The 57,671-nt window shown below is 31.1% G+C and carries 67 protein-coding genes and 1 tRNA gene (2 of these 68 only partly in view); 35 read left to right on the plus strand and 33 right to left on the minus strand.

Translation table 11 applies throughout. The features are described 5' to 3' along the window. Both cysK and JJ847_01710 read left to right on the plus strand, forming a co-directional pair. On the plus strand, positions 1-524 hold the 3' portion of the coding sequence (gene cysK, locus JJ847_01705; protein MBO6959600.1) for a cysteine synthase A. Its footprint begins 445 nt before the window's first position; 524 of the gene's 969 nt are visible here — the last part of the coding sequence; its start codon lies beyond the left edge, outside the window; the stop codon is at positions 522-524. Positions 525-540: 16 nt separating this feature from the next. Beyond that, entirely contained in the window at positions 541-1,218 is a 678-nt protein-coding gene (locus JJ847_01710; protein ID MBO6959601.1) for a DnaJ domain-containing protein, read from the plus strand. 10 nt (positions 1,219-1,228) lie between these two features. Here JJ847_01710 and JJ847_01715 read toward each other — a convergent pair whose 3' ends face one another. Beyond that, complete coding sequence (locus JJ847_01715) at positions 1,229-1,465, minus strand: NAD(P)H-quinone oxidoreductase subunit O (protein MBO6959602.1); 237 nt, start codon at positions 1,463-1,465, stop codon at positions 1,229-1,231. Between the two features lie 135 nt (positions 1,466-1,600). On the opposite strand from JJ847_01715, the gene JJ847_01720 reads away from it, so the two are divergent. After that, on the plus strand, positions 1,601-2,527 hold the full coding sequence (locus tag JJ847_01720) for a TIGR01777 family oxidoreductase (protein ID MBO6959603.1): 927 nt from the start codon (positions 1,601-1,603) through the stop codon (positions 2,525-2,527). A 212-nt stretch (positions 2,528-2,739) separates the two neighbouring features. On the opposite strand, the gene JJ847_01725 is transcribed toward JJ847_01720, so the two are convergent. Genes JJ847_01725 through JJ847_01735 form a run of 3 tightly spaced genes read right to left on the minus strand, consistent with a single transcriptional unit; the run spans position 2,740 to position 4,771 of the window. After that, positions 2,740-3,942, minus strand: a complete 1,203-nt coding sequence (locus JJ847_01725; protein MBO6959604.1) for a hypothetical protein — start codon at positions 3,940-3,942, stop codon at positions 2,740-2,742. Position 3,943: 1 nt separating this feature from the next. Continuing rightward, on the minus strand, positions 3,944-4,372 hold the full coding sequence (locus tag JJ847_01730) for a hypothetical protein (GenBank protein MBO6959605.1): 429 nt from the start codon (positions 4,370-4,372) through the stop codon (positions 3,944-3,946). A gap of 6 nt (positions 4,373-4,378) precedes the next feature. Next, on the minus strand, positions 4,379-4,771 hold the full coding sequence (locus JJ847_01735) for an iron-sulfur cluster assembly accessory protein (GenBank protein MBO6959606.1): 393 nt from the start codon (positions 4,769-4,771) through the stop codon (positions 4,379-4,381). A 99-nt stretch (positions 4,772-4,870) separates the two neighbouring features. Here JJ847_01735 and zds point away from each other — a divergent pair, with 99 nt between their 5' ends. Together zds and JJ847_01745 are read left to right on the plus strand one after the other, a co-directional pair. Further along, positions 4,871-6,325, plus strand: a complete 1,455-nt coding sequence (gene zds, locus JJ847_01740; GenBank protein ID MBO6959607.1) for a 9,9'-di-cis-zeta-carotene desaturase — start codon at positions 4,871-4,873, stop codon at positions 6,323-6,325. Between the two features lie 3 nt (positions 6,326-6,328). Beyond that, positions 6,329-6,799, plus strand: a complete 471-nt coding sequence (locus tag JJ847_01745) for an SRPBCC family protein (protein MBO6959608.1) — start codon at positions 6,329-6,331, stop codon at positions 6,797-6,799. Here the strand turns inward: JJ847_01745 and JJ847_01750 are convergent. Genes JJ847_01750 through JJ847_01760 form a run of 3 tightly spaced genes read right to left on the minus strand, consistent with a single transcriptional unit; the run spans position 6,792 to position 8,177 of the window. After that, positions 6,792-7,589 carry a uroporphyrinogen-III synthase gene (locus tag JJ847_01750; GenBank protein ID MBO6959609.1) on the minus strand — a complete coding sequence of 266 codons (798 nt, stop codon included), beginning with the start codon at positions 7,587-7,589 and terminating at the stop codon, positions 6,792-6,794. The genes JJ847_01745 and JJ847_01750 overlap by 8 nt on opposite strands. Next, positions 7,576-7,968, minus strand: a complete 393-nt coding sequence (rbfA, locus tag JJ847_01755; protein MBO6959610.1) for a 30S ribosome-binding factor RbfA — start codon at positions 7,966-7,968, stop codon at positions 7,576-7,578. Before rbfA ends, JJ847_01750 begins: the two co-directional genes overlap by 14 nt. Continuing rightward, positions 7,968-8,177: a DUF751 family protein gene (locus tag JJ847_01760; GenBank protein MBO6959611.1), complete on the minus strand. Its 210-nt coding sequence runs from the start codon at positions 8,175-8,177 to the stop codon at positions 7,968-7,970. Before JJ847_01760 ends, rbfA begins: the two co-directional genes overlap by 1 nt. A 54-nt stretch (positions 8,178-8,231) precedes the next feature. On the opposite strand from JJ847_01760, the gene JJ847_01765 reads away from it, so the two are divergent. Then, positions 8,232-8,957, plus strand: coding sequence for a glutathione S-transferase family protein (locus JJ847_01765; GenBank protein ID MBO6959612.1), 726 nt, complete (start codon positions 8,232-8,234; stop codon positions 8,955-8,957). On the opposite strand, the gene JJ847_01770 is transcribed toward JJ847_01765, so the two are convergent. Continuing rightward, complete coding sequence (locus JJ847_01770) at positions 8,944-9,651, minus strand: POLO box duplicated region (GenBank protein MBO6959613.1); 708 nt, start codon at positions 9,649-9,651, stop codon at positions 8,944-8,946. The two genes, JJ847_01765 and JJ847_01770, sit on opposite strands and share 14 nt — an antisense overlap. Position 9,652: 1 nt before the next feature. Here JJ847_01770 and JJ847_01775 point away from each other — a divergent pair, with 1 nt between their 5' ends. Next, the gene (locus JJ847_01775) at positions 9,653-9,910 is read left to right on the plus strand and encodes a chlororespiratory reduction protein 7 (GenBank protein MBO6959614.1); all 258 of its coding nucleotides are present in this window, start codon (positions 9,653-9,655) and stop codon (positions 9,908-9,910) included. Here the strand turns inward: JJ847_01775 and JJ847_01780 are convergent. Then, positions 9,907-10,464: a shikimate kinase gene (locus tag JJ847_01780; protein ID MBO6959615.1), complete on the minus strand. Its 558-nt coding sequence runs from the start codon at positions 10,462-10,464 to the stop codon at positions 9,907-9,909. The genes JJ847_01775 and JJ847_01780 overlap by 4 nt on opposite strands. 50 nt (positions 10,465-10,514) lie before the next feature. Here JJ847_01780 and JJ847_01785 point away from each other — a divergent pair, with 50 nt between their 5' ends. The 4 genes from JJ847_01785 to JJ847_01800 all read left to right on the plus strand — a co-directional run bounded on the left by JJ847_01785 (position 10,515) and on the right by JJ847_01800 (position 13,708). After that, complete coding sequence (locus tag JJ847_01785; GenBank protein MBO6959616.1) at positions 10,515-11,441, plus strand: 6-carboxytetrahydropterin synthase; 927 nt, start codon at positions 10,515-10,517, stop codon at positions 11,439-11,441. Beyond that, positions 11,438-12,088: a dihydrofolate reductase family protein gene (locus JJ847_01790; protein MBO6959617.1), complete on the plus strand. Its 651-nt coding sequence runs from the start codon at positions 11,438-11,440 to the stop codon at positions 12,086-12,088. Before JJ847_01785 ends, JJ847_01790 begins: the two co-directional genes overlap by 4 nt. 17 nt (positions 12,089-12,105) lie before the next feature. After that, complete coding sequence (locus JJ847_01795) at positions 12,106-13,260, plus strand: GNAT family N-acetyltransferase (protein MBO6959618.1); 1,155 nt, start codon at positions 12,106-12,108, stop codon at positions 13,258-13,260. A 61-nt stretch (positions 13,261-13,321) separates the two neighbouring features. Then, positions 13,322-13,708 (plus strand): DUF4346 domain-containing protein, encoded by a 387-nt coding sequence (locus JJ847_01800; GenBank protein ID MBO6959619.1) that lies wholly within the window; start codon positions 13,322-13,324, stop codon positions 13,706-13,708. Between the two features lie 148 nt (positions 13,709-13,856). Here JJ847_01800 and rimO read toward each other — a convergent pair whose 3' ends face one another. After that, positions 13,857-15,233 (minus strand): 30S ribosomal protein S12 methylthiotransferase RimO, encoded by a 1,377-nt coding sequence (gene rimO / locus JJ847_01805; protein MBO6959620.1) that lies wholly within the window; start codon positions 15,231-15,233, stop codon positions 13,857-13,859. 105 nt (positions 15,234-15,338) lie between these two features. Between rimO and JJ847_01810 the strand changes: the two genes are divergently transcribed. Beyond that, positions 15,339-16,274, plus strand: a complete 936-nt coding sequence (locus tag JJ847_01810) for a vitamin K epoxide reductase family protein (protein ID MBO6959621.1) — start codon at positions 15,339-15,341, stop codon at positions 16,272-16,274. On the opposite strand, the gene nadB is transcribed toward JJ847_01810, so the two are convergent. Next, positions 16,264-17,931, minus strand: coding sequence for an L-aspartate oxidase (gene nadB / locus JJ847_01815; GenBank protein MBO6959622.1), 1,668 nt, complete (start codon positions 17,929-17,931; stop codon positions 16,264-16,266). The genes JJ847_01810 and nadB overlap by 11 nt on opposite strands. Next, complete coding sequence (locus JJ847_01820; GenBank protein MBO6959623.1) at positions 17,931-18,698, minus strand: DUF3120 domain-containing protein; 768 nt, start codon at positions 18,696-18,698, stop codon at positions 17,931-17,933. The genes nadB and JJ847_01820 overlap by 1 nt, the downstream gene beginning before the upstream one ends. Before the next feature lie 185 nt (positions 18,699-18,883). Here JJ847_01820 and JJ847_01825 point away from each other — a divergent pair, with 185 nt between their 5' ends. From JJ847_01825 to JJ847_01845, 5 genes are all read left to right on the plus strand, one after another. Next, positions 18,884-20,263 carry a TIGR03279 family radical SAM protein gene (locus tag JJ847_01825; GenBank protein MBO6959624.1) on the plus strand — a complete coding sequence of 460 codons (1,380 nt, stop codon included), beginning with the start codon at positions 18,884-18,886 and terminating at the stop codon, positions 20,261-20,263. 23 nt (positions 20,264-20,286) lie between these two features. After that, positions 20,287-21,720, plus strand: a complete 1,434-nt coding sequence (locus JJ847_01830; protein MBO6959625.1) for a TolC family protein — start codon at positions 20,287-20,289, stop codon at positions 21,718-21,720. Next, the gene (locus JJ847_01835; protein ID MBO6959626.1) at positions 21,717-22,517 is read left to right on the plus strand and encodes an inositol monophosphatase family protein; all 801 of its coding nucleotides are present in this window, start codon (positions 21,717-21,719) and stop codon (positions 22,515-22,517) included. The genes JJ847_01830 and JJ847_01835 overlap by 4 nt, the downstream gene beginning before the upstream one ends. 88 nt (positions 22,518-22,605) lie before the next feature. Then, positions 22,606-23,520 (plus strand): YihY/virulence factor BrkB family protein, encoded by a 915-nt coding sequence (locus JJ847_01840; GenBank protein ID MBO6959627.1) that lies wholly within the window; start codon positions 22,606-22,608, stop codon positions 23,518-23,520. Between the two features lie 7 nt (positions 23,521-23,527). Then, positions 23,528-23,869, plus strand: coding sequence for a hypothetical protein (locus JJ847_01845; GenBank protein MBO6959628.1), 342 nt, complete (start codon positions 23,528-23,530; stop codon positions 23,867-23,869). Between the two features lie 4 nt (positions 23,870-23,873). On the opposite strand, the gene JJ847_01850 is transcribed toward JJ847_01845, so the two are convergent. From JJ847_01850 to JJ847_01860, 3 genes are all read right to left on the minus strand, one after another. Beyond that, positions 23,874-24,020, minus strand: a complete 147-nt coding sequence (locus tag JJ847_01850; GenBank protein ID MBO6959629.1) for a high light inducible protein — start codon at positions 24,018-24,020, stop codon at positions 23,874-23,876. Positions 24,021-24,085: 65 nt separating this feature from the next. Beyond that, positions 24,086-24,469, minus strand: a complete 384-nt coding sequence (locus tag JJ847_01855; protein ID MBO6959630.1) for a hypothetical protein — start codon at positions 24,467-24,469, stop codon at positions 24,086-24,088. A gap of 21 nt (positions 24,470-24,490) precedes the next feature. After that, a complete protein-coding gene (locus JJ847_01860) occupies positions 24,491-24,751 on the minus strand; it encodes a DUF2973 domain-containing protein (GenBank protein MBO6959631.1) in 261 nt (86 codons plus the stop codon). A gap of 153 nt (positions 24,752-24,904) precedes the next feature. Here JJ847_01860 and JJ847_01865 point away from each other — a divergent pair, with 153 nt between their 5' ends. Beyond that, positions 24,905-26,026, plus strand: a complete 1,122-nt coding sequence (locus tag JJ847_01865; GenBank protein MBO6959632.1) for a trypsin-like peptidase domain-containing protein — start codon at positions 24,905-24,907, stop codon at positions 26,024-26,026. A gap of 288 nt (positions 26,027-26,314) precedes the next feature. Here the strand turns inward: JJ847_01865 and JJ847_01870 are convergent, their stop codons facing one another. After that, the gene (locus JJ847_01870) at positions 26,315-27,934 is read right to left on the minus strand and encodes an ABC-F family ATP-binding cassette domain-containing protein (protein MBO6959633.1); all 1,620 of its coding nucleotides are present in this window, start codon (positions 27,932-27,934) and stop codon (positions 26,315-26,317) included. Positions 27,935-28,007: 73 nt separating this feature from the next. Between JJ847_01870 and JJ847_01875 the strand changes: the two genes are divergently transcribed. Beyond that, a complete protein-coding gene (locus JJ847_01875; protein MBO6959634.1) occupies positions 28,008-28,184 on the plus strand; it encodes a hypothetical protein in 177 nt (58 codons plus the stop codon). Here the strand turns inward: JJ847_01875 and JJ847_01880 are convergent. Together JJ847_01880 and JJ847_01885 are read right to left on the minus strand one after the other, a co-directional pair. After that, a complete protein-coding gene (locus tag JJ847_01880) occupies positions 28,162-28,392 on the minus strand; it encodes a hypothetical protein (protein ID MBO6959635.1) in 231 nt (76 codons plus the stop codon). The two genes, JJ847_01875 and JJ847_01880, sit on opposite strands and share 23 nt — an antisense overlap. A gap of 35 nt (positions 28,393-28,427) precedes the next feature. After that, a complete protein-coding gene (locus JJ847_01885) occupies positions 28,428-28,766 on the minus strand; it encodes a hypothetical protein (protein MBO6959636.1) in 339 nt (112 codons plus the stop codon). Positions 28,767-28,885: 119 nt separating this feature from the next. Here JJ847_01885 and JJ847_01890 point away from each other — a divergent pair, with 119 nt between their 5' ends. Continuing rightward, positions 28,886-29,188 carry a hypothetical protein gene (locus JJ847_01890; protein MBO6959637.1) on the plus strand — a complete coding sequence of 101 codons (303 nt, stop codon included), beginning with the start codon at positions 28,886-28,888 and terminating at the stop codon, positions 29,186-29,188. A 4-nt stretch (positions 29,189-29,192) separates the two neighbouring features. On the opposite strand, the gene JJ847_01895 is transcribed toward JJ847_01890, so the two are convergent. Genes JJ847_01895 through JJ847_01910 form a run of 4 tightly spaced genes read right to left on the minus strand, consistent with a single transcriptional unit; the run spans position 29,193 to position 34,377 of the window. Continuing rightward, complete coding sequence (locus JJ847_01895) at positions 29,193-29,897, minus strand: TrkA family potassium uptake protein (GenBank protein MBO6959638.1); 705 nt, start codon at positions 29,895-29,897, stop codon at positions 29,193-29,195. Between the two features lie 18 nt (positions 29,898-29,915). Continuing rightward, complete coding sequence (locus JJ847_01900) at positions 29,916-31,319, minus strand: potassium transporter TrkG (GenBank protein MBO6959639.1); 1,404 nt, start codon at positions 31,317-31,319, stop codon at positions 29,916-29,918. 5 nt (positions 31,320-31,324) lie between these two features. Continuing rightward, on the minus strand, positions 31,325-33,133 hold the full coding sequence (locus JJ847_01905) for an SLC13 family permease (protein MBO6959640.1): 1,809 nt from the start codon (positions 33,131-33,133) through the stop codon (positions 31,325-31,327). Between the two features lie 59 nt (positions 33,134-33,192). Then, the gene (locus tag JJ847_01910; GenBank protein ID MBO6959641.1) at positions 33,193-34,377 is read right to left on the minus strand and encodes an FAD-dependent oxidoreductase; all 1,185 of its coding nucleotides are present in this window, start codon (positions 34,375-34,377) and stop codon (positions 33,193-33,195) included. A 95-nt stretch (positions 34,378-34,472) separates the two neighbouring features. On the opposite strand from JJ847_01910, the gene JJ847_01915 reads away from it, so the two are divergent. Both JJ847_01915 and JJ847_01920 read left to right on the plus strand, forming a co-directional pair. After that, positions 34,473-35,195 carry a phosphoadenylyl-sulfate reductase gene (locus JJ847_01915; protein ID MBO6959642.1) on the plus strand — a complete coding sequence of 241 codons (723 nt, stop codon included), beginning with the start codon at positions 34,473-34,475 and terminating at the stop codon, positions 35,193-35,195. Positions 35,196-35,210: 15 nt separating this feature from the next. Further along, positions 35,211-35,906 (plus strand): type III pantothenate kinase, encoded by a 696-nt coding sequence (locus JJ847_01920; GenBank protein ID MBO6959643.1) that lies wholly within the window; start codon positions 35,211-35,213, stop codon positions 35,904-35,906. Here JJ847_01920 and bcp read toward each other — a convergent pair. Continuing rightward, complete coding sequence (bcp, locus tag JJ847_01925) at positions 35,898-36,365, minus strand: thioredoxin-dependent thiol peroxidase (protein MBO6959644.1); 468 nt, start codon at positions 36,363-36,365, stop codon at positions 35,898-35,900. The two genes, JJ847_01920 and bcp, sit on opposite strands and share 9 nt — an antisense overlap. On the opposite strand from bcp, the gene JJ847_01930 reads away from it, so the two are divergent. Beyond that, on the plus strand, positions 36,365-37,021 hold the full coding sequence (locus JJ847_01930) for a 4'-phosphopantetheinyl transferase superfamily protein (GenBank protein ID MBO6959645.1): 657 nt from the start codon (positions 36,365-36,367) through the stop codon (positions 37,019-37,021). The genes bcp and JJ847_01930 overlap by 1 nt on opposite strands. On the opposite strand, the gene JJ847_01935 is transcribed toward JJ847_01930, so the two are convergent. From JJ847_01935 to JJ847_01955, 5 genes are all read right to left on the minus strand, one after another. After that, a complete protein-coding gene (locus JJ847_01935) occupies positions 37,018-38,307 on the minus strand; it encodes a replication-associated recombination protein A (GenBank protein ID MBO6959646.1) in 1,290 nt (429 codons plus the stop codon). The two genes, JJ847_01930 and JJ847_01935, sit on opposite strands and share 4 nt — an antisense overlap. 33 nt (positions 38,308-38,340) lie before the next feature. Beyond that, a complete protein-coding gene (locus JJ847_01940; protein MBO6959647.1) occupies positions 38,341-39,978 on the minus strand; it encodes an alpha-D-glucose phosphate-specific phosphoglucomutase in 1,638 nt (545 codons plus the stop codon). Positions 39,979-40,010: 32 nt separating this feature from the next. Beyond that, complete coding sequence (locus JJ847_01945) at positions 40,011-40,181, minus strand: hypothetical protein (protein MBO6959648.1); 171 nt, start codon at positions 40,179-40,181, stop codon at positions 40,011-40,013. 12 nt (positions 40,182-40,193) lie between these two features. Next, positions 40,194-41,294: a DUF4912 domain-containing protein gene (locus tag JJ847_01950; protein MBO6959649.1), complete on the minus strand. Its 1,101-nt coding sequence runs from the start codon at positions 41,292-41,294 to the stop codon at positions 40,194-40,196. 266 nt (positions 41,295-41,560) lie between these two features. Continuing rightward, positions 41,561-41,914: a hypothetical protein gene (locus JJ847_01955; GenBank protein MBO6959650.1), complete on the minus strand. Its 354-nt coding sequence runs from the start codon at positions 41,912-41,914 to the stop codon at positions 41,561-41,563. 94 nt (positions 41,915-42,008) lie between these two features. Between JJ847_01955 and sufB the strand changes: the two genes are divergently transcribed. Genes sufB through JJ847_01975 form a run of 4 tightly spaced genes read left to right on the plus strand, consistent with a single transcriptional unit; the run spans position 42,009 to position 46,733 of the window. Continuing rightward, positions 42,009-43,451, plus strand: a complete 1,443-nt coding sequence (gene sufB, locus JJ847_01960) for a Fe-S cluster assembly protein SufB (GenBank protein MBO6959651.1) — start codon at positions 42,009-42,011, stop codon at positions 43,449-43,451. A 21-nt stretch (positions 43,452-43,472) separates the two neighbouring features. Beyond that, positions 43,473-44,258, plus strand: coding sequence for a Fe-S cluster assembly ATPase SufC (gene sufC, locus JJ847_01965; protein MBO6959652.1), 786 nt, complete (start codon positions 43,473-43,475; stop codon positions 44,256-44,258). Between the two features lie 4 nt (positions 44,259-44,262). Further along, positions 44,263-45,480, plus strand: coding sequence for a SufD family Fe-S cluster assembly protein (locus JJ847_01970; GenBank protein ID MBO6959653.1), 1,218 nt, complete (start codon positions 44,263-44,265; stop codon positions 45,478-45,480). Next, positions 45,480-46,733, plus strand: a complete 1,254-nt coding sequence (locus JJ847_01975) for a SufS family cysteine desulfurase (GenBank protein ID MBO6959654.1) — start codon at positions 45,480-45,482, stop codon at positions 46,731-46,733. Before JJ847_01970 ends, JJ847_01975 begins: the two co-directional genes overlap by 1 nt. Here the strand turns inward: JJ847_01975 and JJ847_01980 are convergent. Further along, entirely contained in the window at positions 46,730-48,655 is a 1,926-nt protein-coding gene (locus tag JJ847_01980; protein MBO6959655.1) for a S9 family peptidase, read from the minus strand. The genes JJ847_01975 and JJ847_01980 overlap by 4 nt on opposite strands. Before the next feature lie 81 nt (positions 48,656-48,736). On the opposite strand from JJ847_01980, the gene def reads away from it, so the two are divergent. From def to JJ847_02005, 5 genes are read left to right on the plus strand one after another with little or no spacing between them, the layout of a single operon-like run. Then, entirely contained in the window at positions 48,737-49,342 is a 606-nt protein-coding gene (def, locus tag JJ847_01985; GenBank protein ID MBO6959656.1) for a peptide deformylase, read from the plus strand. Between the two features lie 4 nt (positions 49,343-49,346). Beyond that, positions 49,347-49,688, plus strand: a complete 342-nt coding sequence (locus JJ847_01990; protein MBO6959657.1) for a histidine triad nucleotide-binding protein — start codon at positions 49,347-49,349, stop codon at positions 49,686-49,688. Between the two features lie 46 nt (positions 49,689-49,734). Then, entirely contained in the window at positions 49,735-50,013 is a 279-nt protein-coding gene (locus JJ847_01995) for a hypothetical protein (protein ID MBO6959658.1), read from the plus strand. 42 nt (positions 50,014-50,055) lie between these two features. Continuing rightward, positions 50,056-52,038 (plus strand): ABC transporter ATP-binding protein/permease, encoded by a 1,983-nt coding sequence (locus JJ847_02000; GenBank protein ID MBO6959659.1) that lies wholly within the window; start codon positions 50,056-50,058, stop codon positions 52,036-52,038. 8 nt (positions 52,039-52,046) lie between these two features. Continuing rightward, on the plus strand, positions 52,047-52,322 hold the full coding sequence (locus JJ847_02005) for a high light inducible protein (GenBank protein ID MBO6959660.1): 276 nt from the start codon (positions 52,047-52,049) through the stop codon (positions 52,320-52,322). Here JJ847_02005 and JJ847_02010 read toward each other — a convergent pair whose 3' ends face one another. Then, positions 52,323-53,252 (minus strand): Ycf66 family protein, encoded by a 930-nt coding sequence (locus JJ847_02010; protein MBO6959661.1) that lies wholly within the window; start codon positions 53,250-53,252, stop codon positions 52,323-52,325. Between the two features lie 80 nt (positions 53,253-53,332). Further along, positions 53,333-53,518 (minus strand): photosystem II reaction center X protein, encoded by a 186-nt coding sequence (locus JJ847_02015; GenBank protein MBO6959662.1) that lies wholly within the window; start codon positions 53,516-53,518, stop codon positions 53,333-53,335. A gap of 90 nt (positions 53,519-53,608) precedes the next feature. Here JJ847_02015 and JJ847_02020 point away from each other — a divergent pair, with 90 nt between their 5' ends. Beyond that, the gene (locus JJ847_02020) at positions 53,609-53,914 is read left to right on the plus strand and encodes a YggT family protein (GenBank protein ID MBO6959663.1); all 306 of its coding nucleotides are present in this window, start codon (positions 53,609-53,611) and stop codon (positions 53,912-53,914) included. Between the two features lie 18 nt (positions 53,915-53,932). Here the strand turns inward: JJ847_02020 and accC are convergent, their stop codons facing one another. Continuing rightward, entirely contained in the window at positions 53,933-55,282 is a 1,350-nt protein-coding gene (gene accC, locus JJ847_02025) for an acetyl-CoA carboxylase biotin carboxylase subunit (protein ID MBO6959664.1), read from the minus strand. A gap of 259 nt (positions 55,283-55,541) precedes the next feature. On the opposite strand from accC, the gene JJ847_02030 reads away from it, so the two are divergent. Both JJ847_02030 and JJ847_02035 read left to right on the plus strand, forming a co-directional pair. Continuing rightward, positions 55,542-55,623 (plus strand) — tRNA-Leu (locus JJ847_02030). A 4-nt stretch (positions 55,624-55,627) separates the two neighbouring features. Continuing rightward, positions 55,628-56,914 (plus strand): glycosyl transferase, encoded by a 1,287-nt coding sequence (locus tag JJ847_02035; GenBank protein MBO6959665.1) that lies wholly within the window; start codon positions 55,628-55,630, stop codon positions 56,912-56,914. Positions 56,915-56,917: 3 nt separating this feature from the next. Here JJ847_02035 and JJ847_02040 read toward each other — a convergent pair whose 3' ends face one another. Continuing rightward, positions 56,918-57,671 carry the 3' portion of a PRC-barrel domain-containing protein gene (locus JJ847_02040; GenBank protein MBO6959666.1) on the minus strand. The gene runs 290 nt beyond the window's last position, so the window shows 754 of its 1,044 coding nt (coding positions 291-1,044); its start codon lies beyond the right edge, outside the window — the gene reads right to left on this strand; the stop codon is at positions 56,918-56,920.

Genomic DNA, 57,671 nt, shown 5'->3' on the forward strand with positions numbered 1-57,671 from the left:
AAAACTTTGCTAATCCAGATATTCATGAAAGAACAACGGCTAGAGAAATATGGGCACAAACGAATAAGAATATAGATGGACTAGTTACAGGAGTAGGCACAGGAGGAACAATTACTGGTTGCGCAAGTTTTTTGAAAAAAGTTAATCCTAATTGCAAAATTTATGCTGTAGAACCCAAAAAAAGTGCTGTCATTTCGGGGGATAAAGCAGGATCTCATTCGATTCAAGGAATAGGAGCAGGTTTTGTACCTAAAGTTCTTAATACTGAATTAATAGATGAAATTATAAAAATAGATGATGATGAAGCATTTTATTATGGACGTTTATTAGCTAGATTAGAAGGCCTATTATCAGGTATCAGTAGTGGTGCGGCTTTGGCTGCAACAATAAAAATTGGAGAAAGGAAAGAACTAATAAACAAAAGATTAATAGTTATTTTACCAAGTTTTGGTGAAAGATATTTATCGACAGCAATGTTTGAATCTAATACCTCGATTCAAGCCAGAAAAGATGGTTATCTCTAATCTCTAATTTATAAAAATGGATAAAAATTTATATGAAGAATTAGGCCTCAAAAAAAATGCAACTAAAAGTGAAATTAAATCTTCATACCGTTCTTTAGTTAAGAAACATCATCCTGATGCAGGCGGGAAAAAAGAGCGATTTCTTGCAATACAAAATGCCTGGGAGACTCTGAATGACCCTATCAAAAAAGAAAAATATGATAGAAATTTTTTATCTTCCAGTCCAATGTTTGATTTATCCAATGAAAACTGGGAAGATAATTTTAATTCAAAAAAATATAATTCATCAATTAAAGACAAAGAAGTTGAATCATGGATTAAAGAAATTTATACTCCGATTAATAGATTAATTAGCCAAATAATTAAACCTTTGAATAATGAAATAAAAGAACTATCTGCTGATCCATATGATGACCAACTAATGGAAAATTTTTGCAATTACATAAGTCTTTCACAAAAGAAAATAGAAAAAGTTGAAAAAATTTATAACAAAAAAATAGTTCCAAATTCTACTTCAGCTTTAGGCCTCGATCTGTATCATTGTTTTTCACAAGTTAAAGACGCACTATCAGAATTTGATAGATATACACAAGGATACGTAGATGATTACTTATTTGATGGTAAAGAAATGATCAAAGAAGCAAAGAGAATACAATCAAAGATGTCTAGAGAGAAAAAAAATAAAAACTTTTAAGCATAAAAATTTATTGAATATACTCTTTAAGTTGATCTAATTTCAACCAAACGTCTGGAACAGGTCTGCGCCACCTTACCTGAGCATATTCCTCGTTCACCGAGAGAATCTCTCCAGGACCTTCAAAGATATAATTAGGTAAATCATCATCACTGGCAAGTGCCTCGATACTTTTTATATAATTTTCTCTATCGACAAAAACTAAGCTTCCTTTCTTAAGAGGTTTCTTTTGAATAGAATCTGTCATAATTAAGTTAACAAAGTTATTTGAAGTTTATTATACAAAAACTTGTTTGATAAATATTTAAAAAAACAGATAACAGAATATTAATTACAAACATCTAAAAAATTTAATAGCCTAAGTTAATAAATCTCTTTAAATATGCGTCTTTTACTTCTTGGCTGTACTGGATTTGTTGGTAAAGAATTAGTGCCAACTCTACTCAATCAAAATCACGAAATATCGATTGTAAGTAGAAAACCCATAAATAAATTAAACCTTAAATTAAATTTGAATAAATTTAAATTTATTCAAATAGATTTATCAAAAGAACAAAACTGGAATAACGAAAATCTTTTAAATATTTTACGAGAGGCAGATGGGATTATTAACTTAATGGGAGAACCCATAGCAGAAAAGAAATGGACTTCTGCTCAAAAAAAAGAGATTGAAAATAGTCGCGTTAATACTACGAAATTTATGATGAATACTTTAAAAAATTTCAGAATCACCCCAAAAGTCATTATAAGTGGATCAGCAATAGGTTACTACGGTACCAGTTTGTCTGATGAGTTCACTGAAAATAGTATAGAAGGAAAAGACTTTTTAGCTAATCTTTGCAAGAAATGGGAAGATGTTGCTGTTGAAAAACCATTTTTCTCAAGATTAGTTATTTTCAGAATCGGAATTGTTCTAGAAGCAGATGGAGGCGCATTAGGAAAAATGCTTCCTGTCTTTAAAATTGGATTAGGTGGGCCAATTGGTGATGGAATGCAATGGATGAGTTGGATTCATAGAAGTGATTTATGTGCCTTAATTACTAAAGCATTAGTTGATAAAAAGTATTCAGGCGTAATTAATGCTGTAGCGCCAAAGCCAGTATTAATGAAAGATTTTTCTCGGACTTTAGGCAAATGCCTTAATAGGCCTAATTTACTGCCAGTACCAGGAGCAGTTCTTAAAATATTATTAGGAGATGGAGCAAAAGTTGTCCTCGAAGGTCAAAAAGTAATAAGCACTAAACTTAAAAATTTTAATTTTAAATATCCTCTTCTTGAGAAAGCAATTTACGCCTCCACCAAGAATTAATACCGTTTACTAAAGCACCAATAATTAGAATTGTTATTAATGGGACTATAAGAGGGTTCCAAACTCTTTGAATAAAATTAATAAAAATAAATATCCCATTTAATTGCATTATGATTGCGAAAATAAAAAATATTGCAAAAAAAACTACTGCAAATAAATTTATTAATAAAAAATTATCAATTATTTGTTTTAAATTATTTTGGTTAATTTCCTTAGTCATTTTTCATGACAAAATTCATATCATCAACAATCTTAATACAAGCATTGTTTTCACCAAGTCTTTTTTTTGCATTTTGATTACACGAAATCAAAAAATTCTTATTTAGTTTCATAAGATATATTACCTTTATTATTAATTGGATTGTCTGATTTATCTGATCATTTTTATCCTTATAGTTGCTGGCACAAAAAACAAATGATCCCAGCAAGCGTCTTTGGGCTTCTGCAAAAGATTTTGTAAATTGTGGGCCTTTACCTTCAATCTGAATAACTGGTTTTCCTAATCCAATAGCTTGCTCTGCTGCTGTTCCTGCCATGCTAATACAGCATCTACTTTTCAACAAGATTTCGTCAAAAGTATTCCAATATAAATTAACCCTTAAGTATTTATATTGGAATTTCATGGGATACTTCTCATTTATTTTTTCTAAATATAACCATTTTCTATTTTTCAATATCTCGCTTATCTTTGATGAAGAAAAAGCATTAACTATTGCAAAATTGAACTCAATTTTTTGAAAATATCTTGAATCCGATAATGCCTCTAATACCTCTAAAATTAAAACAAAATTATCTAAAATCTCGGGAAATCTACTGCCTGGAAATAATCCAATACTAAATTCAGATTTATTTAACTCTTTATTTCTTGAAAAAAACCTATCCATAAATGGATTGCCTAAAAAAGACACTTTCTTTTTTAGTTGCAAAGTTAAATCATAAGCTGTAAGAGAATCTCGTGTATATATTGTTTTTGCCTTTGGCGAGAGCAAGAAAAATTTAGAAGGCCATGGTAATTTTAACTTCCCTTCATAATGACTTGAATAAGCAACTAGATATGTAAAAAAATCTTTATTACAAACCCATGCAAAAAAAACTGGGACAATATCTCCAACTATAAAAAAGAAGTCATATTTTTTTCTTATTTTAAAAGTTAAATATAATTTTTTTAAAAGATAAAATATTTCACCTCCAAATATCTCAGTTAATCTTCCTTTAAAGGAATTATATCCAATTCCTCCAGTTCTAAATTCTTTAGTTTTTCCAATAATATTAATTTTTTCTTTCTCATAATGGTTGCCTTTACCAACAATTGGCAAAGCATTTACAGAAAAACCACTTTTTACGAATTGCTTAGCTATTAAACTCCCAGATAAATCTTCTCCATGCCCATTGCTTAGTATTAAAATTTTAGTCAATTTAGAATTCTAACCATTTTTTAATTTTATTTAATTCAGGCCAATCAGGATATCTACTTAATCCGTCTTCAACAGATTCTTTCAACTCACTTTTCACATCTGGCATCATCATAGACATTTTTTTTATTAACTCAATATTATCCCTAACACCTTTATTATTGGTAGCCAAAAGGGCTAAAGACAAATTCATTCTTGCTTGTGGATCTTGCTGATTTAATCGAACAGCTTGTCTGGCAGCTGCCAAAGCTTCTTCGTTATTCTTCAAAAGTAATTGAAGCCATGAGAGACAAGTCCAAGCAGCAAAATGATTTGGAATTTGCTGTATAATTTTTTGAAAATCTTGAACGATTGAAATTAAATCTTGGCCAGCTTTATATCTTGATAAAGCTGAATTAAAGTCTTCTTCGATGGGATTAATTTCGTTATTCATTATTAATTAAACTGCAAAAGAGCTTCCACAACCGCAAGTTTGAGAAGCATTAGGATTTACAAAATTAAAGCCACCGCCAATTAATTCCTTACTAAAATCTAATTGCATTCCATAAATATACAAAAGACTTTTTGGATCGCAAACAACTTGAAAACTTTGATCAGCTTTTAATGAATAATCATAAACTTTATCATCGGGATTTATTTCATTACTTCCTATAAAATCCATCGTATAACTCATTCCACTACATCCACCTGATCTTACTCCTACCCTGAGTGCTTTTTTATCACTTTGACCTTTTAATAAATTTGAAATTTGCTCTATAGCATCATTAGTAATTAAGATCCCTTTGCCATCATCAGAATTTTTAATTTCGTCTTTAACTTCTACATTTTCCATAAACAAAGATTCCTACTATTTATAATATAAAAACTTAATCGATAGGATGCATAGATCAAACAATATCCAAACTTGATTTGTTATAATTATTATAAAAAAGTGAAAATTGCAATAGTTGGTTCTGGATTAGCTGGTCTTACAGCAGCAGTCAATTTAGTTGATGAAGGTCATGAAGTAGAAATATATGAGAGTAGGTCATTTTGGGGAGGTAAAGTCGGAAGTTGGGAAGATAAAGATGGCAACCACATAGAAATGGGTTTACATGTATTTTTTTACAATTATGCCAATCTATTTAAATTAATGAAAAAAGTGGGAGCATTAGATAATTTACTCCCGAAAGATCATACTCATCTGTTCATCAATAATGGTGGAAATTTGAGATCTTTAGATTTCAGATTCCCATTGGGTGCCCCATTCAACGGACTAAAAGCTTTTTTTACCACTGAACAACTTACTTGGGTTGATAAGTTCAGAAATGCCCTAGCTTTGGGAACAAGTCCAATTGTTAGAGGATTGATAGATTATGAAGGCGCAATGAAAATAATTAGAGATCTAGATAGGATTAGTTTTAGAGAATGGTTTTTAAATCATGGTGGAAGTGAAAAAAGTTTAGAAAGAATGTGGGATCCTATCGCATATGCTTTAGGATTTATCAATTGCAAAGATATTTCAGCAAGATGTATGTTAACTATCTTCATGATGTTTGCCTCAAAAACAGAAGCCTCAAAACTTAACCTTTTAAAAGGTTCTCCGCATAAGTGGTTAACTCAACCTATAGTCGACTACATCACAAACAAAGGGGCAAAAATCCATCTTAACCATAAGGTAGAAGAAATTATTTATGAAAAGGAATCTTCCTCTTATTCAGTTAATCAATTAAAAATAACTTCTCCTGAAGGAATTAAGGCAGTTTTTGCAGATAAATTTCTAGCTGCCTGTGATGTTCCTGGAATAAAAAAAATAATTCCAAAAGAATGGTATCAATTTAAAGAATTTGAAGGTTTGAAAAAACTTAGAGCAGTTGCTGTTGCCACTATCCAGCTAAGATATGACGGTTGGGTTACTGAATTGCAAAAAGATAATACTGGAAACGAACCCATTGGACTAGATAACCTTCTTTATTCCGCTGATGCCTCTTTTAGTTGTTTTGCTGATTTAGCACTAGCAAGTCCAGCAGACTATAGAAAAAAAGATATGGGATCACTTCTCCAATGTGTTTTAACTCCTGGCGATAGATGGATGGGAAGATCTACAGAAAGAATTACAAAAGAAATAGATAAAGAGGTTCGCCGTCTATTCCCATCCTCAAAAAACCTCAAATTACTTTGGAGTAACGTGGTACAAATTCCACAATCACTCTACAGAGAAGCTCCCGGCATGGAACCTTTCAGACCCGATCAAAAAACATCTATATCTAATTTCTTCATGGCTGGTAGTTACACAAAACAAGATTATATAGACTCTATGGAGGGAGCTACAATGAGTGGTCATTTAGCTGCTGCCGCAATTTTAGAGAAGAAAGCCGAATTAGCAAAAAATCTTGCAGTAAGTTAATTCATGGGTACTTGGCTAAAACATGACGTAATAACGGTCGTTAATGCGCCTCTTGAAAATGTATGGGATACATGGAGCGATTTAGACTCAATGTCACTTTGGATGAGCTGGATCGAATCTGTAAAAACTGTTGACGAAGAAACTAATACGTTACCAGATTTAACAGAATGGACTTTAGCTGCAAATGGCTTTAAGTTTAAATGGAAAGCTCAAATTACAGAAAGGGTTGAAAAAAGCAAACTTAAATGGAAATCAATAGGAGGTTTACCAACCGAGGGATCAGTAGTTTTCGAAAGTAAAACTGATCAAATCACAACGGTCAATTTAGCCATAACTTATGAACTACCAAAAATGATTGCTCGGTTTATGGAAGAAAATATTTTAGGCAAAATGGTTACAAACGAATTACAGGCAAATATTGATAGGTTCAAAGATTTAGTTGAAAAGAACTATACAAAAAATTTTTCTAACTAAAAATATTAATTGCTACATCTAATAGTCCTTCAAAAGTATATTTTTGAGCCTGACTATCAACTCTTCCAAAAATCTTCTTACATATTTTTGTTGTCTGAGGTCCAATAGTTAATAACTTAATTTGATCAAAATATTCTAACCACTGTTTACCAAGTTTTTTTTCTAGTAAAAAAGAAGCATTTACTACGGTTTTACCGCTTGAGAAAATAATTGCATCGACTTTTCGATTAGAAATAATATCAATTGTTTCTTGGGGAATTGATTCAGGACATCTAGTTTCATATGCAGCAACCTCAAATACACGAGAACCAGCCTTTCTAAATTGATCTGCAATTAAATCCCTACCACCTGTTTGAACTCTTGGTACGAAAACTCGAAGTCCATAACCAGATACTGGGAAATTATCAATTAAACTTTCAGCAACAAATTCTGGAGGTATGAAATCAGCCTTAATCCCAAAATCATCAAGAGTTTTTGAGGTTTTTTCTCCGACTACGGCGATTTTTGTTGTTTTAGAACATTCTTTTAGTGAACTCTTAAAGTATCTAAGTCTTTTATCCACAAATTTGATCCCATTACTACTAGAAAAAATAATCCAATGAAACTCATTTATTTGATTCAATGCGTCGTCAAGAGGTTTCAAATCATCAGGATCGCCAATACTTATTGCAGGCAAATCAAATACATTAGCGCCCTTGCTTGTGAATATCTTTTTTATATCCAATATCCCTTCTTTTGATCGAGTAATAATTATATTTCTTTGATCAAGGGGTAGATCAACTATTGGCATTTTTATCCTCATCATTATTCCCTTGATTTTTATTTTTTAATTCATCGAGAAGTTTCAAAACTGATAATCCTTTATCTAGAACAACATCGTCTTTAAAAATTATCTCTGGAACTCTTCTCATCTCAATTCTTTTTCCTAGACTATGCCTTATAGAGCTTTTAGCAGTATTCAAGTTTTCCACAATCTCTTTCCTTACTTTATCTTCAGCGGTTGAAGTTATATAAATTTTACAGTGTTGCAAATCACCTGATAAATCAATCTTAGAAATATTGACGAAATGATCTCTAATAAGATCATTTTCTAAATCATTCTGCAAAATAAGGGTTATTTCTTTCTTCAAAAGAGAAGAAACTTTTGCAAGACGGTAATTATTTGGCATTATGATTGTAAATTTATAGGGTTTGTCATCGCTTGCAAGACAAAATAAACAGTTATGAAAGCACTTATGACAGAAGATATTAAACCTATTATTGTGAGTGGATTTGATCTATTCTTGAATAAAGGTTCAAGCAAAGCAACAAGTCCCCCAACAATGATAGAAATCAAATACTTTGGATATCTCGCAACATTAGAGAAAAATTCGCCCATCAGCTCCACAATTAGATTACTTTTTTAGCTAAGTTTTAACAAACATTAAACAGCATGATTACATTATATCAATTTAGGCATAGTGCTTTTTGTTTAAAAACAAGAATGGCTCTTCATGCAAAAAAACTACAATATCGAGTTGAAGAAGTAACACCTGGAATAGGACAATTTGAAATCTTTAAATTATCAGGTCAAAAACAAGTACCTGTAATAGTCGATAGTAATGATCAAGTAATTAATGACTCTTCAACTATTTGCGAATATTTAGATAAAAAAAATGAAAACAATCCACTCTTTCCGGAGGATCCAATATTATTTGCACAATGCAAACTAATTGAAGACTGGGCAGATACTACAATGGCTACAACTTGTAGAAAAGCTTTAATAAAATCTGCAATAGAAAATCCACAGCTCAGAACTGCATTACTTCCAGATGAAATACCTTCTTCAGTTAAAAGTATTGTTGATAAATTACCTTTTAAAAATCTTAGTAAAATTTCTAATGTAGTTTTGTCTTCTAAAGATAATTTAGAACTCCAAAAATTACTGGAAGCTTTATCAAAATCCTTGATCAACAAGAAATATTTAGTTGGAGATAGTTTATCAATTGCAGACATTTCAATTGCTGCTCAATTATCCCTTCTTAAATTTCCAAAGTCTGCAGGACCAATTCTTTCAGGAGAGGGAAGCCAAGAATACATAAACAACCCTTATTTAGAAAATCTTTTCATTTGGAGGAACAACTTAGAAGAATATCTTTTTAGTGCTAACTCTCAATAAATTCAAACTTTAGTTTATATTTATTTGTTTTTATAGCGTGAATAGAAGGATCACCAACTTTTGAACCATAAGAAGCAACATATTGCACTCCACAAATTGATGGTTTAATTGAATTATCAACTTCCAATATTTCTTCGGAACATTTTTGAAATTTACTAATTGTCTCTACCTGATTAATCCTTGAAGCACCTGGCTTATGTGCTGTTTGTATAACTAGCTCATCTGCGAAAAAAATATCATCATCTTGGATCTGATTTCTGCCTGTAATTCTTGAATCGATATAAAAATCATCTTTTAAATAAGTAATTTGATTATTAATAGATTGAGGATCATTTACAACCTTGATTAAGGTTTCACCAAATATTGCTTTTCCAATAGATTCAGAATTTTTTGCACGATTACCAACAATTAAATCTGAATCATTCTTAAAGAAATTTACTTCATAAATTACTGGCTCTTCTGAATCATTAACTATATCTTGAGAAGTAACAAGCCAATTCCCCTCGAACCATTTAGGATAAATTAAATCCTTAGAAGTATCTGATAATTTAAAATTTGGCAAATATAATTCTGGCCATTGATTTACACGATTTTCCAAAAACTCTCGTACGTTAGAATCTATAAGAGCGAAAGAACTTTCTAAAAAAATTCCTTGAAAAATCAAGCAAAGAATTAGTCCAAGAAGAATTTTCATTATGTCAAATCCACTAATAAGAGCATCAGATCATTATGTATTATTAGAACCAGATTCAAAAGAAAAAATTGTATCAAAGCAAGAAGCAATTTTATGGTTAAAGAATTGGCTTAGTAAGACAGAAACACAAACAATATATCAAAATATAGAAGATCCTGATAATGAATTTTTTGAAGAATTATTGGAAAGCACTTATGAATTAGAAATAAAATTAGGATACGTTATCAAATGGTTTGCAGTAAGAATTGAACCAGATTAACTGATTATTTCTTTATGAATTGCATTAATTATTTTCATAGCAACTTCTTCAATATTTTCTTTTTTTACTTGAATTCTTAAATCTGCTTGAGAATATAAATCTTCTCTAGCTTGAAAAATGCTCATATAAAGATCATTTAGATTCTTTCCCTGAAGAAGTGGCCTATTATCAATTTCATTTTTCAATCTTTCAATTGCTATATCTTTGTCGAGATCTATCCAAGCAATTATTCCCTGTCTTAAGATTCCCCAGTTTTCCGATTTGGTAACTATTCCTCCCCCAGTTGAGATTACTAATGAGGGGATTTTGATAGTTTCTTTAAGGCAGTTTGCCTCTAATTCACGGAAATTATCTTCCCCTTCATCATTAAAAATTTGATTGATAGATTTTTTTGCCAACTTCTCTATTAATGAATCTAAATCAATGTATTTGTACTTCAATAATTCAGCCAGCTTCAAACCAGTTTTTGACTTACCAGAACCCATCATTCCTATTAAAAATATGCTTCTGCCCTTAATAGCATGAACTGTTTTTTCGATAATGGATTGTTCCATAAAGACAAAAGCGTATTTAAAACCTTAAGATAGTATTATTGCAGACAAGTATGACTTCTACACAATCCAAACCATTGCATGGAAAAGGACGTGAATGCGTCATTACTCGACGTGCCTGCTTTAGTTCTAGTCACCGTTATTGGCTTCCTGAAAAAAGCCCAGAAGAAAATTTATCTCTTTTTGGAAAGTGCAGTATTGCACCAGGACATGGTCATAACTATGAACTTATTGTTTCAATGGGTGGAGAACTAGACTCTGATGGAATGGTACTTAACCTCTCTGATGTAAAACACTCTATTAAAGATAAGGTTACTGGACAATTAGATTTTCGTTTTTTAAATGATGTCTGGCCTGAATTTAATGTTGATAATCAAGAGGGTATACTTCCCACAACTGAAGCATTAGTAAAGGTCATTTGGAGTCGTCTGAAGGATGATCTACCTCTTACAAGTCTAAGACTTTATGAAAACCCAAATTTATGGGCAGATTATTTTGGAAAAAACATGGAAGCATTTTTAACAGTACAAACTCATTTTGCAGCAGCTCATAGACTTGCAAAAGAAGAGATATCCTTTGATGAAAATAAAAAAATCTATGGGAAATGTGCCAGAGTTAATGGACATGGTCATAACTATCTTGTCGATATAACTGTAAAAGGAGACATTGATAAAAGAACAGGCATGGTTTGCGACTTATCCGCCCTCCAAGAGATAATTAACGATTTAGTTGTTGAGCAACTAGATCATACTTTTCTTAATAAAGACATAGAATTTTTCCATAATTGTGTTCCAACTGCTGAAAATATAGCTTTATATATTTCTGATATTCTTAAAAAACCAATACATCAACTTGGTGCAACATTACACAAAATAAGACTCCAAGAGAGCCCAAATAATGCTGCCGAAATTTATGTTGATCAAAAGTTAACCAATTCATTGAAGTTGAAATTTGAGAATAGTTTAGTAACACACACTTGAGTATCCCAAGAGTAATAATTGTTATAGCATCAAGTCTTGATGGGAGAATTGCATTTCCTGGAGGTGGAGAATCGCATCTTGGAAGCGATGAAGATAAAAAAATATTAAATCAAAACTTATCAATGGTTGACGCCACCATTTTTGGTTTAGGTACTTTAATAGCTCATCAATCAACTTACCTAGTTAAAAATCTCAATGATAATGACGAAGTAAATATATCAAAAAGGCAACCAATTTCTATAGTTGCTTCAAATAGCAAAAAATTTAACAGTAATTGGAAATACTTTCGTCAACCAATTAGAAGATGGTTAATAAGCTCAAGTAAAGTTGATAATTCGTCGAATAATGAATTCGAGAAAGAACTCTTTTTCGAAGATTCATGGGAAAAAACTTTAATTTCACTCAAAAAACAAGGGATAAATGATTTAGCTCTTTTAGGAGGTGCAAAACTTATAAATTCATTTATAAAAGAGGATCTAATAACAGATATAAAAATTACAATAATTCCACGAATCATTGGAGGTAGATATACATGGATCCCTCCAGAACATACAAATGCGATTTTTAATCTCGAAAGACTATGGGAAATAAAATCAATTAAAAATTTAATGAATAATGAAATCCATATTCATTACAAAAAAATTTAAAATAGATTTAATAATAAATGAACCAACCAATACATAAAGTTGAAGTCAAATTATCAATTAAGGAAATCTCCAAGGAGATTTGGAATGAATTAGCAAATGAAATTAATAATCCATTTTATGAATGGACTTGGATTAAAAACCTAGAGATATCAAAAAGCGTTTCAAGAGAAACTGGTTGGCAGCCACTATATTTTGTTGCTTTTAAAAATGAAGAGATATTAGGAATTGCCCCACTTTTTTTAAAAAATCATAGCTATGGAGAATTCATTTTTGACCAATCATTTGCAAGATTGGCTCAAGAGCTTAATTTAAATTATTACCCTAAATTAATAGGAATGAGTCCTTATAGTCCCATAAATGGATATCAATTTCTTTATAAAAAAAATAAAGACAAGAAAGAAATTACAAATTTACTTATAAACCACATCGAAAGCTTTGCGATTAAAAACAAAATTCTAAGTTGTAATTTTTTATATGTTGATGAAAGCTGGGGCAGCCATCTTAAATCTTTGGGATACCATGAATGGATAAATTCCAGCAGTGAATGGAGGAGTAATGGAGAAAAAACATTTAATGATTTTCTATCTAGATTTAACTCTAATCAGAGAAAAAATATAAAAAAAGAGAGGAAATCAATTGCTAAACAGAATATTAAAGTAGAAATTTTTGATGAAGATGATATCAACCAAGAAATCCTCAAAAAAATGCATAATTTTTATGAACAGCATTGTTCGAGGTGGGGAGTTTGGGGAAGTAAATATCTAACATCTACATTTTTCGAAACACTGGTTGATAATAAAAAAAATCTTTTACTTTTTAGTGCATCAAAACATGATTCAAATGAAATTTTTGCTATGTCAATGTGCGTTAAAAATCAAAACAACTTATGGGGTAGATATTGGGGTAGTCAAGAAGAAATATCTAATTTACATTTTGAATTATGCTATTACCAGCCAATTGAATGGTCAATACAAAATAGTATCCATTTGTTTGATCCTGGAGCGGGTGGTAAACATAAAAGACGGAGGGGTTTTTTTGCAAAAAGCACCATTAGCTTGCATAAGTGGTTTGACAAAAATATGGAAAATATAATTAGTCCTTGGCTAAATGAAGTTAATAAACAAACTGAAATGGAAATTGATTTTGAAAATAAATCTATACCCTTTAAATAAAAAATTATTCGGCTTTACCAAAGATTATATTGGTAATATAGTTTGAAATTAGACTCCCAAAATGGATTCAAGTCAAAGTTTAGATGAAAAAATAAAGATTGATAATAGTCTATCCAATCGATATATAGACTTAGATCCAAACGGTTATTTCATTATAAAAGTAGATTTAGAAGAAAATAAAATAATTTTAGAGCACTTTCTAAATAATATTAATGATGACGGATATGCGCTTGACCCAGAAACAAATGAACCAATTAAATGCGACTCTCAAAATAAAAGAGTTTGTAATGAAGTTTTTGAAGGAATTAGTGCGAAACAACTTGGAATATTGATTACTGAAGAAAGAAATGACTTAATAACTAGATTCGATCATGCTCTATATTTAGGCCGTGAACTACAAAAAGCAGAAGAATGTTTATACAAAAAATTACCGTATATCCAAGATTAAGAATTTAAACGAAAAAATCTAATCTTTTAATCTAATGGTAAATTAAATAAAAATATAAAAATTAATGAACATCATTTTCTATTTTGCATTTATTGGTTTTGGTTTTGGGGCTGCTTTCGCTTTAGATAAGCTCTTAAGAGCAGTTAAATTAATTTAAACTACTAGAAATTTTAATAGTTTCTCCATACAAATCATATTCATCAGCAAAACAAATATTTGCTTCAACAAATTTACCAATATAATTTTTCAAGGCATTATTAGCATTAACAGATAAAATCACATTTCCGTCAACTTCAGGCGCGAAATTGTAAGATCGACCTATTAATTCGTTATTCTCTGATATTTTTTCTACCAAAATCTTCATTTTTGAACCAACATATGACTGATTTTTTTCTTTAGAAATATTTTGTTGAACTGAAATAATGTTATCTTTTCTTGCCTCTGCAACCTCTGGGGATACTTTATTTGGTAAATCAAAAGCTGCAGTTCCTTCCTCAGGAGAAAAAATAAACACTCCCACATGATCAAATTTGTGCCTATCCAAAAATTTGAGAAGATGTTCAAAATGTTCTTTTTTTTCGCCTGGAAAACCAACAATGAGGCTAGTTCTTAATACAGCAGATGGGATTTCCTCTCTAATTTTCTCTAAAATTGATTCATTCAAAGAAGCCTGCCAAGGTCTATTCATACTCTTCAACACATCTGGATGACTATGCTGAAGTGGCAAATCAAAGTAAGGGACAATATTCTTTGAATCTTTGAAAGCTTTAATAACTTCATCAGTCAAACCCGTTGGATAAGCATAATGAATCCTTATCCAAGGAATTGGAACATTAGAAAGCTCATTCAAAAGTTTAGCTAATGATGGTTTACCATAAATATCTTGACCATAATTAGTTGTGATTTGACTAATTAATATGATTTCCTGAATACCCTGGTTTGCAAGACTTTTAGCTTCTGAAACTATAGATTCTATTGTTCTACTTCTTTGTGGACCTCTCAACTTAGGAATAATACAAAAAGCGCAATTATAGTTGCAACCTTCAGCAATACGAAGATAAGCAACAAATTTGTTTTTATCTACAAAACGAGGCATTTCCTCATCTGCAATAAATTCCGGAATTTTTGAAACTTCATTAACAATTTCACCTTTTTCTACTCTGTCTAAAACCTTGGCTATCTTTTGATAATCTCCTGTTCCCACCAAACCTTTTATTTCAGGAATTTCTTTTAGAAGTTCATCTTTAAAATGCTGAGCCATACAGCCAGCAACTATTACTTCCTTTCCTTGATTTGTATATTCCAGAATTTTTCTAATAGATTCTTCTCTAGCTGTTTCAATAAAACTGCAAGTATTTACAACAACAACATTTGCATCATTTATATTGCTGTCAACTGTATAACCTTCTTTATCTAATAAGCCTTGCATATGTTCAGTATCAACGAGATTTTTCTCGCAACCAACATGAGTGAATGCAATCTTAGATTGTCTTTTTTCTTTTACATTAAGACTATTTTGTTTCACAACTTGAAAAATAAGAATTCAAAGATTTAAAAAGCATTTCGTATATAACTCTCATGCCAAGATAATATTAGGATAGATAATGTAAATAACAAACTTTCATTTTGTATGGCCCTTAAAACTTTAAACAGAAGAAATATAAAAGATCTGAAATGGCCAAAAATTATAATTGCAATTCTTAGCACTATAGGCATAGTGGACACAGGTTCGATTACTTTAAAAAACTGGGGATTATTTAATTCGCTTTCATGCCCAGGGATACAAAACGGTTGTGAAACAGTATTAAATAGTCCTTGGGGTACTTTATTTGCAAATAATCAAGTTAATATACCTCTCTCATTAGCAGGATTTATAACGTATTTATCAATATTAGTTATCACAATAATACTTTCGCTTAATTTAATTTCCCCCAAAGAAAAACTAAATAAGTTTTTATGGTGGTTAGTATTTCTAATATCTTGTGCGTCAGCTACATTTAGTTTTTTATTAATCAATATAATGTTTTTTAAGATTCAAGCATATTGCTTTTTCTGTATACTTTCAGCAATTTTATCTTTTTCTATCTTTATAATTTCTATGATGGGAGCAAAGTTCGAAAGTAGAGAACCTATGATTTTTAGAGGTTTCATTGTAGCCATTAGTGTCCTACTGGGAGGACTAATTTGGTCAACTAACGTAGACCCTTCTAACGCTATTGATGTTGCAATCCCCACTAAAAATGTATCACCAATAATTACCACTTCAAGCTCTCCCCAGAAGGTAAAATTTGCAAAATTTTTAAGTGAAAATAATATTGTTATGTATAGTGCATACTGGTGCCCGCATTGCCACGATCAGAAACAATTATTTGGTAAGCAGGCAGTTAAAGAATTAAAGGTAGTTGAATGTGCTAAAGATGGTAAAAATAATGATTATGAGCTATGCCAAACGAAAGGAATCAGTGGATTTCCTTCTTGGGAAATAAATGGAGAAATCATTAGTGGTACTCGTGCCTTGAATGAATTAGCTATAAAAACAAACTATCAAGGAGATTCTAATTTTTAATAAATCTTTTTTGAATTTTTTGATCTAACTGTTGTCTAGTATGACATTCCCAATTTTTATCTTTATCTGGAAAATCATCTCTATAATGCCCTCCTCTACTCTCTTCTCTAAATAAACAAGCTTTTAATAAAGTTATAGTTGTTATTTGTCTATTCTTTAAGTCAAGTAAAAGATTCAATACTCTTCTATTGCGTTCACTAAATTTGATTTTTTGATCAAATTTTATTTTTTCAAGATTACATAATAAAGCATTTTTATGTAATGTATCGATATCATCTTGAATAAAATTTAGAAATTCAGTCATATTTGCCTTATTTCGAGATACGCCTAAATTTAACCAACATAGTTTTCTTAATTCATCAATTTTTTCAGCAATCTTAGAAATTTGATCCTCTTTCGGAGCTTGACTATAAAATTCTTGGGGTGATCTATCAAATTTTACTAATTTAGGAGGATCATTCAAAACAATTGAAGACATTTTTCTCGCAAAAACTAAGCATTCCATTAGCGAATTACTTGCCAATCTATTAGCACCATGAACGCCAGTTGAGGCAACTTCTCCTACAGCATATAATCCTTTTCTTGTAGTAGATGCATTTAAATCAGTTTTAACACCTCCCATCCAATAGTGAGCTGCAGGAGCAACAGGAATAACCTCATTTAAGGGATTAACTCCATAATCCTGACATCTACTTAAGATAGTGGGAAATCTTTCTACAATTTTTTCTGGATCAATATATCTAAGATCTAAGCCAACATGATCAACTTTATTTTCATACATATTCTTCATAATTGCTCTACTTACTTGGTCTCTAGTAGCTAAATCTCGATTTTTAAGATTTTTGACTGGACTTTCGCCATTTTTATCAACTAAAATAGCCCCTTCTCCTCTAAGTGCCTCAGATATTAAGAAACAAGGTGCTCCATAAAATTTTAAAGCAGTTGGATGAAATTGAACAAACTCTAAATCTTCAATAGCAGCTCCGGCTTGCCATGCTAGAGCGATTCCTTCTCCTGAAGATTGAGCAGGATTAGTTGTATTAGTAAACAAATGGCCACCTCCACCCGTAGCTAAAACAACAGCTCTCGATTGAATCCAGTATAAATTTGCTCCATCGAGAACCTGAACTCCTTTACATTCTTCCTCATCAATAAGTAGTTCAGTTACTCTTACACCTCTACAGTGGAGAATATTTTTTTTATTTTCAACATGATCTTCTAACACTTCAACTAATGCTCTTCCAGTACGATCTTTTACATGCAAAACTCTTCTTCTAGAATGAGCAGCTTCTAAGGTAGTAGCTAGTTGATCAAAACTTTGATCAAAAATCATGCCTAAATTCTGCAATCTATCCACACAACCTGGAGCTTCCTTAACAAGCATTTCTACAGCCTGAAAATCACACAGCCCATCCCCTGCTTTTAAAGTATCATTAGCATGAAGATCGAATGAATCATCTTGCCTAATAACAGATGCTATTCCTCCTTGCGCCCATCTACTAGAAGATACCTTGCTAGTGTTTCTATTTAAAAGAAGCACTTTTAAATTTGTTGGCAACTCAAGGGAAGTCATAAGTCCTGCAGCTCCAGCACCTATAACTATTACATCCCAATCATTTATTGGTATCGGTTCTTGCGAAAATGGAGGCCTAAGCATTAAACCAGTCCGCTAAAAGTTGGTTGAAGAATTGCTAAAGAAATAAAAATACCATCAACTATTAGTGTCGTTTGAATTACATAACTAGAAACCAAGAGTGCCTTACCACTAGTAGTATTAATAGTCGCAGAATCAAAAATTTCTTTTGAAATAAACCATAATATAAGTCCAACAAAAACAATAATAGATAATGATTTTATATTGATAAGATTCTCAGATGTATTTTGAAGAATTTGCGGTGCTGTTTCAGCATCTGCTGTAATGACCTCCCTCCATTGATCCATTATTCCGATTAAAAATATTGTAATGTCAGTAACTGCAGTTCCAAATAGAGATGAGAGATAAAAACTAGAACCAATTTTCCAATTAGTTCCAAGTCCAATTACAGCTAAAGGGAGAACAACAGCTTCAACAGGAATGTGCAAAATTGGGAATGGACTTAACCATCCCCAGAACAAACATCCACCAAGCCAACTCCCTGATACGCCAAGTAACAATGAACTTACAATAAACCATTTATTTGTTCCTTTCCGATTAAGAATAAAGGACCCTAAGAGAATAATAAAAGTAAAACAAAGAGCACTAATTGGTTCAAATCTGACCCAAGGGGCTTGGATAAATATAGGTAAAATCACAAAAAAAGAAGACCATAATCTTAAAGAAATTGGCCTGGATAAAAAAGTACTCTCGTATGAATCAACTTTCTTATGCAATTCATAGTTAAATTTATCTTTCACTTCTAAATTTTTCGTAAGTAATTCTTTCAATGAATAAAATTTATTAGTTAATTTAATTAATTTAAATCGTGATTTTAAAAACTGTGAATGCTATATATTAGTAAATTATAGGCCCTTAAATTCACAACTTTATTTACTATTTTAAAAGTATTTAATACACTTTGAGACTTATATGAGTTTAGAATAAAAAAAAGAAGAATATTTTAAATTTAATTGTGTGGCAAGAAATTAATTACAATGCAGATTCTAAGGATAATTTAGTTCCCAATATTACTTATAAAATTAATCCTGCAGAAATTGATAGTATTGAAGAAAATTCTATTGCTCAAGAAATAGGGTTTGAATCAGGTGATTCCATTATTAGCATCAATGGTAAAAAACCAAGAGATTTAATTGATTATCAGATTCTCATTAATGATGAAATATTAGAAATATCAGTCTTAGATAAAAACCATGAAATTCATGATATTAGTATTGAAAAAGATCAAGACGCCAATTTAGGTATTAATTTTAAAGATGCGTTATTTGATTCCATCAAGCAATGCAATAATAAATGTCCATTTTGTTTCATAGATCAACAGCCAAGTGGTAAAAGAAAAAGTCTTTACGTAAAAGATGATGATTATAGATTAAGTTTTCTATATGGATCGTATTTAACTCTCACAAATTTAAAAAAAGAAGACTGGGAAAGAATTTCTTCTCAAAAACTATCCCCACTGTTTATCTCTGTTCATGCAACTGACCCTGCTACTCGAGAAAAATTGTTAAAAAATAAAAAAGCTGGGTTAATTCTTGATCAAATTGCCTGGTTTGAGAGAAACTCTATTCAAATACACGCTCAGATTGTCGTATGTCCAGATATAAATGACGGTAAGATTCTCGAAAAATCAATTTTTGAACTTGCTAAATTTTATAAAAAAAACTCTCAAACTGTACTTTCAGTCGCGATAGTTCCAGTAGGGCTTACAAAATTTAGACCAGAAAATGATGGATTGAAATCAATAAAATCAGAATATGCAATAAAAATGATTAAACAAGTAGAGAAAATTCAAGCCTCTCTACAAATTAGTCTTGGAACTCGTTTTTGTTGGCTTGCAGACGAGTGGTATCTAATAGCAGGTATCAACTTACCTAGTTATAAAACTTACGAAAATATGCCACAAGAATCTAATGGAGTAGGTTCAATTAGAAGTTTTCTCAAAATATTAAGTGCAAAGACTAAAAACCTGCCAAAAAAAGTAAAACAGCCCAAAAAAGTTAGCTGGATTGTTGGTAAATTAGTTTATGAAGCTCTTATTCCCATAGTTGAAAAATTAAACCTAATTGATGGATTAAAAATTAATTTATACGGTTTACCAAGTATTTATTGGGGGCAAGAACAAGTTGTAACAGGGCTTTTAACTGGAGAAGATTTAATTTACGGCCTAAAAAATAAGGATTTAGGAGAATCAATTTATATTCCATCTATCATGTTAAAACTTAATAGTGATTTATTTTTAGATGATAAAAACATTAAAGAAGTAGAAGATCAATTAAAGACCAAAATTCACGTTCTTGATGAGTCGAATGATATTATAAGAACTCTAATTGGATAATCGAATAACACCGACGCTAAAAAATGTTTAGAAGAGTAATAAATCCTATCTTATTCTTGCCACTTGCTCTATGTATGAACTCTTTCAGTGTACTTTCGAGCGAAACAAAAGACTCTATAGATAATGTTTTAGAAGAAAAGCCAAATAAAACTTTTATTAGTTATCAAGAGATAGAAAAAATTATCCTGAATAATCAGGAGTTAAGATCGTTACAAAATTTAGTTAACTCAGCAAGCTTTAGTCTTTCAAGTCAAATTGCCAAAAGATACCCATCCTTAGATTTTCAAGCCAATGGTTTGCCAAAATATGTAGCAGGTAAAAAGTACAGTAGAAATTCATCAACTTTAAAAACATCACAATTTTCAGCTAATCCTTCCCTTAATATTCAATGGGATTTAATAGACCCGCCAAGAGGTTCTGAAATTTCAATTTCCAAGACAAATTATAAAATTTCTGAAAATAATTATGAGATTAAGAAAAAAGATTTAATTCAAGAAGCAAGAGTTAGGTATCATAAATACCAAAAGTCAAATAAAGATATCGAGAATAAAAAATTTACACTTGATTTATCAATTACAAGTTTAGATAATGCTAAAGCAAAATTAGATGCTGGAATTGGTACGAAATTTGAAGTTCTTGAAGCAGAAGCTCAATTATCTCGAGATAAACAATCCCTTAATGAAAAGAAAATTGAACATGCAATCAACAAAATTTCCCTTAAAGAAATTCTTAATATAAAGGGAGATTTCGAAATTAATAAGGAGCAAAATCTAACCGGTTTCTGGAATCATAAATTGAATAAGAACATTAATGAAGGTTTAAATAAAAATCTTTCTTTAAAAAACCTACTCCTCCAAAAATCTATTAAAGAGAACCAGGCAAAAAGTTTTTTATCTAAAAATAAACCAAAGATTTATATCAGCAATACATTCGCTAGTACATTTTCCAAAGGTGACGCTTTAAACACAAATATTGACTCTGAAAAATCGGAATCTAACTATACAAATACAATAAGTCTGAATTTTGCATGGAATCTTTTTAATGGAGGACAGAATAAGAAATCTTATAATTCAAAATTGGCAGATGCAGCAGCTGAAGAGTATGCATATAAGAATCTCAAAAATATTCTGAACACAAATATTAGTAAAGCCTATTTGAATCTTAGATTGAACGAAAACAAAATAATTTCTTCGCTTAAAGAAATCGAATCTAGTACAGAGTCTGTAAGGCTAGCTAGACTTAGATATGATGTTGGAATATCGACACTTAAAGATGTACTTGTAAGACAAAGTGAACTTAGTAATGCAAAGTCAAAAAATATAGATGCTATTTATAATTACAACTTAAATTTAGATGAATTAGAAAGATTAACTTTTCTTGAAATAAGCAAAAATTGTTTGGTTAACAATAATAATAAAATAAATGATGAGGATTCGATTTGCAATATACAAAGATGAATCAACCAAATTTAACTAATAAGCAATTAAGCGAATTAGATTCTTTATTCGAATCAGTTAGTCAACGTCAGATAAGAGATTTTGGAAACATAAGTGCAAGCAATAAAGCAGATGGTTCATTAATAACAAGTTGTGATTTATGGAGTGATAAAACAATAGTAGATGGTCTATCTTCAATTGCTCCAGATGAGGGAGTCCTTAGTGAAGAAGGGGGGAAATGCATTCCTAATACAAAAGCATATTGGGTAGTTGATCCACTTGATGGGACAACTAATTTTGCTGCAGGTATTCCATATTGGTCTATATCAGTTGCAAGGTTCATAGATGGTAGACCTCAATCTTCTTTTTTAATAATCCCTACATTGAAAAAAAAGTTTGTATCCATTAAAGGGAAAGGTGTTTGGTTAAATAACCAGAAAATAAATCCTAATCAAAATAATCACCAAAGTGAATGTATTTCTTTATGTAGTAGATCTATAAAAATTTTACAAAAAAGACCAGACTCAGTATTTCCTGGCAAAATAAGACTTCTAGGTGTATCGAGTTTAAATTTAACGAGTGTAGCGATGGGACAAACCTACGGAGCGATAGAATCAACCCCAAAAATATGGGATATTGCAGCAGCATGGCTTTTATTAGAAGAACTTCATTGTTCAATAGATTGGTTAGAAACAAATCCATTAAATTTAGTTTCAGGTCAAGACTTGAGCGATGTTAATTTTCCATTGATTGCCTGTAAATCAATTGAAAAAATTGATATTTTAAAGCCATGGGGCAATTTATTATTGGAGAAATAGTTGCATCATAAATAGTTAATTGCTTGAAAAGTTTCTCAATTAGATACAATAAAAAAATATATAAGATAAATATTTGAAGAAAATTAATATGCAGCAAAGTTCAACTTGGATCTTAAAAAGTTTATGGAAAGCATGTGAGAGATGGAGTAAATCTGATTGCATCGATATGAGTGCAGCATTTGCGTACTACACACTACAATCATTTTTTCCAATTCTTTTAATTTCTCTTTCCATAGCATCATGGTTCTTAGGTAAGCAAGAGGGCTTAGATCAAGAGATAATTTCAGTTGCGGCCCAAATTTTACCTCCATCAGTAGTAGAACTAGTAGAAACAACATTATTTAAATTAATTGATCAAGGTTTTGGTGCAGGAATTTTAGGTGCGATGTTTTTACTTTTTACAGCCGGCAATGCATATTTATCTCTTCAAAGAGGTGCAGATAGACTATGGGAAGACCAACTTCCTTCAAGAAAAATTAACGCTGCTTGGAGAGAGCAAGCCTCCAGATTTCTCCGTAATAGAATTGAAGCTTTTTTAATAGTATTCTTTATAGGTTTTCTAATGGTACTAGATCAAATCAGTGCGAATCTTAGGATGATCCCAAGTAACGTTTTAGAAAACCTTTCAAAATCAAATAATTTAATTTCTGACTTTTTGTTAAAGTTGCCTCTATTACAGGTTGGTCAGTTTGTCATACCAGTATTTGGGTTTACGCTGATGGCCCTCTTATTGCAAGCCCTCCTACCTAGCAGAAAAGTGCCTTTGAGACCGCTTTTGCCTGGCTCTTTTTTGATTGGAATTGGATTAACTACTTTAAACCTAGCAGTAAGTAAAAGTATTCTCTCGCTTGGCGCGAGATTTCAAGCATATGGTTTTATTGGAGGTTTTCTTGTACTTACTTTGTGGGTCTGGCTACTAGGAGTTATTTTATATTTTGGACAGTGTTGGAGTGTTGTAATTGCTAGCATGTCATTAATAAATAAAAAAAGAAAAAATAGATAATAACATCATGAATTATTTTCTTAAAGCTAATAAAAATATAATTACTTATACCTTGATATTGTTAGTAGTTGTTCCTTTTTTTGGTATCAAATTTTTTATAAGCTTTCTCGGTAATATCATTCTCCTTTTATTTCTAATTCCCATTTTTTTATTACTGATCTTATTTATAAGTATTAATTCGGTAAAATCAAAAATAAATACTTGTGATAATTGTGGAGCTTTATCATTAGGTTTTGGTGAAACCTGTATGAATTGTGGAGCAAGCTTAGGTGATATTAATCATAAAAATCAATTAAACAACAGCCCGAGTGAAACTACTATCGAAGTAAAAGCAGAAGAAATAAAATAAAAATCTAACCTATTCCGATTTGTCTTAGGATACTTTGTCCAGTAATTAATTCAGTACCTAAGCCTATCAAAATACCCATCATTGCCATACGTCCATTCCAAGTTTCAGCAAAATTTACAAAGCCAAATCTTGTTTGATTTTCATCATTCATGACTAAAAAATTATCTCATAAAATATTCTAACGTTTATAGGAAGAATTTATGATACATAAATTAATTATTTAATATGTCTAACACCATCCACAGGTCGATATTCATCTCCCGTTGATTCTTCATATATAATTGCTGGCAAACCTGTTTCAAACATTGTTTGTAATGCTTCTTTTAGCATTGGATTCCATCCTCCTGTACTTACTTTTCCATGTCTAACTGTCCAATCCCAAGTCCCCTGTAGATCCCTTGGGATTCTACCCTCTCTATCTCTTCGAGCCACTAAGTCTAGGGACTCTACTATCCCAACAATAATTGGATTTTTACCGTATGAAGGAGTAAGGCTAAGTTCAAGCCTAACGGGTTCTTCTTTAACCATTTTTAAACGAAACCTTGGTGGCAATTTAAGAGATCTTATTACCGCCGAAACAATTTTTGTTCTTAATTCCAATTTTTTTTCCTTTAATTTAAATTAGTCTGTTGTAGTACCTTTTTCTTCTAGTGATGAGTCATCACTAGAAAACCTTACTGTTAGTAATTCCTCTTCTGTTAAATTACCTGATTTATCAAGAAGTTCAGGATGAATAGTATATTTTTTTTGTTTAAAATTTGTTTTGTTAAAGTTTCTCTTTTCTGTACCAGAAACATCCCAACCATTTGACATCACCTTGAAAGCTTTCCAAACTAAATAAGTTAAAGCTGCTGAGTATATAATTGGAAACAAAATGGACATTAAAATTTATCCTGTGATTATGGACTATGGTATTTATAATAGCCCGAAAAAAAGAAAATTAGATATTTTCCGTAAATAAATTATTCCATAAGATAAGTTAATTTTTTAGGAGTTATAGTAAAAATATATCCGAATAATATAAGAAAAACAAAATTGAAAAACAACAATCACAAAAAACTATTATTGTGCTCAGCCATCTCGATAAGTATTTTATATCCATTAAAAGTCATATCCCAACCATCACTAATTTCAAAATTTAATGAAATTAATTTAAATGCAAAAAAATCATTCATTACTGAAGCTGTTGAAAAAACTGGTTCTTCTGTAGTAACAATTGAAACTCAAAGATATGTAAAAAAAAGAAAACTTCCGAGAAATTCTCAAATATTTTTAGATCCCTATTTTGAAAGATTCTTTGGATTAGATTTACCTTACGACAATCAGCCAAGAATTGAACAAAGCCAAGGAAGTGGCTTCATATTCGCAGACGGACTAGTAATGACTAATGCTCATGTTGTAAACGGATCTAATAAGGTAATCGTTGGTTTAACAAATGGAAAAAAATTCAAGGGAAAAGTCATAGGGGAAGATTTTTTTACCGATTTAGCCGTTCTTAAAATAGAAGGAAAAGGACCTTGGCCAAAAGCAAAATTAGGAGATTCAACAAAAATTAAAGTTGGTGATTGGGCAATTGCAGTTGGCAATCCATTCGGACTAGAAAATACAGTTACGCTTGGAATTATTAGTAACCTCAACAGAAACGTCTCGCAATTAGGGATATATGATAAAAAATTGGAACTTATTCAAACAGATGCTGCTATTAATCCTGGCAATTCTGGAGGTCCACTATTAAATAGCAAAGGAGAAGTTATTGGAATTAATACCTTGATCAGATCTGGGCCAGGCGCAGGTTTAAGTTTCGCAATCCCAATAAATAAGGCTAAGGAAATTGCCGATCAACTATTAAATGACGGGAAAGTAATACATCCCATGATAGGGATAAGCCTAATAGATGATAGAAACTTTGAATTAAATAGTAATGCAGTAATAGTCAGTTATGTTGTACCTAATAGTCCAGCTGAAAAAAGTGGGGTTAAAGTAAATGACAGAATCATAAAAGTCGGTATTAAAGAAATTGAAAAAGCTTCAGACGTCATAAGCCAAATAAGTAAAAATGGTATAAATAAACAAATAAATATATTATTGAAGAGAAAAAATAAATTTATTAGGCTAAAAGTAAAACCAATTGATATTACCAATCTACAAAAAAATTAAAAGTTTAAATTATCATTCTCTTTGAGATTTTCCAAACATTTGGAGATACAATTACCATCATTCAAATCGCAACTTGTAATGCATTCAAAATATTTATCGATAGGATCAAAAATTTGAAATGGATTTTCTTTAAAATCATAATTTTCCATACTTAATTATTAAAAAAATTATTTTGTATTTTTAAGATTAAATAAGGACAGGCAACTATGTAAAGGTAAATGAGTTTTCTTACCTAGCTCAGTGCAAAGTTTCTTAAATATACTCAACTTTTTATCAATTAAAAATTTCTTATGTAGTTCTATTTTTTTCTAAAAAATATTCGTAATTACCATCATATGAGAAAATCTTTGAATCTTTAATTTCTATAATTTTATTAGCAACTTTAGAAATAAAATATCGATCATGTGAAATCAATAATAAAGAACCTTTATACTGCTTAATTGCTAATTCTAAATTTTCTTTAGATTGAAGGTCCAAATGATTGGTTGGTTCATCTAATAATAAAAAATTACTTGATTTCATAATCATAAGAGCTAATGCTAATCTAGCTTTTTCACCTCCACTAAGTTGTTTAACAAATTTAAAAACAGTTTCATTTTGAAAACCAAAACCGCCTAAAAATGTTCTTACTTTTTTTTGCGACCAATCAGGAGATTTTTGAAAAATTAAATCAATAACCTTTTTCTGAAGAGAAAGCACTTCCGCCTGGTTTTGTTCATAATAGTTTGTAATTATGTTATGTTTACCAAGATTAATTTCTCCAATTTCAGGAATAATTTGTTTCATAATAATTTTAAGCAATGTCGATTTACCACAGCCATTAGGGCCTAAAATTGCAATTTTCTCCCCTGAAGAAATCTTTAAGTTAACATCTAAAAAAATTATTTTTTCCTCAAAACTATGAGACAAATTTTTGATATTTAGAACTGTTTTCCCTGAACGGGGACAATCCGGGAAATTAAATGCAGGACTTTTGGATTTTGTTTTGGGAGCCTCAATTTTAGAAATCTTTTTTAATTGTTTTTCTCTACTCTTAGCTTGTGAACTTCTATTTGCACTAGCTCTAAATCTATCAATGTACTTCTTCTGAATCTCTATTTCTTTTTTTTGCAATTGATATGCTTTGTTTTGCGATTCTTCATTTAAAGATTTCTGTTCCACAAAAAAAGAGTAGTTCCCGTTGTATATTTCAGATACTCCTCTATCTATAAAAATTATTTTTTTACATAATTTATCTAAAAAATATCTATCATGACTAATTATGATAATTGCAATCTTAAGTGAAGATAGATATTCTTCAAGCCAGAAAATAGTATCTAAGTCCAAATGATTGGTTGGTTCATCAAGTAAAAGTAAATCAGGTTTTTGCAGGATTATTTTTCCAAGTGCAACTTTCATCTGCCAACCACCTGAAAAATTTCCAACTAATTTATCAGCATCATCAATAGAAAATCCTAGTTTTGGTAAAATCTTTTCTACATCAGATCGCATTTTATAGCCACCTAAAGTTTCAAATCTTCCTTGATATTTTGCAAGCTGATTTACTAATTTTTCAAGTTCGTCAGAATGTTTTTTAATATCCAATGATTTCATTTTATTCTCAATTTCTAAAAGTTTAATAGCTATAATTTGTATATCTTTGAAAGAACTTTCTAATTCCTCTCTAACTGAACGATTCAAGTTACAATCTAACTCCTGTTTTAAATAGGCAATTTTAGGATTCCCCTCTTTAATAATCGTTCCACTTGTTTGATCTTCCTCTCCAATTAAAATCTTAAATTGGGTTGACTTACCTGCACCATTTGATCCAACTAAGCCGACTTTTTCTCCTCTCTTAATTTCCCAATTAATATTTTTTAAGACAATATCTGTAGAATAAATTTTGCTTACCCCTTCTAATCTAATCACTTTTTTTAAAAATAGAATTTACAAAGTTTGAGTCTTATTTACTAAAAAATATTTTGTAGAATAAAATTGAATTATGAAAAGAATAGAACAAATTGTAGTAATTTTCATAGCTGCAGCTCTTGCAATTCCTAGTTATTGGTTTTTTTGGACTTTAGCTGGTGGTGGTGGCTACAACAAAAGGACAAAACCGATGACTAATCAAAAAGGTGATTATATTCAACCTTTAACTAAAGACCACCACGAGCCTTAACCAACCACATTTTAGTTGCCTCATCGTCAATAGTGCTCAAATATTCAATAACCTCTTCTTTAGTTACAGAAATATTCAACTCATTACCTATATCACATATTTTATCTAAAGCTTTTTTGGGATTAGTAAGAGCAATCATAAACAAACTTTGTTTCTTTTTGGAATCGTTTGCAATTAATTTATAGAGCTTTTCGGCGTTACTAGACATTTTGTGGGAAATAAATTTATTAATAGATTAAAACTTCAAGCTACGTTTTTTTCATTATATTTATTAATAGTTAGATCATTATCTGTATCTTGTATTTCTTTTGCTGATGCATCTGCCATACTTCTTGCATCTAAACATAAAACCTTTCTTAATTTCGCAAAATTTGCTGCATGGGACTTTCTGCCATCTTTTTGTGCGTAATACTCAGATTGTTGAAGAATATGATGCAGATGAGTCAACAAATAAGGGCTGATTACTGCCGATACCAAAACATCACTATTTTCATTATCGAAACAATCAGAATTAACTAATCTTTTTTTCTTTTTATCAATTATCGACCTTTTTGGTGAATCAAGTTTTCTTGAATTTTTCATAAAGCAATAAAAAATAACTAATTGATAAGGGCGTAAAATTCCTTATTAATAATATACACAAAGATAGTATCCTTGACTAACTGTGTATAATAATAAGTAACAGTTATCAACTTTGACACATGGCTACCCGTCAAAACTCAACAAATGGGAAGCCTAAATCTCCCAGAGTTCAAGTAGTTCTTCCGGAATTAATTTGTGAGCAACTGACTATTTTAGCCACTAATGAATCTAGAACAGTTAGTAATATGGCAAAAGTATTAATTCAAGAAGGTATAAAAAAATACTTTGAAAAGGATGGCAGAGAACTTGTCACAGATCAAAATTTAAATACTGATAAATTTAGGGATAAGTTAGAAAACCAAAGCGTAAGGAGATTGAAAGGAGCTCCACAAAGGATTAGATACTATAAAAAATCTGATTAAAAAATTAATTTTTAGGCAATTTCTGTAAATCTGCAGTTTTTCCCATAACTACTAAGATATTTCCTCTTTCCAAAATATATTTTGCAGGGGGATTAACGGTTAACTCTTCTGCAGGGCCAGCGGCAAGAACATTTACTAAATAATTTTTCCTCATATTTAGATCTCTCAAAGATCTCCCAATAAATTCCTCTGGAACTGTTATTTCATCTATACCGGTTTGATTATCTAGTTCCAATCTTTCAATTAAATTTGGCCTAACTAATTCTAGGCCTAATCTTTCTCCTTGCATTCTGGAAGGGAAAACAACTTTATCCGCACCAACCCTTTTTAACATTTTTTCATGCAAGTCACTAGTAGCTCTCGCTATCACTCTTTTTACTTTGCTACCATCACTATCCTTAGCAATAAGTGTTGTAGTGATACTAGCTTCAATAGGTTCACTTATGCCAACCACAACAGTATTCATCTCAAGAATTCCAGATTCCCTCATAGACTCTTCATCAGTGCAATCTACAACTCTAGCTTCTATCGAAGGTTCCAATTGTCTCAAATCATCTATAGCTTTTTCAGAGTAATCAGCAGCCAAAACATCTGCACCATTACTTATAAGTTCTCTACAAACTGCAGTCCCAAATCTCCCAACGCCGACAACTCCAAAAGTGAGAGCTTCTTTTTCTCTCTTTTGAGACCACTGCCACCAATCAGCCATAATAAAACTCAGTCAATCCTAAACATAGAGATCAGCCCTAGGATAGCCTATTCTCTTTTGTCTATCTATTTTACTCTTATAAAGAGCCTGCCAAAGTGCACTTAAAAGCAATAGTATACCAAGTCTGCCTACGAACATACCGATAATGAGAATAAATTGACCAAAATGATTTAATTTTGCGGTTAAACCAATATCAAAACCAACTGTTGCAAATGCGGATATGCAAGTGAACAAAATTTCTAAGAATGTGAAAGATTCTTTTTTTACAAACGTATTAGTTGTACTTAGCAACATTGCCATTAAAAGAATGAAAAGCAAAGAACCTACAGTTATCCCAACTGCCTTTAGGATGACTTTATCTGAAATTAATCTATTGCTAATAATTACATCTTTCTGACCCCTTAAAGTTGATCTAGTTGCAGCCATTAAAGCGATAAACGTCGTTGTTTTAATACCTCCTCCAGTACCTCCAGTACTTGCTCCAATAAACATCAATGTCATTAATAACAAGAGTCCTGTATCTGATATAGAGGTCAAAGAGATCGAATAATTTGTAAAACCTGCAGTTCTTGCGCTTACTGTTTCAAAAATTGATGATAATAGCCTTTCAAATAAATTCAAGTCATTAAAAAATTGACTATTAAGTAATGATTCAGTGATAAAGAATCCAAATGATCCGAATAATATTAGAGACAAACTTGTCCTGATAACCAGTCTAGAATGAAGGCTCAATTTTTTATATGAAAGATTGTTTTTATTAGTCCAAATGTCATCAATAACACGCCATCCCAATCCGCCCATAACAATTAGAAAAACAAAGACACTATTAACCAACAAGTTTGTTCTATAATCCTGAAGACTATTTGACCATAAAGAAAACCCTGCATTGTTATATGCAGATATACTATGGAAAATCGACGACCAAAGTCTTTCCCAATTATTTTGTATATCTACGAATCCAAAAGAGTAAAGAATAATTGCTCCAAAAGATATTATGCAAGTTGCCGTAATAGCGATACTTTGAAAAGTTCGACCAATTCCTCCGACTCCGAATTCATCTAGAGTCTTTCCTTTGTCTAATCTTGTTCTAAGTTTTGTACCTTTTACAACAAAACCTTGTAGAAATGTCGTGATAGCCATTAATCCTAGACCACCTGATAAAAGCATAAAAGACAAGAAAACTTGACCAAAGAAATTCAAATCATTCCCAATATCTATAATGGTTAAGCCTGTAACGGTTATAGCAGAAGTAGATGTAAAAAATGCTTCCCACAAGCCAACCTTTGAAGATGAACACAAAGGTGAACTTAAAATTAAAGTTCCAAAGAAAATAATAAACAAACCTGTAACAATAGTAAATTGAGGTACAGATAATTTTCTGTAAACATCTTTAAATTTATAAACATTACTTTTGAATTTCACTTTATTTATCTAAAATTTAAAATTATTAATGCTGGTACTGTAAATGACATTATAAGTGTCAATCCAGCACCATATTTTGCAATATCAAAAAATCTATATCTTCCAGGGCCATAAACCATTAGGTTTGTTTGATAGCCCATTGGAGTCAAAAAAGATTGGCTTGCGCCGAATAAAACGAGCATTATTAAAGCCCCTGGTGAAATCCCTAAAACATCTGAAAATTCAATAGCTACAGGCAAAATCAAAGCAACCGAAGCGGCATTACTAATAAATTGGGTCAGTATGACGGTCGATACAAAAATTATGACTAGTGCAAAATACAAAGGCATCCCATTAAGCGCAAAATTGAGATTGACTGCTATTAAATCGGCTAATCCTGTTACTTGCATAGCGACACTAAAACATGATAAGGATCCCAGCAATAAAATGACATCTAAACGAATTGATTTTTGTATTTCTGCAGGTCTTAAACATCCAAAAGCAACCATTGCAATAACAGCTAAGAGAACTGAACCTACCAATGGAATATTAGTAACTGAAGGCAGAACGACCATTCCTATAGCAATTGCAATCGATATAGGTTTTTTGATCAAAAAAGGTAAATCATCATCGAATTGATCTAAAATAAGCAAATCATTACTGGACTGTAAACCTCTTATGGAATCTAATGGTGCTTGCAATAACAAAACATCACCAGCCCTTAAAACAGCTTGTCCTAATCTCTCTTGAACAGTTTGCTGACCCCTTCTCAGGGCTAAAACTGTTGCATTATGACGTTGCCTAAATCTTAATTCTCTCAAACTAGCACCTGCCAGAGTCGAACCGGCTGGTAACAAAGCTTCAAAGGTTTTAGTACCTTCATCATCTGAGAAAACATTAGCTCCGTCGAAAGATGTTTTGTTTTCGCCTAACAGAATGGTATGTTCCTGCTGTAGCCTAAATAAATCTGCCCTCGTAACACGGATTATTAATCTATCATCCGGTTCAATCTTTCTATCAGCCAAAGGAGGAAGAATAACTTTTCCATTTCGTTGCAATTCCAGAACATCAACGTCAAATCGTCTTTGCAATCTACTATTTCTGACGGATTGTCCAACCAATTCTGAAGTAGAGGGAATAGTAACTTCAGTAAAGTATATATTCATATCGCCATTTTTAATAAATTCCTTATCTCTTCCTCTATCTGGCAAAAGCACGTCAGAAACAAGAATCATATATGTTGTACCTATAAGCCATACAGGAATTCCAATTGACGTCAAACTAAATAATTCCAAAGCTCCATAACCCAGTTGTTGACTAATATCACTTACAAGAAGATTTACTGAGCTACCCAATAATGTTAGGGTTCCACCTAGCAAAGTAGCAAATGAAAGAGGTAATAAAACTTTTGATGGTGATATATTTCTCCGCTCGCACCAGCCTTCAATTAAGGGTAACAAAGATGCTACTACTGGCGTATTAGGAACAATTCCAGATATTGGAGCGATCAAAAAAGCTATTAAAGAAATTAATTTCCTTGGCGTTCTAATACTTTCAGAAGAAATCAATTCTCTTACTCTGTCTAAAGCACCACTTTTAAATAATGCAGAAGAAACTGCAAACAAACCCATAAGAGTAATTAAGGATGGACTACCAAATCCAGCTAAAGCTTTTTCAGGAGAAAGAACTCCTGTAGCTATAAAAATTCCAACACATAATAAACCAGTCAATTCTGGCGCAATAGTATTTTTAATAAACAAAATTATTGACATTATTAAAACAACTACCGTTATAAACGCATCAAAATTATTAATAACTAATGCAATTAAATTCATACGAAACTTATTTAACTCAATATACCCAAAAACAATATTTCAAAAAAGTTTAATTGAAATTATTTTTTTTTAAGAAACTTTTTAAAAATAGAATTTTTTTGGAATATCCATGAAGATGCAGATTTCAAGCTTTCATTAACATCAGGCAACTTAGAAGCATATATAAGTCTTCTTGCCTCAAATGCCAATTTCCCAGATAAAGTGACCCCAAGCCCAGAAATTGAAGCTTCTCCTATTCCTAAGCTAATCATTTCACCATTGTCTTTAAATTCAAAGGGTAAAAGATCCTTTTCTTGAATTAAAAGTTCTAAATTATTAGCCAGATGGGTTGCTTCCTGCATGGCGACCTGTGCAGTTATAGGTAAATCCTCCATTCCTTCAATAACCGAGACATCACCAATAGCAAAACAGTTTTTATATTTTTCTATTTGCAAATTATTATTAACTAAAATGCGGCCAAATTTTATTGTAATTTGGTCAGTTTCTAAGTAAGACAAATTAGGTTTAACGCCTGCTGTCCAAATAACAATATCTTTATCCAAGGAAGTTATTCCAGCCTCACTAGAAATAGTAATCTTAGTTTCTGAGACTTCTTTAACTGTGGAATTCAAAAGAACGTTGATTTTTCTTTTTTCTAATGCCTTCTCTGCTTGTTCTCTATTAAAAATTTTGTTTTTATTGAGGATTTCGTTTGATTTTTCTATTACATTAATATCGAATTGGTAATTAAATATATCTTTAATTTTGCATGCCAACTCAATACCAGAGGGACCACCTCCAACTATAAATAACTTTTTATGCAACGCAGTATCTTGTGATTTTTTTAAAAAAGAATTTAATTTATTTAAATCGTGAACATCATTAAAAAAATAACAATTTTCATCTACACCTTTTATAAACAAATTGTTTGGAATAGATCCTGTACAGATAACGAGATATTGATAACTGAATTTTAATTGATCACTAAATTCAAGAATATTTTCTTTGAAGGAAATCTTGGTTAAACAATTTCTTAAAAAAGTTATACCCGCATCAGAAAAAATATTTGCAAATTTTGGGGTGGCTTCCCAACTTCTTATCTCTTTACTTAAAACTTCGTACATCAAAGGTTTAAATATAAAGTTAGTTTCAGAATCAACCACAAGAATCGGTAAAGAAGGATTAAGATTCTTTAAATTCAAAGCAAATGTCATACCTGCGAAACCTGCTCCAACTATTACTATTGGTTTTTTTATTGATTTCATTAGAGAAATATTGTTATGCGTAAATGTATTATTAAACTATACGAATAATTTTTAAATTGAGCGAAATAAAATTAAACTCATAATCAAACTGAAGAATGATTGAAAAAATTCACAAAGATATTCAAACTAACTTGAGGGAATATAATCAAGATCTTGTAGATATGAAGCCTCAAGGAATGCTTACATGGGGTTATGAAAAGTTTGATAAACAATTTGCTATTACAACAAGTTTTGGTATACAGTCATCAGTCCTTTTAGATATGGTCAGCAAATTATCTCTACAAAAAAAAATCAAAATATTTTGGATAGATACAGGTTACCTTCCTCCAGAAACATACCATTATGCTGAAAAGCTTATTGATAATTTATCCTTAGAAGTTGAAGTTCTGCAAAGTGAATTATCTCCAGCAAGAATGGAGGCCAAATACGGAAAACTTTGGGAAACAAAAAAAGAGAGTGATTTAGATAAGTATCATGAATTGAGAAAGATAAAACCTTTAGAAAATGGTCTAGAAAAATATGATATTGCCTGCTGGGCAAGCGGTGTTAGATCAAGTCAAACAGAAAATAGAAACAAAATGAAATTTTTAGATGCAATTCGTCAAAGACTTTCCCTGAGACCTTTATTAAATTGGACAAATAAAGATATTTTTTATTATATGGAAGAGAATAATTTACCTGCCCATCCACTTTTTGTCAAAGGTTATTCTTCTGTAGGAGATTGGCATTCAAGCAGTCCTGATGGTTTTGAAACAAAGGGCAGAGATACAAGATTTGGAGGAATTAAACAAGAATGTGGAATTCACACTAATAATTAAATTGATCATAAAACAATGGTCTCAGATATAAATTTTTTATTAGTAGGCAATAGTAGGCTTCATTGGGCTCAATATTCTAAAAATCAATCTAAATTCTTCCATACCAAAAAAGAGCAAAAAGTTCCCGAAAATATAGATCTTGATCAATTAATTTGGGCTTCTGTAGGAAAACTTCCAAATTTTTTGCTGAGAAAAGAAAATGAAATAAAAACTAAAGATATCCAATTATCAAATCTTCCTGATTATTTTGGAGTTGATAGAGCTCTTGCCTGTATTGCCGCTTTTAAAATTATTGAAAACCCTTTCAAAAAAGATCTGCTAATTGCAGATTTTGGAACAATATTATCAATAACAAAATTGAGTTCAAATGGATCAGTTATCGGAGGTCAACTTCTTCCAGGTTTTCTAACACAATTAAAATCAATGGAACTAAATACAAAAAATCTTAAAGTACCCAAAAAATATGATATGCCTGTCAAGGATTTTTTAATTAATACAGAAGAAGCAATCTTAAAAGGAGTAATGAACTCTCTTACTGGTGTGATTAATAGTTTATTTAATCCCGAAAAGGATATTTTAATAATTTGTGGGGGAGATTCTAAATTAATCACAAAATCTCTAAAGACTCAAAAAGAAAATATTATCAATGCTCCTAATTTAGTTATGGAGGGGATGATTATTCACCACATGTCCATACAAAAATTAGCTTAAACCAAGATCTGCAATTATATGATCAGCCATTATTGCTGCTTTTACCTTTAAGTAAATTTTTTCGATGTTACCTTCAGTATCAATTAAAAAAGTATTTCTCATCATTCCCATATATTCTTTTCCCATGAATTTTTTCAGTCCATAGCTATCGTAATCAGAAGAAACTTTGAAAGGTTCAGGATCAGTTAAAAGAATAAAAGGTAAATTAAATTTTTCGATAAACTTCTGATGAGAGGATGCATTATCTTTACTAATACCAAGCACAACAATATTATTTTTTTGGAGTAAATCCCAATTCTCTTTAAAATTGCATGCTTCTTTAGTACATCCTGGAGTATTATCTTTTGGATAAAAATATAGTATTATTCTTTTACCTTTAAAATCACTAAGAGAAACTTCTTTCTCGAAAGAATCTTTTAATTTAAATTCTGGTGCTTTGTCGCCAACCTTAAGAGCCATTGAAATTATTAAATGAGTATGAATATAAAATACCAAAAATTTGGTTTTATGAGATTAAAGGTGTGCAAGATGTCGCAACTATAGAAGAAATTAAAACTGCAAAAAACCTAACAAATTCAAGATCAAAGATTTTCCTAGAAACAAGAGCTTATTTGCGCCAGTCACTTTCAACACTTTTTGATTTAGACCCCCTAGAAATTCGAATTAATGCTCAACCTGGAGAACCTCCAAGTTTACCCTCTGGCATGGGAAATATCAGTTTAAGTCATTGTAAAGATGCGATTACTATAGTCTGGCATAAAGGCAAAATAGGTATTGATATTGAGAGAACAGATAGAGATTTTAACCATATAAAATTTGCAAAAAAATATTTTTTTCATACTAATAAATCAAACCATAATAATGATTTAACAAAAAATATGATATTAAATCAATGGTGTGCTGTTGAAGCGGCTATAAAATGGGATCAAGGAAAGTTATCTAGAGACATAAACCATTGGGAATATTTTGAAAAGCCTAAAAAATTAATTCATAAGAAGAAAAGTATACATTTAAATTATTCACATATTAACTTCCATAATTGGACTATCGCTTTAGCCTACGAAGAAAGAACTTCTTTTAATCCTGAGATTATTTGTTGTTCGAAAAATTTTTAATTCTCTTTTCTTCTAAGCAGTTCTTCATATTTAGTTTTTTCCCATCCATTATTATTTGGTTCCCATATTTTTAAACCTCTTAAAGATTTAGGAAGATATTCTTGTAAGACCCAATTACCTGGATAATTATGAGGATTTACATAACTATTAGAATTATTTTTTAAATGAAGTGGAACATCAAAAGCATCGGTAGATTTGATTGTTTCTATTGCTTTAAAAATACTTTTCGTACTATTACTTTTTGGAGAAATAGCTAAATATAAGGAAGCCTGCGTTAAAAAATATAATCCTTCTGGAAAACCAACTCTATCAAAAGAATCACAACAGGATTTTACGACTACTATGGCATTAGGATCAGCTATTCCAATATCTTCACTGGCAGATATAAGCAATCTTCTAAAAATAAAATTAGGATCTTCACCAACCTCCAGCATATTCGCAAGCCAGAATAAAGTTGCATCTGGATCGGAACCTCTTATGGATTTGATAAAAGCACTTATTACATCGTAGTGATTTTGACCATTTTTATCATAAACAATATTTTTCTTTTGTAGTGCATCCTCTGCTATTGAAAGATTAATATTGATTTCTTTAGCATCATTTTCAGCAGTTGTTTCTATGGCCATCTCTAGCGCATTGATTAATGTCCTTGCATCTCCGCCAGAAAATTTAATTAAATGACTTATAGCATCTTGAGTTAAATAAACTTTTCTTGAATCTTTTTGTTTTAAATAGTGAGTAATGACTTTTTGTATTATTTTCTTCAAATCATTTTCTGCTAAAGGAAGTAATGTGAAAATACGAGACCTGCTAACAAGCGCTTTATTAACAGCAAAGAAAGGGTTTTCAGTTGTAGCACCAATAAAAGTTATAGTTCCATTTTCTATTGAAGGTAATAAAGCATCTTGCTGAACTGATGTAAATCTATGCACCTCATCGATAAATAAAATTGTTTTTCTTTTTGAATTTATAAATCTATCTTTTGCATTAGCGATTTCGTTTCTTAATTCTTTAACACTTGATAATACTGCATTTAACTTAATTAATTTTGACCGCGTATTAAAAGAAATAATTTCAATTAGAGTAGTTTTTCCAACGCCAGGAGGACCCGAAAAAATAAAATTACTAATCTTATCCTTTAATATTGCACTTCTTAAAAGCGAATTCTCATTCAGGATTGGTTGTTGACCAAAAAAATCTTCCAAATTCTTTGGTCTTAATTTATCTGCCAAAGGTGCATTGTTTTCTATTTGAGAATAATTAGTAAATAAATTTTCTGAATGCATATAAGTAAAATCAAAAAATCATTACTTTCAATTCTATGTAATTACTGTAGGAGTTTCCATTTGCGTAAGTTTTGAAATGTTCAATAAAGCATCTAAATCATCTATTAGAGGTTTCAAAGCGATCTGAGGATTTAACAAAAGATTCTGTTGAGGATCGAAAAATTTCTCAAAGTAAAGTCTTAATGTTGCACCCTTAGTTCCAGTTCCAGAAAGGCGCACAATTACTCGAGCATTATCTTCAAGGACCAATCTTAAACCTTGATTTTCACTTATGGAATTATCAACGGGATCTAAATATGAAAAGTTATCTGCAACTTTAACTAAATTGCCAGCAAACCTATTTCCTTTTAAATTTTCGAGCATAGAAGTTAGATTACCAAAGATTTGATTAGCAATATTTGACGGAATTGCCTCATAATCATGTCTTGAATAATAATTCCTACCAAATTGTTTCCAATGATTCTGCATCAAATCACTTACCGAACATTTTTTCTCAGCTAAAACTTGTAACCAATACAAAACTGCCCATAGTCCATCTTTTTCTCTCACATGATTACTACCTGTTCCGAAACTTTCTTCTCCACATAAAGTAATTAAATTAGAATCTAAAAGATTTCCAAAAAACTTCCAACCAGTAGGTGTCTCGAAACAAGGTATATTTAATGCTCGAGCGACATTATCAACCGCTGAGCTGGTTGGCATGGATCGTGCCACACCTGTAATACCATCTTTATAACCAGGGACACATTTTGTGTTAGCAGTGATTACTGCAAGGCTATCACTAGGATTTACAAAACATCCACTTCCTAAAATCATATTCCTGTCTCCATCTCCATCGCATGCAGCACCAAAACTATAAGATTTTTTATTTAGTAACAAATCAGCCAAGTGGGATGCGTAAGTAAGATTAGGATCAGGATGTAAACCTCCAAAATCTTTTAACGGGTTACCATTCATGACACAATCATGAGATAGACCCATTTTTTCAACAAAAATATTTTTTGCATATGGGCCTGTGACCGCATTCATTGCATCAAAGATTAACGAGAAGTCTTTTTTTAAAAAATCACTAATTTGATCAAAGTCAAAAATTTTCTCCATTAAATTAGAATAATCTGTTAATCCATCAATAATTACTAAGGTAGTTTCGTCATAATGATAAGTTCCATATTCACTAAAATCAGGTAATTGAACTTTACAAATTTTATAACTAGTTAGTAATTGTGAAGCCTTAAAAATCTTATTAGTAATTATCTCAGGAGCTGGGCCACCATTAGAGATATTCAATTTCACTCCAAAGTCGCCATCAATCCCACCAGGATTATGGCTTGCAGAAAGAATAATTCCACCAATAGCGTTTTCTTTTCTAATTAAATGTGATGTCGCAGGAGTAGATAACAAACCGTATTTTGGAACAATAACCTTTTGAACTTTATGAGCAATGCATATTTGGACAATTTTTTCTATTGCTTCAAGATTGCCATATCTGCCATCGCCACCAACTACTAATGTTGAACCTTCTAAATCTTCTAATGATTGTAAGATTGCTTCAATAAAAACTTCTAAATAATGTTCTTCCTGAAACTTTAAAGTACTTTTTCTTAATCCAGAGGTACCTGGTTTTTGATCTAGAAAAGGAGAATTGATATTAATTACACTAACTTGATTCATATTTTTAAGAAACTTTCAAAAATCTAACTAAATTAATGAGGCATTTCGGAAGTTCTTAACATAGCGATAAACCATAATGAAGAAATTAATAATGCACTAAGAATTCCATAGTTAACACCAAATTTAGAAATTGTAATTGGAACTATTAATGGAAACGTTAATGCACCAAACAATGGAGTAAAAGCTACAATTTTTTTCAGCATTAATTTAATTTATTAAAACCATTCAGTCTCAGCATTATCTTTTTCATTAGTATCGTCAAGTGGTGTAGTTCTATCAAATTTCATTGATATACTTTTTTCTTGCTCACCAGATACATCAACAGCTTTAATATCATATTTTTGAGTTCCATCTCTAAATGGAACTTGAATTCTAAAAGTACCATCTGCAGCAAGAGGTACATCTTCTCCACCTATTGTCAGTTTTGCAGAAGGGTCTGTTGCTCCATAAACAATTAATTCAGCATCAGCAACGAGCCAAAAAGATCTATTTTTAACAATTCCGCTTCCAGAATCATTTAAACCTGATGACCATTTACCAGCACCTGAATCTGTAAGATTATCGTTGAGGTTTGTTGAATTTAAGTTTTCCATAAATTCTTCAGAACCAACTTTTCTTCTGAGAGGGATATTAGTTGCTGCTTGGTATAACCTTTCATGCATACCATTTTGTTCTGAAACAACAGGATTAGAAATATCTGGGATTGAATCCGAAGTAGAATCTAAATTAAAAGGGACGAATTTATCAAGAATTTGCTCAGAAGGATGGGACCCTGGAACATGGCTTATCGAAGAAAATGCCAATGACATCCAGTTAAAACCATATTTGTAACCTAATTCAACTTTATAATCTCTATCTGCTAGTGGAATCGGCAAGTACCACTCAGTACTGTAACTATCAACTGCTATCTCCCTAAGTGTTCCTTGATTCAAGTTACTTCCTTCAGAACCAGTTGCATCAAATAATCGTAAACATAATTTATTAGCTCCCAAAGATTGTGCTTTTTCTCTATCTGCATCAGAAATTTGCCAAAAAACATAAGCCCAATCTGGATCTCGGGGTAGAAAAACTACATTTGTTTTAACTTCTTGATTACTATTAAATGCATTGGACTCAGAAATTTCTTCAGATTTTGGCTGAGGGGTTACAATATATGTTTTTTTTGTAGATTTTTCTTGATATTTAAGTATTAAGTCAACTAAAACGACTTTTGTTTTGCGACTGTATAGCGGAACCGATAATTTACTTGCTTCTTGACGTAATTGTCTGAGGGTTAGTGAGAGTAATTGATCTTTATTCATGATCCCATCAGCCACTTTAAATTCTCCGTTTTTATTTGGGATCAGTATGTTCTTTTTTTTTAGGAATTGTGTGTCTTTTTGGTCTGTCGTCAGGATCCTCTGACTACTAAAGAATTCTCAAAATTGATATTTCTCTTCAAAACAGTTGGTATCAAAGCAATTAATTAATTTTCAGATCTTTTTGAAATGTAAATTAATTTTCTTTTTTTTTAAATTTTATTACCTGAATTTGTTAACGACTCAACAAAAATATATTTTTTCTTCGGGATCAAAAAGAGAATTCAGCGTTGTTTAACTAAAAGTACTAAATCATGTATCTCTAAATCCTCAATACTTTTACCGATTTTTTTTGAAAAAGTACTTAATTTTTTCGAAGTGGATTCTAACTGCTCATAAAAAAGATCACTAAATTTTTTGTCATTAAATTCTTTGGATTGGTTATCACACCATTCTCTCAGGGGATTTTTATTTTGATATTCCAAACTATTATCTACATTAATAATTTTTAAAATCTGAAGGCAATGAGCGAGTATTCTTAAATGATGTTTCTGCATTATAGGTAGATCAAGATTATCAATTTCTTGAATAGTTTCTATGTTTAATGGGTTAGATAAGGGATCAAGATGATTAGACATTAATTTTTAGTTTAATAAAGGAAAAAAACTCAATATTGGGGTTATCTTTCGTTAAAGTATATAAAGCTAATTGTAATAAGTTATTTTTGATAACATGGTCAACGAAAATTTAGTTAAAGATGTAGTAAAAGAGCCTTACAAATATGGTTTCGTTACTGATATTGAAACTGAAAAAATAGAAAAGGGTTTAAATGAAGACATCATAAAATTAATTTCAAAGAAAAAAGAAGAGCCAAAATTTCTTCTTGATTTTAGATTGAAAGCCTTTAAAAAATGGCAAAAAATGAAAGAGCCTGATTGGGCAGCATTAGGATATAAAAAAATTGATTATCAAGATATTATTTATTACTCTGCTCCTAAGCAAAAAGAGAAAATTTCTAGCTTAGATGAAGTTGATCCCAAACTTCTTGAGACTTTTGACAAATTAGGAATACCCCTCACGGAGCAAAAAAAACTCACAAATGTAGCAGTAGATGCTGTCTTTGATAGTGTTTCTATAGCAACAACTTTTAGAGAAGAACTTGCTGAGCATGGAGTTATATTTTGCTCAATTAGTGAAGCAGTAAAAAATCACGCGGATTTGATTGAAAAATATTTGGGTACAGTGGTTCCGGCTAGTGATAATTATTTTGCAGCACTAAATTCTGCAGTTTTTAGTGATGGTTCTTTTGTTTACATCCCAAAAGGTGTTACCTGCCCTATGGATCTATCTTCCTACTTCAGAATTAATAGTGGAGATTCAGGACAATTCGAAAGAACATTAATCATTGCTGAAGAATCAAGTTCTGTAAGTTATCTAGAAGGTTGTACAGCTCCAATGTTTGATACAAATACCCTACATGCAGCAGTTGTAGAGCTCATAGCATTAGATGACGCCTCAATAAAATATTCAACAGTGCAAAATTGGTATGCTGGTGATGAAGAAGGTATTGGCGGAATTTTTAATTTTGTCACCAAGAGAGGAAAATGTTTAGGTAAGAGAAGTAAAATTAGCTGGTCTCAAGTTGAAACAGGGTCTGCAATTACTTGGAAATATCCTAGCTGTCTTCTTTTAGGGGAAGAATCTGTAGGAGAATTTTATTCAGTGGCTCTCACCAATAATCTTCAGCAAGCAGATACCGGCACGAAAATGATCCATATTGGTCCTAAGACCAAATCAACTATTGTTAGCAAAGGTATTAGTGCAGGTAACTCAAAAAATAGCTATAGAGGTCTTGTCAAAATGGGGACAAAAGCTACAGGATCAAGAAATTACAGTCAATGTGATTCAATGTTAATAGGGGATCAAGCTTCTGCAAATACATTCCCTTACATCAAATCTCAACAACCCAATTCTGAAATTGAGCATGAAGCAAGCACATGTAGAATCTCAGAAGATCAACTTTTTTATCTCCAAAGCAGAGGTATAGAATTTGAGGAAGCAGTATCTATGATGGTCAGCGGTTTTTGCAGAGATGTATTTAATCAATTACCTATGGAATTTGCTGCTGAAGCAGATAAGTTACTGGCACTTAAACTAGAGGGATCAGTAGGTTAATTAATCAATTTCTAAACTGAAATGCAAAGTAAAATGAAAGAATCAGATCCAATTTTAGAAGTTGACAATCTCTCTGCATCTACTGATAATCTTCCAATTTTAAAAGGGGTTTCGCTTACTGTCTATCCTGGAGAAATCCATGCCATTATGGGAAGAAATGGATGTGGCAAAAGTACTCTTTCGAAAATCATTGCAGGTCATCCCTCGTATAATATTACAAATGGCGACATAAAATTTTTAGGTGAAAACATCAACTCTCTAGAACCTGAAGAGAGATCTCAATCAGGAATTTTTCTTGGTTTTCAATACCCAATTGAAATTCCAGGTGTAAGTAATCTTGAGTTTCTTAGGGTTTCAACTAATGCTAGAAGGAAATTCCTCAACAAAGAAGAATTGGATACTTTTGATTTTGAAGAATTAGTCAAAGAAAAGTTAGAAATTGTGAAAATGGATCACGCGTTCCTATCAAGAAGTGTCAATCAAGGCTTTTCCGGAGGTGAAAAAAAAAGAAATGAGATTCTGCAAATGGCTTTACTTGAGCCCAAGATCGCAATATTAGATGAGACCGATTCTGGTCTAGATATCGATGCTCTAAGAATAGTGGCATCAGGAATTAAAAAAATATCTAATGCACAAACTGGAATCATACTTATTACCCACTATCAAAGATTATTAGATGAAATTAAACCAAATTATGTCCATGTTATGTCAGACGGGCAAATCATAAAAACTGGTGAGAGTGATCTTGCTATGGAGCTTGAGGAAAAAGGGTATGAATGGACTGATAACTTTATAAAAGAGACCTAAACAAATGGAAATTATTGAAAAAATAAAAACTAATAAATCGGATGATAGCCTAACAGAAATTCAAAAAATCTGTCTTCATAAATTACAATCAAGCCCTCTCCCTAATCCTAAAAGTGAACTATGGAGACTTTCAAATAAATCAAAATTGTCAAACTTTTTAGATTTCTCAGTTAATGAAAAAAATTCAAAATTTGATATACCATTTCCGAAAAATTCTCAAAGTACTATTAGATTAATAATTGGTGAGAATTGCCAAATTAAATTAATAGAGAAAAATTATTCAATACAGCAATTAAGTGAGGATGAGTTACAAAAATATATCAAGGAACAGATATCTTTTTTTAAGCAAAACGAAAATTGGAGTGACCTACTAAATCTGTCTTTAAGTTGTAAAAATAATATTTTGGGATTAAAAATAAATGGATCAGAAATTCCTCCTATTGAAATTTTTAGTCACGCATCAAGTAATTCTTTAACCACAAAAACCCTCGTAATATTTTTTGAAAAGAATTGTGATGTTGAATTATTACAAGTAAATCTTGGTAAAGAAAACTCTTCATTATCTCAATCAACTTTCTTTTGCTTGAAAGAAAATAGTTCCGTAAATCATGGTGTTGTTTCATACGGTGAAAACAGATCCAATCTATTAAATTCTCTCAATGTAATTCAACAAAAAAATAGTGCATATAACTTAGGATCTTTACATTTCAAATTCAATTACGCGAGATTCGAAATTAGTATTAAACAATCTGCTGGAAACGCTAAAACAAATATCAAAGGTATGCAAATAACAAAAAATGATGAGCAGATTTCAACCTATACAAAAATAGAATTTAATGGTCCAAATGGATTTCTAGATCAAATTAATAAATCACTTGCTGATGATAAATCACATGCAATATTTGAAGGTTCAATAATAGTTCCGAAAATTGCCCAAAGAACTGATGCTTCCCAATTAAGCAGAAATTTACTTTTATCAAATCTCGCACAAATAGATACCAAACCTCAATTAGAAATAATTGCTGATGATGTCAAATGCAAACATGGTGCTACAATCTCGCAACTAAATGAAGAAGAACTTTTTTATATGCGAACACGAGGGATCACATTAATAGAAGCAAGTAAACTACAATTAAGTTCTTACTTTCAAGAAATAATTTCATTTATTCCCATTTCAAAAGATAAATGGGATTTGCTTGATAAACTTTTAAATGAGAATTAATGGAAACGATTCAAAATTTTCCTGAAATAACGAAGAAAGACTTTCCTCTTTTAAATAAGAACTTAAAAAGTAATGAGCAAATTATTTATTTAGACCATGCGGCAACCACACAAAAACCAATACAAGTTTTAAAGAAAATTGATGAATATTACAAAAACTTTAATGCCAATGTTCATAGAGGGGCACATCAATTAAGTGCTAAAGCAACAGAAGAATTTGAAAATGCACGATATTTAATTAGCAAATATATAAAAGCGAATTCAGCAAAAGAAATTATTTTCACAAGAAATGCTACTGAGGCAATCAATCTAGTAGCTAGATCATGGGGCGAATATTCATTAAAAGAAAACGATGAAATTCTCTTATCAATAATGGAGCATCATAGCAATATTGTTCCATGGCAAATGGTTGCAGCAAAAAATAAATGCAAATTAAAGTTTATAGGTATAGATAAAGATGGGAGATTAGATATAGACGACTTTAAATCAAAACTAACATCTAGAACTAAACTTGTTAGCCTAGTACATGTTAGTAATACTTTAGGTTGCTGTAATCCAATCAAAGAAATAACTAAATTAGCTAAACAAAAAGGTGCTTTAGTGTTAATAGATGCATGTCAAAGTTTGGCTCATCAAAAACTGGATGTGATTGATCTTAATATAGATTTTTTAGCTGGATCAGGACATAAATTATGCGGTCCTACAGGTATTGGTTTCCTCTGGTCAAGAAAAGAAATCCTAGAAAAAATTCCTCCTCTCTTTGGAGGTGGCGAAATGATTCAAGATGTTTTTGAAGAGACAAGTACTTGGGCAGAGCTACCACACAAATTTGAAGCTGGAACTCCAGCCATTGCAGAAGCAATAGGTCTTGCAGAAGCAATCAATTATATTAACAATATTGGATTGAATAAAATTCATGAATATGAAAATACTATTACTAAATATTTATTTGAAAAATTAAATCAAATAGAAAATATTGAAATCATCGGTCCATCGCCAGAGATAGATCCATACAGAGCCTCACTTGCCACCTTTTATATAAAAAATATACATTCAAATGATATTGCTGAAATTCTTGATTCAAAAGGAATTTGCATCAGAAGTGGCCACCATTGCTGTCAACCTCTTCACAGATACATTGGAATTAAATCAACAGCTAGAGTCAGCATGAATTTCACAACTAATAAGGAAGAAATTGATATGTTTATAGAAAAATTAAAAGATACTATTGATTTTCTAAAAATCAATTCTTAAATATTCAAAGCATTTTTTAAAAATTCCTGAGTTTTTTGCATTACTAATTCTTTATTTTCAATATTTCTAAAACCATGACCTTCATTATCAAAAAAAATAACTTCTGAATATTTATTATTCTGAATCAAAATTTCTTGAATTTTTAAAGTTTGTTTATAAGAAATCACTGTATCTTTTTTTCCGTGAAACAATAAGATAGGTTTTTTTATTTTTTTAATATGATTTATCGGTGATCTATTTATATAATCATCATGGTTTTTTGCATAATTTCCTACCAAAGATTTTAAATAATCTTTTTCAAACCTATGAGTGTTGTGATGCATATCCTTCAAATCAATAACAGGATATTTACAAATTGCTGCTGTAAAAATAGACCCATATAATAAACAATTCAGGGCAGTTAACCCACCAGCACTATTACCAAAAATTACTACTTTTTCACTATCAACTTGATTTGAATTAATTAATTCAAGAGCTAGTGATTTGCAATCATAAGAATCAACAATACCCCATTTATAATTCAACCTCTCTCTATATGCTTTACCAAATCCTGATGATCCTCCATAATTAACTTCAGCAACAAAAAATCCCTTCGATGTCCAATATTGAACTTCAGAATTATATGATCCATCAAAAAATGAAGTTGGTCCACTATGAGCTCTAACAAAAAGCGGTGGTTTTCTAAATTTTTCAAGAAGTGGCCTATATAAAAAAGAATGAGTAGATTTATCTTCAAAACCTTTAAACCAAAAAGATTCAGGTTTTAAACAATCTTTTATATATTCAGCATTGATTTCCTCAAAAACATTTAATAAAACTTCCTTTTTAAAATCAATTTCAAGTAAATTTCCAAGAAAATCAGATCCATGACCTTTCAAAACTACTTTCTTCTCAAAAACACTAAAATCACTTATTGAAGTAAAAGGAGTAGAAAATTCTTTAACGAATTGAAGATCTTTATATTGTTCAATTACTAAATTATTTTCTTTTTTTGCTAAACAAAATAAATCTTTTATATCCCCTGAAAAAAATGTTATTCCTGAGACCCACTGAGGTACTCCATATTCAACAAAATTTCTCTCTACTCTTTTTATAATAACAACATTCTCAATTTTACTAGCATCTAAGAACAATAAATTCCACCATCCAGAACTATCTTCAGAACATACTAAAAGAGTTTCACTTATCCAATAAGGCTGAAAAAAAGAAACATTTTTTTTAGCATTAATCAGCTTATCTGAGAATTTTTTTATTTTTGTTATCTCTCCATCTAAATCAATTTGAGCAAAACAAAGATCATTTTTCTCCCAGGGCATGTATGGCGAATCCCACTCGACCCAAGAAAGTAAGCTAACAGAAGTATTAGAAGATAATTCTCCAGCGAAATTTTTAAATTTTTTTATTAGATAAATATCTTGTTTAGTTTTTTTTAAGTTTAAAGAAAATAAGTAATCTCTATTATTTATTTCACAAATACCATACAAAAAATTTTTTTGAGAAATAACAAATGAAGAATCGAAATTTCCATTAATTGATTTAGATAGTTGTCTCGGTTCTTGAACTGGATCGAGATATCTTTTTTGACTTCTATAATTTAATGCTACCTCTTTAAAAATTTGTAACCATACTGCGTTGGTAATCTGATCTATCCATATCAAATAAAAATTTTTTTTAAAATATATACATTTATAAGATTTACCACCATATCCATGAAAGTTATTTTTAATATTATATTTTTTACTTGTTAATTTCTGAGGAAACGCTTCTTTTTCATTAAATGGTCTTGCAAAAATAGCATTTTCATTTTGACCTTCACCAACAAGATCAATCCAAAAAATGATATCCCTAACAATAGTTAATTCCTTAAAAGATTTTTTTTTAAATACAGTTTGACTAACTTTTAACTGCTCATCATTACTCATTTTTAAAAAATATAAAGAATGCAAATTAAAGTGCTAGTATTTTTATAGCTAAACTCTCAATTAAAAACCTTTTTTTTCAACGTGGCAAACCATTTTTCACAACTTGCAAAAAAGTCAAGAACAAATGGAAACGCAGAAAAAGTTGCAAAAGAACAACCAGGAAAGCCATCTCTAGACATTTATAAACTTGGAGATGATGTATTAAGACAAAATTCCAAAAGAATAACTAAAGTTGACGAATCTATCAGAAAACTTGCTAGAGAAATGCTTCAAAGCATGTATGCAGCTAAAGGAATTGGACTTGCTGCACCTCAAATTGGAATCAACAAAGAGCTTCTTGTCATAGACGTAAATTTTGAAGATTCAGCAGCAGAACCTTTAATATTAATCAATCCAGAAATTACAAACTTTGGAACAACCCTTAATTCATACGAAGAAGGTTGCTTGAGTATACCTGGCGTCTATTTGAATGTAGTAAGACCATCAACTATAAAATTAAAATTTAGAGATGAAATGGGACGACCACGTAAAATGAAGGCAGATGGACTTTTAGCGAGGTGTATTCAACACGAAATGGATCACTTAAATGGAATATTATTTGTAGATAGAGTTACATCAAAAGATGATTTGAACAAAGAACTTTTAAAAGAAGGGTTTAACGAAAAAGACGTTATCTCAATTAATTAATTTAATGTCTGAAACAACAATATTTCAAAAAATCATTAATAACGAAATACCCTGCGATAAGCTTTATGAAGATAAGTTTTGTATTGCATTTAATGATATCCAGGCGCAAGCTCCAGTACATTTCCTAGTGATTCCTAAAAAGCCAATAATCAGTTTATTAGAGTGTATTGAGGAAGATGCAAATTTATTAGGGCATTTACTTTTTGTTGGTAGCAAAATAGCTAAATCAAAAAATTTAACTAATTGGAGAACAGTAATTAACACTGGAGCAGAATCGGGACAAACAGTTTTTCATTTACATATTCATTTTTTATCTGGAAGAAAAATGAATTGGCCTCCAGGTTAAAACTCTCGAAAGAAATATTAATGGGTTATAAATAAATAAAAACAAAATGAATACTCCAGAGTCCTTAAATACAGAATCTAAAAATTTATTCAACTTAATTTCAAAAAATTGGGAAGAGCTTGATGATTCACTCAAAAATAAGTTAATAAAAATTTGGAACGTTTTAACTTATAAATGGCAATTACAAATTTTATTTAATTTACCTTTTCTACTATGGTGGGCATTAGATAAATCTTTTCCAAAAGTTCATGAATTTGATGCAACAATCTTGAATTACTTGAATTTACCTGACTGGGCACTTTCATTTATTGGCTTTGGTCAATAGACCGCTAAAAGTTATAATTTATTTCATAACACTAGTCGAGTAATGAATAAAGCAGTTAATAATAAATCCAAAATACTATACCAATTACAAAAATTAAGGAAGCTGTCTCAGCCGTTTTTTCTTCCAATAGATCAATGTAATGGATTCCAATTTATTTGGCTCTTGATTTCTCTTTTATTTTGTGTTGGTGGAGTAGTACTTGTTGGTCTTACAGGAATAATAAGTTTTTTTGAAAGCTTTCAACCAATTTTTCTTGAAAAGTATTTCGGAGGTGTAGTAAGTACTGTCAATTCAATTTGGGCTGGGAGTTGGGGATTACTTTTCTCTGCATTATTTCTAATTGGATCAGGAAGCTTTTTTAGCTTAAGACGTCAATTAAAAAACCGTAGATGGTTACATTGGTTATTCCTTGCGATAATTGTATTAATGCTTTTAGCTGTAAACGGAATAAACGCAGGTATTGGATTCATTGCAAGAGATTTAACAAATGCTTTAGTAGAAAAACAAGAAGATGGATTTTATAGGATATTGGGGATTTACGCTTGTTGTTTCGCTGTGGCTCTACCAATACGGGTTTCCCAAATATTTTTCACATATAAATTAGGAATAATTTGGAGAGAATGGCTTTCAAAAAGTTTAGTAAAAGATTATATGACTAATAAAGCTTATTACCAATTAAATCCCAATGATGAAGAACAAACTGATGTAGATAATCCTGATCAAAGGATTACAGATGATACGCGTGCTTTTACTGGTCAAAGTCTCTCTTTTACGTTAGGTATTTTTGATGCATTACTAACGTTTTCTCTGAATATTCTTATTTTGTGGAGTATCAGTACAACACTTACTTTTTCTTTATTTGGTTACGCTGCTTTTGCAACGTCTATCCTTTTAATTGCTGGTAAAAATCTTGTAAAGATAGACTTTGATCAACTCAGATACGAAGCAGATTTTCGATATGGCTTAGTACATATTAGAGATAATGCTGAATCAATCGCCTTTTATTCTGGCGAGAATCCTGAGCGAAGTGAAACTGAAAGAAGATTAGGAGAAGTAGTAAGAAACTTTAATTTATTGATTATATGGAGAGTAATAATTGATGTCATGAGAAGATCGATTAATTATGCTGGAAATTTCTTTCCATACTTAATAATGGCAGTTCCTTACTTTAAGGGAGATATTGATTATGGGCGCTTTATTCAGGCAAGCTTTGCATTTGGAATGGTTGAAGGTTCATTATTTTTTATTGTGAATCAAATAGAGGAACTTGCAAAATTTACTGCTGGGATTGGCAGATTAGAAGGATTCCAATCAAAAGTTGAATCAATTAGTCAAACCAAACCAACAAGCAATCAAAAAATTATTTCAGATTACCCCTCAATTCTTATTAATAACGCTGACCTGTGCCCACCAGGATCAAATAAAAAAATAATTAAAAATTTAAATTTGAGTATCGACAATAATCAATCACTCTTAGTTGTTGGACCATCTGGGTGCGGAAAAACATCTTTACTTAGAATGATTAGTGGTTTATGGGAACCGGATCATGGAATGATTAAAAAACCGAAAATTGGCGATTTATTATTCATACCTCAAAAGCCTTATATGTTACTAGGTTCTTTAAGAGAACAATTATGTTATCCCACAGAAGTGAATAAATTTAGTGATGAACATCTTACTTCTGTATTACATGAGGTAAATTTAAAAACCTTAGTAGATCGTTATCCTAATCTTGACATCAAGCAAGATTGGCCACGAATTCTTTCTCTAGGGGAGCAACAAAGATTGGCTTTTGCAAGACTGTTACTAAATTCCCCAAGATTCGCAGTACTTGATGAAGCAACAAGTGCTTTAGATATTGACACTGAAAAAAAACTATATAGTTTACTAAAAGAACGAGAGCTTTCTCTTATAAGTGTTGGACATAGACCTAGCTTAAAAGATTTTCATGAAAATATTTTAGAATTAAATGGACAAGGAGACTGGAAATTATTAGCTTCTGATAAGTATAATTTTAAGGATTAGAAAAAAAAATGAATTCTAAAGAAGAACAAACCAACTCAGAACTAACTAATTTAGAGAATGTGAGTTTTATAGAAGAGCAAAAAAATCCGAATCAGATCAATGAACAAATTGAAGACAATAAATTAGATGAAAAATCAATAGAGATTAAAGATGAATATCAATTTGGATGGAGTAGCTATTCTGAAATAACTAATGGAAGATTTGCAATGATTGGCTTCATAGCAATAATATTAATTGAATTAATTAGTCAACAATCATTTTTAAGATGGGCAGGTATCCTATAATTAATCATCAAATCTAGAACTATTATCTCTAGGTTTCTTTTTGTTTGTTGCAACGTTATATCTACCATTTTGATTTTTTGAACTTGATCTAGATGAGGAGCTAACTCTACGATTCACTCGTGGGTTTTTGGCTTGATTAGCATCTTTAAATGAAGCATCTTCTACTTGAGTTGTTGAAGTTTGTGGCCTAATAGGAGATCTTGTAGGTTTATTTCTTAATGGAGAAGAATCATCAGGAGTAGAAATATTATCCTGTCTAGAAACATTACGATTAATCCTGGGTCTTGACCCTGTTTTAGCTTCATCGCGAGATAAGTTTCGTCTCTCACCAAATTTATTTCTTGCTGATTGATTACTATTTCTATCTTCAGAAGTCTCTCTTCTCCTTCTATTAAGTTCTTCTTCTTCAAACGGACTCACTTCTCTCTGAGATGGCCTGCTTCTACTTGCTGCAGCAGAGGGTATAGCTCTTGAAACATTTCTCCTACGAGATCTCCCTTCGCTATAGTCCTCTTCAAATTCATCTTCTTGAGGTTTAAATCTTCTTGATGGTCTTCCAGATTCTTCAAACCTATCGTAATCATCATTAAAGCGACCTCTAGCATTTCTGGGAACATCAGAAATAGGATCATCATCAAAATAAGATGATCTTCGAGCTTGATCAGTAGCAACTCCCCTCAATCGCACACTTTCATATGCGAAAAAAACTGTGGTTCCTGCTAATAAAAACTGACCAAACTGGAGGATAGGATCTAACCTCCAGCCTTGAAAAAATAATATTCCTCCACACAAAAGTCCAATTGCTGCAAAGAAAACATCATAATCCCTTGCTAAAGCAGGTTTAAAAGACCTTAAAAAATAAAGGCCTCCTCCACATACCGCAAGAACTATACCAACAATACTGGCCCAATTGAGACTAGCATTGACCACATTCTTTCTCCAAAAATTTATTTTTTAAAGGGTTACTTAAATCCCCCATATATATAGTGTACTTAAAACTTCTACAAAAACTAGCGTCTTCCAGTAGAAGTACGATCTAGGGAGTCTTTCTGACTGACAAAAATCAAAAATGCAGAGGCTGGAATAACAATAAGTAGAGCAGCAGCAATAAAACTACCTATCATTCCAACTGCGGAATTATTTGCAACTTCAGTAGAAAAGTCAGCGACTAGTAATAAATTTGAAATTTGAAACACTTTTTAAATATTAAATTCTCAATTTATAATACGAATTAAATACGTTTCAATGGGTTATTTATTAAGATGAATTAAATAATTGTGATTTCCTTGCTTATAAACACTCTTCAAATTTTAGATATTAGTTTAGGAATTTTTCTTTCATATCTAACTATAGTTTTTCTAATAAGATTAATTCTTACTTGGTATCCTAAAATTGATTTAAGTAAAGGTTTATGGTTATTAATTTCAATACCATCAAGCTCAATTCTTAATTTAACAAGAAAACTAATTCCTCCTATTGGAGGTGTTGATGTTGGACCCGTAATTTGGATTGGAGTTATAAGCTTTTTAAGGGAAATTTTAGTCGGTCAGCAAGGACTTATAAAACTTGCATTGCAAACAAATATTTCGTAAAAATAATTTTATTATTTCTCAGTAATTTGGCAATAATTCTTCTTCTACATATTTAGTATGTATCTTACCTTCCTTAAATTTAGATTGATTAAGTAAAGTTAGATGAAAATTAATTGTAGTAGTAATACCAGTTACCGCGCACTCATTTAAAGCCCTATTCATACGTTTAATTGCAGTATTACGATCTTTCCCCCAAACTATTAATTTACCAATTAATGAGTCATAGAAAGGCGGTATTTCATAGCCGGTATAAACATGACTATCCACCCTTACACCAGGACCACCAGGAGGTAGCCAGCCAGTTATTTTTCCAGGTGATGGTCGGAAATTGTGAGAAGGATCTTCAGCATTGATTCTACATTCAATAGCATGACCGTTTAAGTGGATATCATCCTGATTAAATTCCAAGTTTGCTCCGCTTGCAATCTTAATTTGCTCAGCTATTAAATCAACTCCTGTAACCATTTCAGTCACAGGATGTTCGACTTGAATCCTTGTATTCATTTCCATAAAATAGAAATTATTATCATCATCAACTAAAAATTCAACTGTCCCAGCTCCTTCGTAGCCGATACTTTTTGCAGCAGCAATAGCAGCGTTCCCCATTTTTTTTCTTAGCTCAGTGTTAATTGCAGGACTAGGAGATTCTTCCAGTAACTTCTGATGTCTTCTTTGAACTGAACAATCTCGCTCTCCTAAATGAACAACATTTCCTGACCTATCCGCCAAAATTTGAATTTCTACATGTCTTGGCTTCTTTATGAATTTCTCCATATATAAACCATCATTACCAAAAGCCGCCTCTGCTTCACCCTGAGCTGCTTTAAACATTTTTTCGAGATTATCAGATTTTTCAACCAACCTCATCCCTCTTCCACCTCCTCCAGCAGTCGCTTTAATGATTACCGGATAGCCAATAACATCTGCCAATTTATAGGCCTCATCAACATTTGATAACAAACCATTACTACCAGGTACCGTTGGAACTCCAACTGCTTCCATAGTTTCTTTAGCTGTAGATTTATCTCCCATAGATCTAATAGCTTTAGGTGATGGACCAATAAAAACTATGCCATGATCATTACACATCTCAGCAAATTTATCATTTTCAGCAAGAAATCCATAACCAGGATGAATAGCATCAACTCCTCTCGATGTAGCAGCAGCCAGTATATTTGGAATATTTAAATAACTCTTATTACTTAACGAATCTCCAACGCAAACCGCTTCATCAGCGAGTTGCACATGCAGTGCTTTTTTATCTACTGTGCTAAAAACTGCAACGGTTGCAATACCTAGTTCTCTACAACTTCTGACAATTCGTAAAGCTATTTCTCCACGATTAGCAATTAAAACTTTTTCAACCATTATGAAAATTAAATTGAAGAAATGAAAATGACTTAAAATAAAAAATTATTTGCCAAAGTGTTTAACAAAATTTTTTAGTGATCAGAGGACATTTTTACAATACAACCTAGAACGTTATATATGTATAAATATTTGTTTTATGCAATAGAAAAATTATTCATCATATTCAAAAATACTCTTTCCAAACTACATGCTTATTTCACCAATAATGTATGATATTTTAAGGTTTAGGTATCCCCCCGGTTGCTAAGAACCCTTTGCGGACGTGGCGGAATTGGTAGACGCGCACGTCTAAGGAGCGTGTGGCTTCGGCCTTGCGAGTTCAAGTCTCGCCGTCCGCATTAAATGTATTATGGTTTAACTGCAATGAAAAAAAAATCAGTTGCAGTAGTTATAGTTTCCAATGGTCCTGGCGAATTAACTACTTGGGTAAATCCTGTAGTGGATGAGCTGAATAAAATAAATAAATCAATATGTGATGCAAATAAAATCGATTTCACTCTTAGATTAGTCCTTGTTCCTTGCCCAAATGGGACTGGTAAAGAATTTTTAGTTGCAAATTCATGGAATAAATTTGAATTAATTACAAAATCCAAGAGTTTTTGGAAATTATTACTAAAGCCAGATTCTTTTGCAAATTGGCCAAAAAAAGGGGTGGTTATTTTCCTTGGTGGGGATCAATTATGGAGCATTTTATTAGCTAAAAGATTAGGTTATTTAAATATCACATATGCTGAATGGGTTTCGCGATGGCCTCAATGGACCAACGAAATTGCCGCAATGAATTTAAAAGTAAAAGAGTTAATACCCAAAAGATATCAATATAAATGTAAAGTCATTGGCGATTTGATGGCAGATATCAAAATTAATAGTGAAATATCGATAAGAAAAAAAGACAAACACTACCTTGCATTGTTGCCTGGTTCTAAAAAAGCAAAGCTTTCTGTAGGAATTCCTTTTTTCTTAGAAGTTGCAGATTATATTGCTGAAGAAAATCAGAATATAAATTTTATAATTCCCATTGCCCCAACTACTGATAAAAGTGAATATTTATTTTTTCAAAGCAACAAAAATCCAATTGCTAAATATTACTCATCAAAAATCAAAACAATTAAAAACTTCAAAGACCCTGGTTTTGATTATGTAATCGAAACATCAAAAAATACAAAAATTTATCTAATCAAGAAACATCCTTGCTATGAAATTTTAAAAGAATGTGATCTTGCAATTACAACTGTAGGAGCAAATACTGCAGAATTGGCAACAATTACACTCCCAATGTTAGTAGTTCTACCGACTCAACATTTAAATATTATGAATGCTTGGGATGGTATTTTTGGGGTAATTGGTAAAATTTCATTCATAAATAGTTTCCTGACTTTTATAATTAAAAATTTTTATTTTAAAAAAAAGAAGTTTTTTGCTTGGCCAAATATTAAAGCTAAAAGAATGATTGTCCCTGAAAGGATAGGTAATATTTCGCCAAAACAAATTGCAAGAGAGGTATTATTTCTTCTTAAAAATAGAAATAAATTAAAAATTATTAAGGATAATCTACATAAAGAAAGAGGCAATAAAGGTGCTGCAAAAAAACTTGCTTCTATAATTGTTAATTCAATACAAAAGCTTTAATAATTACCAAGGATCATCAATTTCAAACTTTTCTGATTTCTTATTATCTTGAACTGAATTTTGTTCATCTAGTGGTTCAATATCTAGAGTTTCAATTGCATTCTGTATTGGTCTTTTCGAAGCTAAATTTGTAATTGATTGTTTCTTTTGCTTAGAAACTGTATTATTTTTTTCATCTACTTGAGTAACACTATTTTGATTCTCAATCTGATTAGAATAATCATTATCCATATATAGGTTTTTTCTATTATTAATTTCCTCTGAAGAACCTTTTATTTCAACGTATTCAAGTTCATCTTCATAATCATCTTCATAATCATCTCGTTCAAAAACTTCTTCATATTCCTCGACCAAATTGTCTTGCTGTTCTGATTCCGAACCGGAAAGTAACTGATTCTCAACAGGTACAAGACTAGCTGAGTATCCGTTTGATTCCCTTTCATCAAATGAGGAACCCCCTACTCCAAGTTTTTCAAGTAATCCACTACTTAGTTGCTTCAATTTCTCTTCAGCGCCTTCATAAACAATAATCCTATCAGTACCACTACTTACAATTTCCTCAACAGGTATTTCCCAAGTACTTAAAACTCCCTCACCTAAAAGCGGAACACCTACAGCACCCGTAACAAGAGATATCAAATCCCCAGTCTCAATATCAAAAGAAAAACCAAGAACTCTTCCTAAAAGTTGTCCAGATTCTGTAATCACTTGACAATTAATTACTTTCCCATATCTTTCTGGCGAAAAACTTTCACTT

This window comes from Prochlorococcus marinus CUG1438 (assembly GCA_017644325.1).
Taxonomy (GTDB): domain Bacteria; phylum Cyanobacteriota; class Cyanobacteriia; order PCC-6307; family Cyanobiaceae; genus Prochlorococcus_A; species Prochlorococcus_A marinus_AA.

Bases quoted from the DNA above. Each gene is read 5' to 3' on its own strand.
- JJ847_01770 (MBO6959613.1), bottom strand. From the start codon at position 9,651: ATGAAAATTCTTCTTGGACTAATTCTTTGCTTGATTTTTCAAGGAATT.
- JJ847_01850 (MBO6959629.1), bottom strand. From the start codon at position 24,020: ATGAATGATGAAAATCAAACAAGATTTGGCTTTGTAAATTTTGCTGAA.
- JJ847_01915 (MBO6959642.1), top strand. From the start codon at position 34,473: ATGATTGAAAAAATTCACAAAGATATTCAAACTAACTTGAGGGAATAT.
- JJ847_01845 (MBO6959628.1), top strand. From the start codon at position 23,528: ATGAATTATTTTCTTAAAGCTAATAAAAATATAATTACTTATACCTTG.
- JJ847_01795 (MBO6959618.1), top strand. From the start codon at position 12,106: ATGAACCAACCAATACATAAAGTTGAAGTCAAATTATCAATTAAGGAA.
- JJ847_01910 (MBO6959641.1), bottom strand. From the start codon at position 34,377: ATGAAATCAATAAAAAAACCAATAGTAATAGTTGGAGCAGGTTTCGCA.
- JJ847_01970 (MBO6959653.1), top strand. From the start codon at position 44,263: ATGGAAATTATTGAAAAAATAAAAACTAATAAATCGGATGATAGCCTA.
- JJ847_01975 (MBO6959654.1), top strand. From the start codon at position 45,480: ATGGAAACGATTCAAAATTTTCCTGAAATAACGAAGAAAGACTTTCCT.
- JJ847_01720 (MBO6959603.1), top strand. From the start codon at position 1,601: ATGCGTCTTTTACTTCTTGGCTGTACTGGATTTGTTGGTAAAGAATTA.
- JJ847_01920 (MBO6959643.1), top strand. From the start codon at position 35,211: ATGGTCTCAGATATAAATTTTTTATTAGTAGGCAATAGTAGGCTTCAT.
- sufB (MBO6959651.1), top strand. From the start codon at position 42,009: ATGGTCAACGAAAATTTAGTTAAAGATGTAGTAAAAGAGCCTTACAAA.
- JJ847_01990 (MBO6959657.1), top strand. From the start codon at position 49,347: ATGTCTGAAACAACAATATTTCAAAAAATCATTAATAACGAAATACCC.
- JJ847_01885 (MBO6959636.1), bottom strand. From the start codon at position 28,766: ATGAAAAATTCAAGAAAACTTGATTCACCAAAAAGGTCGATAATTGAT.
- JJ847_01780 (MBO6959615.1), bottom strand. From the start codon at position 10,464: ATGGAACAATCCATTATCGAAAAAACAGTTCATGCTATTAAGGGCAGA.
- JJ847_01980 (MBO6959655.1), bottom strand. From the start codon at position 48,655: ATGAGTAATGATGAGCAGTTAAAAGTTAGTCAAACTGTATTTAAAAAA.
- JJ847_01765 (MBO6959612.1), top strand. From the start codon at position 8,232: ATGATTACATTATATCAATTTAGGCATAGTGCTTTTTGTTTAAAAACA.
- JJ847_01715 (MBO6959602.1), bottom strand. From the start codon at position 1,465: ATGACAGATTCTATTCAAAAGAAACCTCTTAAGAAAGGAAGCTTAGTT.
- JJ847_01710 (MBO6959601.1), top strand. From the start codon at position 541: ATGGATAAAAATTTATATGAAGAATTAGGCCTCAAAAAAAATGCAACT.
- JJ847_01735 (MBO6959606.1), bottom strand. From the start codon at position 4,771: ATGGAAAATGTAGAAGTTAAAGACGAAATTAAAAATTCTGATGATGGC.
- JJ847_01875 (MBO6959634.1), top strand. From the start codon at position 28,008: ATGAAAAGAATAGAACAAATTGTAGTAATTTTCATAGCTGCAGCTCTT.
- JJ847_01835 (MBO6959626.1), top strand. From the start codon at position 21,717: ATGAATCAACCAAATTTAACTAATAAGCAATTAAGCGAATTAGATTCT.
- JJ847_01935 (MBO6959646.1), bottom strand. From the start codon at position 38,307: ATGCATTCAGAAAATTTATTTACTAATTATTCTCAAATAGAAAACAAT.
- JJ847_01995 (MBO6959658.1), top strand. From the start codon at position 49,735: ATGAATACTCCAGAGTCCTTAAATACAGAATCTAAAAATTTATTCAAC.
- bcp (MBO6959644.1), bottom strand. From the start codon at position 36,365: ATGGCTCTTAAGGTTGGCGACAAAGCACCAGAATTTAAATTAAAAGAT.
- JJ847_01955 (MBO6959650.1), bottom strand. From the start codon at position 41,914: ATGTCTAATCATCTTGATCCCTTATCTAACCCATTAAACATAGAAACT.
- JJ847_02005 (MBO6959660.1), top strand. From the start codon at position 52,047: ATGAATTCTAAAGAAGAACAAACCAACTCAGAACTAACTAATTTAGAG.
- sufC (MBO6959652.1), top strand. From the start codon at position 43,473: ATGCAAAGTAAAATGAAAGAATCAGATCCAATTTTAGAAGTTGACAAT.
- JJ847_02035 (MBO6959665.1), top strand. From the start codon at position 55,628: ATGTATTATGGTTTAACTGCAATGAAAAAAAAATCAGTTGCAGTAGTT.
- JJ847_01730 (MBO6959605.1), bottom strand. From the start codon at position 4,372: ATGAATAACGAAATTAATCCCATCGAAGAAGACTTTAATTCAGCTTTA.
- JJ847_01785 (MBO6959616.1), top strand. From the start codon at position 10,515: ATGACTTCTACACAATCCAAACCATTGCATGGAAAAGGACGTGAATGC.
- JJ847_02000 (MBO6959659.1), top strand. From the start codon at position 50,056: ATGAATAAAGCAGTTAATAATAAATCCAAAATACTATACCAATTACAA.
- JJ847_01940 (MBO6959647.1), bottom strand. From the start codon at position 39,978: ATGAATCAAGTTAGTGTAATTAATATCAATTCTCCTTTTCTAGATCAA.
- JJ847_01880 (MBO6959635.1), bottom strand. From the start codon at position 28,392: ATGTCTAGTAACGCCGAAAAGCTCTATAAATTAATTGCAAACGATTCC.
- JJ847_01905 (MBO6959640.1), bottom strand. From the start codon at position 33,133: ATGAATTTAATTGCATTAGTTATTAATAATTTTGATGCGTTTATAACG.
- JJ847_01750 (MBO6959609.1), bottom strand. From the start codon at position 7,589: ATGCCAATAGTTGATCTACCCCTTGATCAAAGAAATATAATTATTACT.
- JJ847_01945 (MBO6959648.1), bottom strand. From the start codon at position 40,181: ATGCTGAAAAAAATTGTAGCTTTTACTCCATTGTTTGGTGCATTAACG.
- JJ847_01840 (MBO6959627.1), top strand. From the start codon at position 22,606: ATGCAGCAAAGTTCAACTTGGATCTTAAAAAGTTTATGGAAAGCATGT.
- nadB (MBO6959622.1), bottom strand. From the start codon at position 17,931: ATGCTTAGGCCTCCATTTTCGCAAGAACCGATACCAATAAATGATTGG.
- JJ847_01830 (MBO6959625.1), top strand. From the start codon at position 20,287: ATGTTTAGAAGAGTAATAAATCCTATCTTATTCTTGCCACTTGCTCTA.
- rbfA (MBO6959610.1), bottom strand. From the start codon at position 7,968: ATGCCAAATAATTACCGTCTTGCAAAAGTTTCTTCTCTTTTGAAGAAA.
- JJ847_01745 (MBO6959608.1), top strand. From the start codon at position 6,329: ATGGGTACTTGGCTAAAACATGACGTAATAACGGTCGTTAATGCGCCT.
- JJ847_01775 (MBO6959614.1), top strand. From the start codon at position 9,653: ATGTCAAATCCACTAATAAGAGCATCAGATCATTATGTATTATTAGAA.
- accC (MBO6959664.1), bottom strand. From the start codon at position 55,282: ATGGTTGAAAAAGTTTTAATTGCTAATCGTGGAGAAATAGCTTTACGA.
- JJ847_01860 (MBO6959631.1), bottom strand. From the start codon at position 24,751: ATGTCCATTTTGTTTCCAATTATATACTCAGCAGCTTTAACTTATTTA.
- JJ847_01895 (MBO6959638.1), bottom strand. From the start codon at position 29,897: ATGGCTGATTGGTGGCAGTGGTCTCAAAAGAGAGAAAAAGAAGCTCTC.
- JJ847_01800 (MBO6959619.1), top strand. From the start codon at position 13,322: ATGGATTCAAGTCAAAGTTTAGATGAAAAAATAAAGATTGATAATAGT.
- JJ847_01890 (MBO6959637.1), top strand. From the start codon at position 28,886: ATGGCTACCCGTCAAAACTCAACAAATGGGAAGCCTAAATCTCCCAGA.
- JJ847_01810 (MBO6959621.1), top strand. From the start codon at position 15,339: ATGGCCCTTAAAACTTTAAACAGAAGAAATATAAAAGATCTGAAATGG.
- JJ847_01760 (MBO6959611.1), bottom strand. From the start codon at position 8,177: ATGGGCGAATTTTTCTCTAATGTTGCGAGATATCCAAAGTATTTGATT.